General features: G+C 65.7%; 60 protein-coding genes and 1 tRNA gene (2 of these 61 running past the window's edge). 32 read left to right on the forward strand and 29 right to left on the reverse strand.

Going from position 1 to position 54,642, the window contains the following annotated elements; all coding sequences use genetic code 11:
* The 3 genes from GGQ80_RS04155 to GGQ80_RS04165 all read left to right on the forward strand — a co-directional run.
* A protein-coding gene (locus tag GGQ80_RS04155) for an ATP-dependent helicase (protein WP_343050824.1) crosses the window boundary here: on the forward strand, positions 1-371 show its end. The gene continues 1,900 nt to the left of window position 1, outside the view; the window shows 371 of its 2,271 coding nt (coding positions 1,901-2,271); the start codon falls outside the window, past its left edge; its stop codon occupies positions 369-371.
* Positions 372-435: 64 nt separating this feature from the next.
* On the forward strand, positions 436-2,538 hold the full coding sequence (locus tag GGQ80_RS04160; RefSeq protein ID WP_183982634.1) for an AAA family ATPase: 2,103 nt from the start codon (positions 436-438) through the stop codon (positions 2,536-2,538).
* A 56-nt stretch (positions 2,539-2,594) separates the two neighbouring features.
* On the forward strand, positions 2,595-3,020 hold the full coding sequence (locus tag GGQ80_RS04165; protein WP_183982635.1) for a hypothetical protein: 426 nt from the start codon (positions 2,595-2,597) through the stop codon (positions 3,018-3,020).
* 60 nt (positions 3,021-3,080) lie between these two features.
* On the opposite strand, the gene GGQ80_RS04170 is transcribed toward GGQ80_RS04165, so the two are convergent.
* Positions 3,081-3,428 carry a WYL domain-containing protein gene (locus tag GGQ80_RS04170; RefSeq protein WP_183982636.1) on the reverse strand — a complete coding sequence of 116 codons (348 nt, stop codon included), beginning with the start codon at positions 3,426-3,428 and terminating at the stop codon, positions 3,081-3,083.
* An 81-nt stretch (positions 3,429-3,509) separates the two neighbouring features.
* Here GGQ80_RS04170 and GGQ80_RS04175 point away from each other — a divergent pair, with 81 nt between their 5' ends.
* On the forward strand, positions 3,510-4,004 hold the full coding sequence (locus GGQ80_RS04175; protein WP_183982637.1) for a hypothetical protein: 495 nt from the start codon (positions 3,510-3,512) through the stop codon (positions 4,002-4,004).
* An 80-nt stretch (positions 4,005-4,084) separates the two neighbouring features.
* Positions 4,085-4,909, forward strand: a complete 825-nt coding sequence (locus GGQ80_RS04180) for an alpha/beta fold hydrolase (protein ID WP_183982638.1) — start codon at positions 4,085-4,087, stop codon at positions 4,907-4,909.
* Positions 4,910-4,990: 81 nt separating this feature from the next.
* Here GGQ80_RS04180 and GGQ80_RS04185 read toward each other — a convergent pair whose 3' ends face one another.
* Positions 4,991-5,329: an FtsB family cell division protein gene (locus tag GGQ80_RS04185; protein ID WP_246346850.1), complete on the reverse strand. Its 339-nt coding sequence runs from the start codon at positions 5,327-5,329 to the stop codon at positions 4,991-4,993.
* A 14-nt stretch (positions 5,330-5,343) separates the two neighbouring features.
* Complete coding sequence (gene eno / locus GGQ80_RS04190; RefSeq protein WP_183982639.1) at positions 5,344-6,624, reverse strand: phosphopyruvate hydratase; 1,281 nt, start codon at positions 6,622-6,624, stop codon at positions 5,344-5,346.
* Between the two features lie 135 nt (positions 6,625-6,759).
* On the opposite strand from eno, the gene GGQ80_RS04195 reads away from it, so the two are divergent.
* The 5 genes from GGQ80_RS04195 to GGQ80_RS04215 are packed head-to-tail and all read left to right on the forward strand — an operon-like array spanning position 6,760 to position 8,580.
* On the forward strand, positions 6,760-7,275 hold the full coding sequence (locus GGQ80_RS04195) for a hypothetical protein (RefSeq protein WP_246346852.1): 516 nt from the start codon (positions 6,760-6,762) through the stop codon (positions 7,273-7,275).
* Positions 7,276-7,311: 36 nt separating this feature from the next.
* On the forward strand, positions 7,312-7,614 hold the full coding sequence (locus GGQ80_RS04200) for a phage holin family protein (protein WP_343050827.1): 303 nt from the start codon (positions 7,312-7,314) through the stop codon (positions 7,612-7,614).
* The gene (locus tag GGQ80_RS04205; protein ID WP_343050828.1) at positions 7,611-7,910 is read left to right on the forward strand and encodes a DUF3618 domain-containing protein; all 300 of its coding nucleotides are present in this window, start codon (positions 7,611-7,613) and stop codon (positions 7,908-7,910) included. Before GGQ80_RS04200 ends, GGQ80_RS04205 begins: the two co-directional genes overlap by 4 nt.
* Complete coding sequence (locus GGQ80_RS04210; RefSeq protein ID WP_183982641.1) at positions 7,903-8,295, forward strand: hypothetical protein; 393 nt, start codon at positions 7,903-7,905, stop codon at positions 8,293-8,295. The genes GGQ80_RS04205 and GGQ80_RS04210 overlap by 8 nt, the downstream gene beginning before the upstream one ends.
* Positions 8,296-8,346: 51 nt before the next feature.
* Complete coding sequence (locus GGQ80_RS04215) at positions 8,347-8,580, forward strand: DUF4170 domain-containing protein (protein ID WP_183982642.1); 234 nt, start codon at positions 8,347-8,349, stop codon at positions 8,578-8,580.
* Between the two features lie 7 nt (positions 8,581-8,587).
* Here the strand turns inward: GGQ80_RS04215 and GGQ80_RS04220 are convergent, their stop codons facing one another.
* From GGQ80_RS04220 to carA, 4 genes are all read right to left on the reverse strand, one after another.
* On the reverse strand, positions 8,588-9,370 hold the full coding sequence (locus GGQ80_RS04220; protein WP_183982643.1) for an APH(3') family aminoglycoside O-phosphotransferase: 783 nt from the start codon (positions 9,368-9,370) through the stop codon (positions 8,588-8,590).
* Between the two features lie 40 nt (positions 9,371-9,410).
* Entirely contained in the window at positions 9,411-9,887 is a 477-nt protein-coding gene (greA, locus tag GGQ80_RS04225) for a transcription elongation factor GreA (RefSeq protein ID WP_183982644.1), read from the reverse strand.
* 73 nt (positions 9,888-9,960) lie between these two features.
* Positions 9,961-13,293 (reverse strand): carbamoyl-phosphate synthase large subunit, encoded by a 3,333-nt coding sequence (gene carB, locus GGQ80_RS04230; protein WP_183982645.1) that lies wholly within the window; start codon positions 13,291-13,293, stop codon positions 9,961-9,963.
* A 59-nt stretch (positions 13,294-13,352) separates the two neighbouring features.
* Positions 13,353-14,534 carry a glutamine-hydrolyzing carbamoyl-phosphate synthase small subunit gene (gene carA / locus GGQ80_RS04235; protein WP_183982646.1) on the reverse strand — a complete coding sequence of 394 codons (1,182 nt, stop codon included), beginning with the start codon at positions 14,532-14,534 and terminating at the stop codon, positions 13,353-13,355.
* A gap of 103 nt (positions 14,535-14,637) precedes the next feature.
* Here carA and GGQ80_RS04240 point away from each other — a divergent pair, with 103 nt between their 5' ends.
* From GGQ80_RS04240 to GGQ80_RS04260, 5 genes are all read left to right on the forward strand, one after another.
* Positions 14,638-15,090, forward strand: a complete 453-nt coding sequence (locus GGQ80_RS04240) for a GatB/YqeY domain-containing protein (protein ID WP_183982647.1) — start codon at positions 14,638-14,640, stop codon at positions 15,088-15,090.
* Positions 15,091-15,150: 60 nt separating this feature from the next.
* Positions 15,151-15,540 carry an endonuclease domain-containing protein gene (locus GGQ80_RS04245; protein ID WP_183982648.1) on the forward strand — a complete coding sequence of 130 codons (390 nt, stop codon included), beginning with the start codon at positions 15,151-15,153 and terminating at the stop codon, positions 15,538-15,540.
* Entirely contained in the window at positions 15,540-17,408 is a 1,869-nt protein-coding gene (gene dnaG / locus GGQ80_RS04250) for a DNA primase (protein ID WP_183982649.1), read from the forward strand. Before GGQ80_RS04245 ends, dnaG begins: the two co-directional genes overlap by 1 nt.
* Positions 17,408-19,444, forward strand: a complete 2,037-nt coding sequence (rpoD, locus tag GGQ80_RS04255) for an RNA polymerase sigma factor RpoD (RefSeq protein WP_183982650.1) — start codon at positions 17,408-17,410, stop codon at positions 19,442-19,444. Before dnaG ends, rpoD begins: the two co-directional genes overlap by 1 nt.
* Before the next feature lie 112 nt (positions 19,445-19,556).
* The gene (locus GGQ80_RS04260) at positions 19,557-21,047 is read left to right on the forward strand and encodes a class I SAM-dependent methyltransferase (RefSeq protein ID WP_183982651.1); all 1,491 of its coding nucleotides are present in this window, start codon (positions 19,557-19,559) and stop codon (positions 21,045-21,047) included.
* A gap of 68 nt (positions 21,048-21,115) precedes the next feature.
* Here the strand turns inward: GGQ80_RS04260 and rplS are convergent, their stop codons facing one another.
* Genes rplS through GGQ80_RS04280 form a run of 4 tightly spaced genes read right to left on the reverse strand, consistent with a single transcriptional unit; the run spans position 21,116 to position 22,881 of the window.
* On the reverse strand, positions 21,116-21,508 hold the full coding sequence (gene rplS / locus GGQ80_RS04265; protein WP_183982652.1) for a 50S ribosomal protein L19: 393 nt from the start codon (positions 21,506-21,508) through the stop codon (positions 21,116-21,118).
* A 5-nt stretch (positions 21,509-21,513) separates the two neighbouring features.
* A complete protein-coding gene (gene trmD / locus GGQ80_RS04270; protein WP_183982653.1) occupies positions 21,514-22,239 on the reverse strand; it encodes a tRNA (guanosine(37)-N1)-methyltransferase TrmD in 726 nt (241 codons plus the stop codon).
* On the reverse strand, positions 22,236-22,619 hold the full coding sequence (locus GGQ80_RS04275; RefSeq protein ID WP_343050830.1) for a type II toxin-antitoxin system VapC family toxin: 384 nt from the start codon (positions 22,617-22,619) through the stop codon (positions 22,236-22,238). Before GGQ80_RS04275 ends, trmD begins: the two co-directional genes overlap by 4 nt.
* On the reverse strand, positions 22,606-22,881 hold the full coding sequence (locus GGQ80_RS04280; protein ID WP_183982654.1) for an AbrB/MazE/SpoVT family DNA-binding domain-containing protein: 276 nt from the start codon (positions 22,879-22,881) through the stop codon (positions 22,606-22,608). The genes GGQ80_RS04275 and GGQ80_RS04280 overlap by 14 nt, the downstream gene beginning before the upstream one ends.
* Positions 22,882-22,913: 32 nt before the next feature.
* On the opposite strand from GGQ80_RS04280, the gene GGQ80_RS04285 reads away from it, so the two are divergent.
* Positions 22,914-23,840, forward strand: a complete 927-nt coding sequence (locus GGQ80_RS04285) for an NAD(P)/FAD-dependent oxidoreductase (RefSeq protein WP_221364186.1) — start codon at positions 22,914-22,916, stop codon at positions 23,838-23,840.
* Between the two features lie 71 nt (positions 23,841-23,911).
* Here GGQ80_RS04285 and clpX read toward each other — a convergent pair whose 3' ends face one another.
* The 6 genes from clpX to GGQ80_RS04315 all read right to left on the reverse strand — a co-directional run bounded on the left by clpX (position 23,912) and on the right by GGQ80_RS04315 (position 30,380).
* On the reverse strand, positions 23,912-25,177 hold the full coding sequence (gene clpX / locus GGQ80_RS04290) for an ATP-dependent Clp protease ATP-binding subunit ClpX (protein ID WP_183982655.1): 1,266 nt from the start codon (positions 25,175-25,177) through the stop codon (positions 23,912-23,914).
* A gap of 351 nt (positions 25,178-25,528) precedes the next feature.
* Positions 25,529-26,215 (reverse strand): ATP-dependent Clp protease proteolytic subunit, encoded by a 687-nt coding sequence (locus GGQ80_RS04295; protein WP_183982656.1) that lies wholly within the window; start codon positions 26,213-26,215, stop codon positions 25,529-25,531.
* Between the two features lie 55 nt (positions 26,216-26,270).
* A complete protein-coding gene (locus GGQ80_RS04300) occupies positions 26,271-27,512 on the reverse strand; it encodes a glycosyltransferase family 4 protein (protein WP_183982657.1) in 1,242 nt (413 codons plus the stop codon).
* Positions 27,509-28,441 carry a glycosyltransferase gene (locus tag GGQ80_RS04305; RefSeq protein WP_183982658.1) on the reverse strand — a complete coding sequence of 311 codons (933 nt, stop codon included), beginning with the start codon at positions 28,439-28,441 and terminating at the stop codon, positions 27,509-27,511. The genes GGQ80_RS04300 and GGQ80_RS04305 overlap by 4 nt, the downstream gene beginning before the upstream one ends.
* A 125-nt stretch (positions 28,442-28,566) precedes the next feature.
* Positions 28,567-30,237, reverse strand: coding sequence for a trigger factor (gene tig, locus GGQ80_RS04310; protein ID WP_183982659.1), 1,671 nt, complete (start codon positions 30,235-30,237; stop codon positions 28,567-28,569).
* 58 nt (positions 30,238-30,295) lie between these two features.
* A tRNA-Leu gene (locus tag GGQ80_RS04315) sits at positions 30,296-30,380 on the reverse strand.
* A gap of 112 nt (positions 30,381-30,492) precedes the next feature.
* Between GGQ80_RS04315 and GGQ80_RS04320 the strand changes: the two genes are divergently transcribed.
* From GGQ80_RS04320 to GGQ80_RS04340, 5 genes are all read left to right on the forward strand, one after another.
* The gene (locus GGQ80_RS04320) at positions 30,493-30,645 is read left to right on the forward strand and encodes a hypothetical protein (protein ID WP_183982660.1); all 153 of its coding nucleotides are present in this window, start codon (positions 30,493-30,495) and stop codon (positions 30,643-30,645) included.
* 13 nt (positions 30,646-30,658) lie between these two features.
* Positions 30,659-30,904: a hypothetical protein gene (locus tag GGQ80_RS04325; RefSeq protein WP_183982661.1), complete on the forward strand. Its 246-nt coding sequence runs from the start codon at positions 30,659-30,661 to the stop codon at positions 30,902-30,904.
* Between the two features lie 109 nt (positions 30,905-31,013).
* Positions 31,014-31,616: a hypothetical protein gene (locus GGQ80_RS04330; protein ID WP_183982662.1), complete on the forward strand. Its 603-nt coding sequence runs from the start codon at positions 31,014-31,016 to the stop codon at positions 31,614-31,616.
* Between the two features lie 58 nt (positions 31,617-31,674).
* Positions 31,675-32,241, forward strand: a complete 567-nt coding sequence (locus GGQ80_RS04335) for a hypothetical protein (protein ID WP_183982663.1) — start codon at positions 31,675-31,677, stop codon at positions 32,239-32,241.
* 221 nt (positions 32,242-32,462) lie between these two features.
* Complete coding sequence (locus GGQ80_RS04340; RefSeq protein WP_183982664.1) at positions 32,463-33,257, forward strand: hypothetical protein; 795 nt, start codon at positions 32,463-32,465, stop codon at positions 33,255-33,257.
* Between the two features lie 9 nt (positions 33,258-33,266).
* Here the strand turns inward: GGQ80_RS04340 and gatB are convergent, their stop codons facing one another.
* Complete coding sequence (gene gatB / locus GGQ80_RS04345; RefSeq protein ID WP_425506019.1) at positions 33,267-34,748, reverse strand: Asp-tRNA(Asn)/Glu-tRNA(Gln) amidotransferase subunit GatB; 1,482 nt, start codon at positions 34,746-34,748, stop codon at positions 33,267-33,269.
* 122 nt (positions 34,749-34,870) lie between these two features.
* Between gatB and GGQ80_RS04350 the strand changes: the two genes are divergently transcribed.
* On the forward strand, positions 34,871-36,226 hold the full coding sequence (locus tag GGQ80_RS04350; RefSeq protein WP_183982666.1) for an oligosaccharide flippase family protein: 1,356 nt from the start codon (positions 34,871-34,873) through the stop codon (positions 36,224-36,226).
* Here GGQ80_RS04350 and GGQ80_RS04355 read toward each other — a convergent pair.
* Genes GGQ80_RS04355 through GGQ80_RS04375 form a run of 5 tightly spaced genes read right to left on the reverse strand, consistent with a single transcriptional unit; the run spans position 36,198 to position 40,716 of the window.
* Positions 36,198-37,400 carry a glycosyltransferase family 4 protein gene (locus GGQ80_RS04355; protein ID WP_183982667.1) on the reverse strand — a complete coding sequence of 401 codons (1,203 nt, stop codon included), beginning with the start codon at positions 37,398-37,400 and terminating at the stop codon, positions 36,198-36,200. The two genes, GGQ80_RS04350 and GGQ80_RS04355, sit on opposite strands and share 29 nt — an antisense overlap.
* Positions 37,401-37,417: 17 nt before the next feature.
* On the reverse strand, positions 37,418-38,902 hold the full coding sequence (gatA, locus tag GGQ80_RS04360; RefSeq protein ID WP_183982668.1) for an Asp-tRNA(Asn)/Glu-tRNA(Gln) amidotransferase subunit GatA: 1,485 nt from the start codon (positions 38,900-38,902) through the stop codon (positions 37,418-37,420).
* The gene (gatC, locus tag GGQ80_RS04365; RefSeq protein WP_183982669.1) at positions 38,902-39,204 is read right to left on the reverse strand and encodes an Asp-tRNA(Asn)/Glu-tRNA(Gln) amidotransferase subunit GatC; all 303 of its coding nucleotides are present in this window, start codon (positions 39,202-39,204) and stop codon (positions 38,902-38,904) included. Before gatC ends, gatA begins: the two co-directional genes overlap by 1 nt.
* A gap of 39 nt (positions 39,205-39,243) precedes the next feature.
* Entirely contained in the window at positions 39,244-39,939 is a 696-nt protein-coding gene (locus GGQ80_RS04370; RefSeq protein ID WP_183982670.1) for an HAD family hydrolase, read from the reverse strand.
* 27 nt (positions 39,940-39,966) lie between these two features.
* Positions 39,967-40,716 (reverse strand): hypothetical protein, encoded by a 750-nt coding sequence (locus GGQ80_RS04375; RefSeq protein ID WP_183982671.1) that lies wholly within the window; start codon positions 40,714-40,716, stop codon positions 39,967-39,969.
* A 151-nt stretch (positions 40,717-40,867) separates the two neighbouring features.
* Here GGQ80_RS04375 and GGQ80_RS04380 point away from each other — a divergent pair, with 151 nt between their 5' ends.
* Complete coding sequence (locus tag GGQ80_RS04380; RefSeq protein ID WP_183982672.1) at positions 40,868-41,980, forward strand: DUF3089 domain-containing protein; 1,113 nt, start codon at positions 40,868-40,870, stop codon at positions 41,978-41,980.
* A 9-nt stretch (positions 41,981-41,989) separates the two neighbouring features.
* Positions 41,990-42,451 (forward strand): Holliday junction resolvase RuvX, encoded by a 462-nt coding sequence (gene ruvX / locus GGQ80_RS04385; protein WP_183982673.1) that lies wholly within the window; start codon positions 41,990-41,992, stop codon positions 42,449-42,451.
* A gap of 4 nt (positions 42,452-42,455) precedes the next feature.
* On the opposite strand, the gene GGQ80_RS04390 is transcribed toward ruvX, so the two are convergent.
* Together GGQ80_RS04390 and GGQ80_RS04395 are read right to left on the reverse strand one after the other, a co-directional pair.
* Positions 42,456-42,995, reverse strand: a complete 540-nt coding sequence (locus tag GGQ80_RS04390) for a GNAT family N-acetyltransferase (RefSeq protein WP_183982674.1) — start codon at positions 42,993-42,995, stop codon at positions 42,456-42,458.
* Positions 42,995-43,300, reverse strand: a complete 306-nt coding sequence (locus tag GGQ80_RS04395; protein ID WP_183982675.1) for a hypothetical protein — start codon at positions 43,298-43,300, stop codon at positions 42,995-42,997. The genes GGQ80_RS04390 and GGQ80_RS04395 overlap by 1 nt, the downstream gene beginning before the upstream one ends.
* 71 nt (positions 43,301-43,371) lie before the next feature.
* Between GGQ80_RS04395 and miaB the strand changes: the two genes are divergently transcribed.
* The 8 genes from miaB to GGQ80_RS04435 all read left to right on the forward strand — a co-directional run bounded on the left by miaB (position 43,372) and on the right by GGQ80_RS04435 (position 51,675).
* Positions 43,372-44,694, forward strand: coding sequence for a tRNA (N6-isopentenyl adenosine(37)-C2)-methylthiotransferase MiaB (gene miaB / locus GGQ80_RS04400; protein WP_183982676.1), 1,323 nt, complete (start codon positions 43,372-43,374; stop codon positions 44,692-44,694).
* 82 nt (positions 44,695-44,776) lie between these two features.
* Entirely contained in the window at positions 44,777-45,778 is a 1,002-nt protein-coding gene (locus tag GGQ80_RS04405; protein ID WP_183982677.1) for a PhoH family protein, read from the forward strand.
* A 49-nt stretch (positions 45,779-45,827) separates the two neighbouring features.
* Positions 45,828-46,073 carry a type II toxin-antitoxin system VapB family antitoxin gene (locus GGQ80_RS04410; protein WP_183982678.1) on the forward strand — a complete coding sequence of 82 codons (246 nt, stop codon included), beginning with the start codon at positions 45,828-45,830 and terminating at the stop codon, positions 46,071-46,073.
* Positions 46,070-46,465, forward strand: coding sequence for a type II toxin-antitoxin system VapC family toxin (locus GGQ80_RS04415; protein WP_183982679.1), 396 nt, complete (start codon positions 46,070-46,072; stop codon positions 46,463-46,465). The genes GGQ80_RS04410 and GGQ80_RS04415 overlap by 4 nt, the downstream gene beginning before the upstream one ends.
* Positions 46,462-46,971 (forward strand): rRNA maturation RNase YbeY, encoded by a 510-nt coding sequence (gene ybeY / locus GGQ80_RS04420; RefSeq protein ID WP_183982680.1) that lies wholly within the window; start codon positions 46,462-46,464, stop codon positions 46,969-46,971. Before GGQ80_RS04415 ends, ybeY begins: the two co-directional genes overlap by 4 nt.
* A 9-nt stretch (positions 46,972-46,980) precedes the next feature.
* On the forward strand, positions 46,981-47,883 hold the full coding sequence (locus GGQ80_RS04425; RefSeq protein ID WP_183982681.1) for a hemolysin family protein: 903 nt from the start codon (positions 46,981-46,983) through the stop codon (positions 47,881-47,883).
* A gap of 136 nt (positions 47,884-48,019) precedes the next feature.
* Positions 48,020-50,233 carry a catalase/peroxidase HPI gene (gene katG / locus GGQ80_RS04430; protein ID WP_183982682.1) on the forward strand — a complete coding sequence of 738 codons (2,214 nt, stop codon included), beginning with the start codon at positions 48,020-48,022 and terminating at the stop codon, positions 50,231-50,233.
* Positions 50,234-50,346: 113 nt separating this feature from the next.
* Positions 50,347-51,675: a PQQ-dependent sugar dehydrogenase gene (locus GGQ80_RS04435; RefSeq protein WP_183982683.1), complete on the forward strand. Its 1,329-nt coding sequence runs from the start codon at positions 50,347-50,349 to the stop codon at positions 51,673-51,675.
* A gap of 6 nt (positions 51,676-51,681) precedes the next feature.
* Here the strand turns inward: GGQ80_RS04435 and GGQ80_RS04440 are convergent, their stop codons facing one another.
* The 4 genes in view from GGQ80_RS04440 to GGQ80_RS04455 are tightly spaced (at most 13 nt apart) and all read right to left on the reverse strand, a layout consistent with a single transcriptional unit that may run on beyond the window.
* On the reverse strand, positions 51,682-52,449 hold the full coding sequence (locus tag GGQ80_RS04440) for an ABC transporter ATP-binding protein (protein ID WP_183982684.1): 768 nt from the start codon (positions 52,447-52,449) through the stop codon (positions 51,682-51,684).
* A complete protein-coding gene (locus GGQ80_RS04445; RefSeq protein ID WP_183982685.1) occupies positions 52,446-53,408 on the reverse strand; it encodes an iron chelate uptake ABC transporter family permease subunit in 963 nt (320 codons plus the stop codon). The genes GGQ80_RS04440 and GGQ80_RS04445 overlap by 4 nt, the downstream gene beginning before the upstream one ends.
* On the reverse strand, positions 53,405-54,232 hold the full coding sequence (locus tag GGQ80_RS04450) for an ABC transporter substrate-binding protein (protein WP_246346854.1): 828 nt from the start codon (positions 54,230-54,232) through the stop codon (positions 53,405-53,407). The genes GGQ80_RS04445 and GGQ80_RS04450 overlap by 4 nt, the downstream gene beginning before the upstream one ends.
* A 13-nt stretch (positions 54,233-54,245) precedes the next feature.
* Positions 54,246-54,642, reverse strand: partial view of a TonB-dependent receptor domain-containing protein gene (locus tag GGQ80_RS04455; RefSeq protein WP_183982686.1) — the 3' portion only. It continues 1,538 nt past the right edge of the window; only the last 397 of its 1,935 coding nucleotides appear in the window; its start codon lies off the right edge, out of view; it ends in the stop codon at positions 54,246-54,248.

Below are 54,642 nucleotides of genomic sequence, written 5' to 3' on the forward strand. Positions count from 1 at the left end.
GCGAGCTGCCGCCCGAGCACACCGATAGCGAGACGACCATGTCCGGCGGCGAGAGCCTGTGGCGCGCCAACTGGTCCGACCGCACCGACCCCTTCGCCGACATCGCCCGCGGCACCGGCCGCGGCCCCGGCTGGCAACGCGCCGCGAGCGCGGGCAGCACCTTCACCACCCAGCCCACCCGCCTCGTCGAAAGCCGCAGCAGCGCCGTCAGCCTCGGCAACAAGGGCCGCAGCGACCTGTCGGTCGGCCAGCGCGTGTTCCACCAGAAGTTCGGCTACGGCGAGATCGCCGAGATCGAGGGGAACAAGCTGGAAATCGACTTCGAGCAGGCCGGGCGGAAGCGGGTGATGGATAGTTTCGTGACGGCTTAACAGGGCTAGTATGATCAAGCATTTGCGGTAGACTACTTAGGCAAGTTGTTTTTAGGGTTGGGCAATGCGATTCAGCAACCTCTACGTCGAGAATTTCAAAGCAGTTGACAGCGTAGCGCTTGAGGGTTTGCAGGACGTTGTAGTGATTGCAGGACCGAATGGTTGTGGCAAGTCGACAATCCTCGACGCTGTTCGGCTATGGAAATCCGCGATAGGCGCCTATCAACGTGACGAGCTCCGTGTAAGCCTACAGGAGCTCGGATTCTCAGAGTCCACCGAGTCTCTTAAAACGATGCTTCAAACGCCGACCCGGTCGTTGGCAGTAACGGCCACCGTTGATTTTGCCTCGAACGAGCGCCGGTTTCTTCGAGACAACGTAGAACAATTATTGTCATTTTATTTTTTTCGCCAACGCGCTTCCGATCAAATGATGAGGCACTATTTCAATTACGACGGATTTCGCCTATCTGATGATTTTCGCACCCATTCGGGCGAGATTTGGCAGTCAGTCCACAATCATCGAGAGGTTTTCCTGCAGCAGGTAAGTGAAAATAGCTGTGTCGCCACAATGTCCATTTCACCCACTGGCGATCTACAAACCAACGCCCCGTTTCTACTTAACGTGTATCTCTCAATGTTTTTACCTCCCGACTTGGGAATAATCGATTATTACGGTCCGCAACGCGCTTTTGGTCGCGAGACTGTCGGAGGCATAACACTCCAAGTGCGTCAGCAACGCGCACAGCAACATAGTAGTGCGCTTTACCAGACGGCCGGGAAGGTTTCTAATATAAAGTCGGAGTTGGCATCGTCTTTTGTGAACAGGCTTCTCGCCGAGGCTGCGACAGGCCAGCAGCCAGATCACGGGGATATCGCCCTCGAACGCACCGTTCATGAGTTATTTCAGCGATTCATACCAGGTAAGACATTTGATGGGCTCAAGCCTACAGCCGATGGTGGACTAACGTTCGATGTTTCAACCCCAGCCGGCAAGCACGACATTGCAGAACTCAGCTCTGGTGAAAAGGAGTTGATTTACGGTTATTTACGCTTACGGAATTCGGAGCGACGCAACTCGATCATAATGATTGATGAACCCGAACTGCACCTGAACCCTCGACTGACCGATGGGTTGCCGCATTTTTACTCAAAGCATTTTGGCTCAGCATTTAACAATCAGCTGTGGCTTATTACGCACTCAGACACCATTCTGCGCCAATCAGTCGCTGCACCTGGTTTTAGCGTGTACCATATGCAAACGGCAGGCAGCTACCCAGAAGGGTCTCCTCAAGCAACGCAAATCGTTGGAAGCAATGACGTTGATCGAGCAATAATAGATCTCGTGGGGGATCTTGCGGCTTACAAACCTCGGGGCAAGTTGGTACTCCTAGAAGGGGGCGGGGATAGTGAATTCGACGCCTCCGTCGTAACTAAGTTATTTCCCGATTTTGCGTCGCGCGTAAATTTGATATCCTCTGACAATCGGAGCCGAGTCCGGAAGCTGCATAGCGTACTCCACAAAGTAGCTACGCAAAGTGGCCTATTTCACAATGTTGCATCTATAACTGATCGGGATATGGGCTACAGTGAAGAATTTCCTCCCCCAAATTCATTCACATGGGATTGCTATCATATAGAAAACTATCTCCTTGAGCCTACTTTCATTCGAGCTGTACTCATTGAATTGAATGAGATTAAACTGACTGTAAGTGAACTGGACATATATAATTGGCTCCGAGAGTCAGCGCGGGCAAGGCTTGACGAGCTGGTCAGACACGACGTCGAAAGCTGGTCCTCACGACTGCTAAGAAATGCAGTGCGCGTGAACACGCCGCGTGACACTCCCTTTATGGCGATCCGAGTGGTTGATGCCGCTAAGGCTAGTGTCGATCGATGCGTCAATCTACTTTCCAATCAGCTTTCGCCTGAGCAAATTAGCATGCGTTCTACGTCCACTCGCGAAACCCTCACTCGAGATCTCGGTACAGATGAATGGCGCAGTACTTTTCGAGGGCGGGATATTCTGAAGGAATTTGCAAGTCGGCACTGTCAACGGGTGACGTGGGACGTGCTGAGGGACCTGGTGCTCGGCAAGATGCAACTTGCGGAATATCAACCAGTCGGCATGGCTCGCATTCTCAACGCACCGGCGTGCGATAGCGTGTAGGTAGATTGGGAACACTCGCCCTTCCAATGTAGGAAAACCCATGCCCTAACCCCGGCATGGCCGACGAAGACCCCCTCGCCTTCACCCCCGTCCCCACGTCCCGCGCCCGCCACAACGGCTGGACGCCCGAACGCCAACGCAGGTTCATCGCCGCGCTCGCGATGATCGGCCTCGTCAGCGTCGCCGCGCGCGAGGTGGGGATGTCCGCCAAATCGGCCTATGCGCTGCGCAAGCGCGCCGGCGCTGAGGAATTCGCCATCGCCTGGGACCGCGCCGTCGGCTCCGGCCAGGCGCATGCCCGCTCGACCGCGGTCGAGCGCGCCATCCACGGCACGCTCGTCCCCGTCTTCCACCGCGGCAAGCGCGTCGGCGCGCGGCGGGTGTTCGACAACAAGTTGCTGGTCGTCGCGCTGCGCGCCTTCGCGGCGCCCGGCACCCTGGGTCCGGCGTTCAGCCGCGATCGCCTCGACGATCCGGCATGACGTCCCCGCATATGGGTGCTTACCTTCGTTACCTTGCCGCCATCCGCGCGGCGGCCAGGCTCAGCCCCGCTCGACCGCCATCAGCGCGTTGCCGCCGTACTTCTCGTCGGTCGGATCGAACAGCGCGCTCGGCACGAAGCGGCGCGGCGTGATGCGCAGGCCGACCAGCCCGGCGAGCTTGAACTGGCCCAGCTTCTCCTCGCGCGGCGGCTTGCCGTCACGCTCCACCGTCACCGCGTCGATGTAGATCTCGTCATGCTTGGTGAAGATCATGTGCGGTGCCAGCACCACCTCGCCGCGGTTGTACGTCGCGGTCACCGCCTGGCGCTTGACGATCGCCTCGAAGATGACGGTTGGGGACGGCGCCGGCGTGGTCGGCGCGCTTTGCAGGGTCGCGCTGTTGTTCATGGCCGTCCTTCTGCCCTTTTTGTTGCGCTGCAGCAAGTGCGTGTGGACGGAACACCTGTGTTAGCTCGCCGTTCCCGTCGGATGAGCACCACCGCCGAACGCGATGATCCCAAGCTGTGGGAGAAGGTTAAGAAGCAGGTCATCGCCGGATCGAAGGGCGGCGACAAGGGCGAATGGTCCGCCCGCAAGGCGCAATTGGCGGTCGCCGAGTATAAGAAAAAGGGCGGTGGCTATGTTGGTGAGAAGGACGAGCACAACTCGCTCCACGAATGGACCGAGGAGGAGTGGGGCACCAAGTCGGGCAAGAAGAGCGGCGACACCCACGAACGCTATCTGCCGAAGAAGGCGCGCGAGGCGCTGAGCGACGAGGAGTATAAGAAGACCACCGCCAGGAAGCGCGCCGACACCGCCAAGGGCAAGCAATTCTCCAGGCAGCCCAAGCAGGTTGCCGAGAAAACCGCCAAATATCGCGATCATTGCACCAAGGCCGATCTCTATGCCGAGGCGAAAAAGCGCGACATCCCCGGTCGCTCGTCGATGACAAAGGCTCAGCTGGCGAACGCGTTGGCCGACTGACCAAAACCTTCGCGCAACAACGCGGTGGGAACGGCCCCGCCGCCAACCCGTTGCCGTTCCATCATTTACCGGAGAGCGTCATGCCTTATATCAAAACCCGCGACGGCACCGACATTTACGTCAAGGATTGGGGCAGCGGGCGTCCCGTGGTCCTCATTCACGGCTGGCCCCTCAACGCCGACAGCTGGGACGAGCAGGCGATGGCGCTGGCCGACGCGGGCTTCCGCGCGATCGCCTACGACCGTCGCGGCTTCGGCCGGTCGGGCCAGCCCTTCTCTGGCTACGACTATGACACGCTCACCGACGACCTCGCCGACGTGCTGAAGGAGACCGGCGCGGAGCAGGACGCGACGCTCGTCGGCTTCTCGATGGGCGGCGGCGAAGTCGCCCGCTACATGAGCCGTCACGACGGCAAGGGCGTCGTCGCCGCCGGCCTGATCGCGTCGGTCGTGCCCTATATGCTCCAGACCGACGACAATCCCGACGGCACCCCGGGCGACAAGCTCAATGCCATCGGCGAGGGGATCAAGAAGGATCGGTACGGCTTCTTCCAGAGCTTCTTCAAGGACTTCTACGGCGTCGGCCTGATCGAGCATCCGGTCAGCCAGGGCCAGGTCGACTGGGCCTGGTGGGCGCAGAACCAGGCCGGGCTGAAGCCGATCCTGGCGTGCGCAGAAAGCTTCGGCAGCACCGACTTCCGCCCCGATCTCGCCAGCTTCCGCGTGCCCACGCTGATCGTCCACGGCACCTCGGACAAGACCGTGCCCATCGACGCCGCGGGCCGCGCCGCCGCCGCCGGCATCGCGAACAGCCAGCTGGTCGAGTACGACGGTGCGCCGCACGGCCTCACCGCGACGCACAGCGATCGCTTCACCAACGACCTGCTGACGTTCCTCGGCCGCTGAACGACGAAGGGGCGGTCCGATGAACCGCCCCTTTATCCTAGTCCGTCATGCTGAATTCGTTTCAGCATCTCGGTCGATAAGTCATTGGTTTCCCAGCGGAACGATCACCTCATCCGGGTGCGCAACATTCAGCTCCTTGCGGACCATCTCGTCGACCATGTCCGGGTTGGCATGATCCGGATCGAGCAGCGCGACCCGGTTCTTCAACACCGTCCGCTTGGCGTCGAGCGCGGCATAGTCCTTCTCGCGCTTCACCAGTTGCCGCTTGTAATCGCCATAGGCCAGGATGCCGTTGGGCCCGAGCACCGCATAGGCGCCGAAGAACGCCATCAGCACCAACCCCGCCGCGGGCAGTGCCGCCCGGCGCAGCGTCTTGCCGAGTGCCGATCCCTTGGTGATCCGCGTCTTCGTCGCTTTCATCGCCCCTGGTCCCTTCAGCGCTTCCGCAGCACGTCGCGACCGGCATAGCGCGCAATCGAGCCCAATTCCTCTTCAATTCGAATGAGCTGGTTATACTTCGCCAACCGGTCCGACCGCGCCAGGCTGCCCGTCTTGATCTGACCGCAGTTGGTCGCGACCGCCAGATCGGCGATCGTCGCGTCCTCGGTCTCGCCCGACCGATGGCTCATCACCGCGGTATAGCCCGACCGCTGCGCCAGGCTGACGGCGTCCAGCGTCTCGGTCAGCGTGCCGATCTGGTTGACCTTCACCAGCAGCGAATTGGCGTAGCCGCCATCGATGCCGCGCTTCAGTCGCTTGGGATTGGTGACGAACAGGTCGTCGCCGACCAACTGGACGCTGTCGCCGATCAGATCGGTCAGCGCCTTCCAGCCCTCCCAGTCGTCTTCACCCATACCGTCCTCGATCGAGAAGATCGGATAGCGGCGGGTGAGGTCCGCCAGATACTCGGCCATCGCCCCGCTTTCGAGCGACTTGCCCTCGCCGGCGATCTCGTAGCGACCGTTCTTGTAGAATTCTGTGGCGGCGCAATCGAGCGCCAGCATCACGTCGTCACCCGGCGTATAGCCCGCCTTCTCGATCGACTGCATGATGAAGTCGAGCGCCTCGGTCGTCGACGCGATGTTCGGTGCGAAACCGCCCTCGTCGCCGACACCGGTCGCCAGCCCCTTGTCGTGCAACGCCTTCTTCAGCGTGTGGAATATCTCCGACCCGCACCGCACCGCCTCAACGATATTGTCGGCGCCAACGGGCACGATCATGAATTCCTGGAAGTCGATCGGATTGTCGGCATGCTCGCCGCCGTTGATGATGTTCATCATCGGCACCGGCAGGACATGCGCATTGACCCCGCCGACGTAGCGGTACAGCGGCAGCCCGCGCGCATCCGCCGCCGCCTTCGCCACCGCCAGGCTGACGCCCAGGATCGCGTTGGCGCCCAGCCGGCCCTTGTTGTCGGTCCCGTCCAGCTCGATCATCGCCGCGTCGAGATCGGGCTGGTCCTCCGCATCGAGCCCGACGACCGCCTCGGCGATCTCGTCATTGACCGCCTCGACCGCTTGGTCGACGCCCTTGCCGCCCCAGCGGCTCTTGTCGCCATCGCGCTTCTCGACCGCCTCGTGCGCGCCGGTCGAGGCACCCGAGGGCACCGCAGCGCGGCCGAAGCTGCCGTCCTCCAGCAGCACGTCGACCTCCACCGTCGGGTTGCCACGGCTGTCGAGGATTTGGCGCGCGTGGATGTCGATGATTGCGGTCACGTAACGGTGCTCCTAGATCGGGTGGTGCTCGCGCCGGCTCTATCGCCCCCGTCCGCAGGCGGCAATCGCCAGCGGCGGGGAACAACGCCTTGCCCGGCGGGGTTGTTGGGCAACTTATCGAGGAGGGCTCACCCCATGGCCGACAATGATCTCAAACCGCTGGGCAGCAGCGATCTCGACACACCACCCGCCGGTGCCAGTTTCCAGCCGGCGGAGCCGCTGAAGAACGCCGGCGTCGAATTCTCGTCGGCTGCCGATGACGCCTCCAGCCGAGCGGCGGACGCGAAGCAGGCGCTCAAGGACGGCGCCCAGAAATATTCGGAGCAGGCGACCGACCGCATCCGTACCCTCGCCGATACCGGTAAGGAGCGCGCCACGGGTCAGCTCGATCAATTCTCGCAGCTGCTCAATGATGCTGCAGCCCAGGTCGACGACAAGCTGGGCGCCCAATATGGCGACTACGCGCGTTCGGCCGCCAATGCGGTTTCGAGCTTCTCCGCCGATCTGCGCAACAAAGATGTGGATCAGGTCTTCGACGACGTTCGCGAGCTGGTGCGCAAGAGCCCCGGCGTCGCCGTCGGCGTCGCCGCTGCGCTCGGCTTCGTCGTCGCGCGGCTGGTGCAGGCCGGCCTCGACAGCGACCGGGCCTGACGCGCCTTGGCTGGTCTTGCGCCGACGGAGGAAAAGGTGGCGACGCTCGTCTCGCGACTGGTCGACGAGGCCCGGTCTTTGGCCGGCGCCGAAGTCGAGCTAGTAAAGGCTCGTATCGGCGCCAAGACATCCGCCTATAAAAGCGCGATCGTGTTCTTCGCCATCGCCGGCGTGCTGGCGCTGGGGGCGTTCATCGCCCTGCTCGTCGGGTTGATCCTGTCGCTCGCCACCGTGATCGGCCCCGGATATGCGACGCTCGTGGTCGTTGGCGTGACGCTGGTGGTAGCCGGCGTGCTGGCATTGATCGGCAAATCGCGCCTCGGTGGGGCGAAGCCGTGAGCGGTGGCATCGATCCTCACCAGCGGCTTGCCGAGGCAGAGGCACGGGCAATTGCCGCGCGTGAACAGCTGACCGGCACGCTGAATCAGCTCCAGGAGCGCCTCAATCCCAAGCTGCTCGCCGAACGTGCCGCACGCGAAGCGGCCGACGCCGGTTCCAAGGCGGCGCGGGTCGGCGTCGAAACCGCACGGCGCAATCCGGGCGCGGTCGCTGGCCTGTCCGCCGTCGCCGGCCTTTTTCTCGCGCGGCACCGCATCGCCGACCTCTTCTCACGCAAAGGAACTACCGATGCCTGATACCACGATCCATTCCGACCATCCGCAGCTTCATGACGCCGCCGACCGCGCGCGCGAGGCGGCTACCCAGGCCCGCCAAAGCATCGAGTCGAACCCGCTTGCCGTCGTCGCCGGCGGCCTGGCCGTCGGTGCGATCGCCGGTGCCCTGCTTCCCCGCTCGTCCAAGGAAAAGGAACTGCTCGCACCGCTCGGCCGCCAGCTCGGCGAGCGCGCGCGTGCCGCCGTCAGCGCGGCGCGAGAAGCGGGCAAGACCGAACTCGACCAGCTCGGCATCAGCAAGGGCGCGGCCAAGGATCAGGCACGCGGTCTCGCCGATGGGCTGGTGAAGGCGCTGTCGAGCGCCGGTAGCGCCGCGGCGAAGTCGGCGGCTAAGCGTAACGCGTGAATCGACGACGCGGGGTTCACCCCCGCGTCGCCCCGCGCTAAGGGGCCGCGCATGAGCAAGCTGCATCTCGTCTTCGGCGGCCGCGTGTCGGACCCCCGAACGCTGGAATTCGCCGACCCCTCGTCGCTCGAGATCGTCGGCATCTTCCCCGACTATGCCAGTGCCGAAAAGGCGTGGCGTGCCGCCGCCCAGCGCACCGTCGACGACGCCGAGATGCGCTTCGTCGTGGTCCACCTTCATCGTCTGCTCGAACCCGACCTGCTGTCGCCGCCCAGCGCTTCGTAGGACTTGGCTAGAACATCTCGTCCAGGCAGCGGTGGAAATCCAGCCGCTGCAGGTCGAGCGTGTCAATGCCATAGGCGCTGACGAAGCGAGCGGCATGGCTGTCGCCGAATTCGCGCAGGTTCTGCCACAGGATGGCGATGTCCTGGTACGGATCGGCAACGCCCATCCGCCCGACGTCAATGCAACCCGTCACGCGACCCGCATCGTCGATCAGCACATTGCCGAGCGAGAAATCGCCATGGGTTACGACCCGCTCGTACGACCCTGGGCGTAGACACATCAACTCATCCCATAGCCGCTCGGCGGACCAGCCCTCGTGATCGTCGTCGAAATCGTCGAGGTCGACCGCACCCGCCGTCATCCGCCGGCGCGCCGCCGCCAGTCGAACGCCAGCCCCGGCATCGAACGGACATTCGTCGACCGGCAGGGCGTGAAGCTGGCGCAGAAAGCCGGCGAGGGCGTCGATCACCATCGGCAGCGTCGTCGGATTGTGCTCGATCCAGTCATCGCCCGTCCGGCCGGCAACAGCGCCGGTCAGCAGCCACGCCTCGCCAGCGGCCCGAACGAAATGGATCGGCTCGGCGCATGGCACTCTGCCCTGCAGCCACGCCAGCCGATGCGCCTCGTCGGCGACGTCGACGGCAATGTCGCCGATCCCATGCTTGAGGTAACGAACGCCGCCGTCGCTCGCGGTGAGGCGGAGCACGGTTGCCCCCGCCTCGCCAGCAAGCACGGGGTCAACGGCGCAATTGGCGATCAGCTCGGTCAGGGAAGGCGGTAGACCGATCACGACGCGGTCACCCGTGCAGCCTCGACCGGACAGCGCCTGGTCAGATGAACTCGATCTTGTTGACGACGTAATAGCGATCGCCGGCAGGCACCGACACCTCGACCTCGTCCTCGACCCTGCGCCCGATCAGGGCGCGACCCAGCGGCGAATTATAGCTGATCCGCCCGGTCTTCGCATCCGCCTCGGTCTGGCCGACGATCTGATAGCGCACCGGCTTGTCGTCGTCGTCGAGCAGCGTGACGGTGGCGCCGAATACCACCTTGTCGCCCGACAGATCCTTCGGATCGATGATCTGCGCGCGGCTCAGCTTGTCCTCGATGTCGGCGATCGACGCCTCGATCTGGCCCTGCCGCTCCTTCGCCGCATGATATTCGGCATTTTCCGATAGGTCGCCGTGGGCGCGCGCTTCCTCGATCGCATCGACGATGTGCGGCCGTTCCTCTTTCAGACGCTTCAGGTCCGCATTGAGCTTTTCATAGCCCTCCTGCAGCATCGGCATCTTCTCGACGGTCGCCATGGTAAAGTCCCCAAATTCCTGCCCCGCGCGGGTTTCGTTTAACCCGCCCGCACCTCACGCCATTATGTCGGGATCAGTCGTGCGACTGTCCATAATAAGATTGCAGGGAGCGGACTTCAAGCGACCGAGTCGCCGCGGCGACGATCGCCCGCGCCGCCTGGACGCTGGCCGGTGCCGTGGTGAAGTACGGGATCTTGCGCGACAGCGCCTGGGCGCGAATCGGCTGCGAATCCTTCAGGCTCTGCCAACCCTCGGTCGTGTTGAAGATTAGGTCGACGTCGCCGTCCGCGATCCGGTCGACGATGTGCGGCCGCCCCTGTGCGACCTTGTTGACCCGCTCGATTGAAAGGCCCGCCCGTTCCAGGTGATCGGCGGTGCCGCCGGTCGCCAGCACGCGAAAGCCATGCCCGATCAATTCGCGCACCGCTAGAACGATCTGCGGCTTGTCGCCGTCCTTGACGCTGACGAACACCGTGCCGCCATCGGGTAGCACCGTTGAGGCCCCAAGCTGCGACTTGGCGAAGGCGGTGGTGAAATCGGGATCAATGCCCATCACTTCACCCGTGCTCTTCATCTCCGGTGACAGCACCGGATCGACGCCAGGGAAGCGGGCGAAGGGGAACACCGCTTCCTTGACCGCCCAATAATCGATGTCGCGATCGATCGCCGGCAGGTCCTTCAGCTTCTCGCCCGCCATCACCCGCGCCGCAATCTTTGCGATCGGTGCGCCGATCGCCTTGGCGACGAAGGGAACGGTGCGGCTGGCGCGCGGGTTCACCTCGATCAGATAGACCTGGCCGTCCTTCACCGCGAACTGGATGTTCATCAGTCCGACGACGCCCAGCGCTCGCGCGAGCGCATCGGTCTGGCGCTCGATCTCGGCAATCACCTCGGGCGGAAGGCTGTACGGCGGAATCGTGCAGGCGCTGTCACCCGAATGGACGCCGGCTTCCTCGATATGCTGAAGAACGCCCGCCACCACGACGTCGTCGCCGTCGCAGATCGCATCGACGTCCACCTCGATCGCATCGCGCAGATACTGGTCGATCAGCACGGGGCTGTCGCCGGACACCTGCACCGCGGTCTGGATATAGTCGTCGAGCTGCTGAAGGCTGTCGACGATCTCCATCGCCCGCCCGCCCAGCACATAGCTCGGCCGCATCAACACGGGGTAGCCGATCCGCTCCGCCGCCGCGACCGCCTCGTCCCGGCTGCGCGCCAGGCCGTTGGCCGGTTGCTTCAGGCCCAGCTTGTTGACCAGCGCAGCGAAACGCTCGCGGTCCTCGGCGAGATCGATCGCATCGGGGCTGGTGCCGAGGATCGGGATACCTGCCTTCTCCAGGGCGCGCGCGAGATTGAGCGGGGTCTGGCCACCGAACTGCACGATCACGCCGACCAGCTCGCCCGCCGTCTGCTCGACGCGCAGAATCTCCAGCACGTCCTCGGCGGTCAGCGGCTCGAAATAGAGGCGATCCGACGTGTCATAGTCGGTCGACACCGTTTCCGGGTTGCAGTTGACCATGATCGTCTCGAATCCCGCGTCCGCCAGCGCGAAGCAGGCATGGCAGCAGCAATAATCGAATTCGATCCCCTGCCCGATCCGGTTCGGCCCGCCGCCCAGGATCACGATCTTGCGACGATCACTCGGCTGTGCCTCGTCTTCCGGCTCGCCGAAGCTAGGCGCCTCATACGTCGAATACATGTACGGCGTCTTCGCGTCGAACTCAGCCGCGCAGGTGTCGATCCGCTTGAACACCGGACGTACGCCCAGCTTCAACCGATGCTCGCGCACCTCGTCCTCGGTGACGCCGCCCGTCATCGCCTTGACGACTTCGTGGATCAGCCCAGAGCCGCGCGCGATGCCGCGCGACATGCCGCGCAGGTTCGCCGACTGCAGCGCCAGCCAGGCGAGCCGCTTGTCGGAGAAGCCCATCGCCTTCAGCCGCCGCATACCCGCCGCGTCCTGCGGCAGGCCCTGGTCCATCACCTCAGCCTCAGCGGCAACGATCGCCGCCATCTGCTCGAGAAACCAGGGATCGTACTTCGCGAGCGCATGCACCTCGGCAACGGTGAAGCCTTCGCGCAGCGCCTGCGCCGCGACGAGCAGACGGTCGGGCGTCGCTCGCGCCAGTGCCGCCTCGATCTCGGCGCGCGGCGCGCCGACGAGACGGTCGACGACGTTGAAGCCCGACAGCCCCGTCTCGAGGCCGCGCAGCGCCTTCTGGACACTCTCGGCAAAATTTCGTCCGATCGCCATCACTTCGCCGACGCTCTTCATCGCGGTCGACAGGATCGGCTCGGCACCCTTGAACTTCTCGAAGGCGAAGCGCGGGATCTTCGTCACCACGTAGTCGATCGTCGGCTCGAAGCTCGCGGGCGTCGCGCCGGTGATGTCGTTGGTGATCTCGTCGAGCGTGTAGCCGACCGCCAGTTTCGCTGCGACCTTCGCGATCGGGAAGCCGGTCGCCTTCGATGCCAGCGCCGACGACCGCGACACGCGCGGATTCATCTCGATGACGATCAGGCGGCCGTCCTTCGGGTTGACCGCGAACTGAACGTTCGAACCGCCTGTCTCGACGCCGATTTCCCGCAACACCGCGATCGATGCGTTGCGCATGATCTGGTATTCCTTGTCGGTCAGCGTCAACGCCGGCGCGACGGTGATCGAATCGCCCGTGTGGACGCCCATCGGATCGATATTCTCGATCGAGCAGATGATGATGCAATTGTCCGCGCGGTCGCGAACCACCTCCATCTCATATTCCTTCCAGCCGAGCAGTGATTCCTCGATCAGCACCTCGGTGGTCGGCGACGCGTCGAGGCCCTTGCGGACGATCTCGATGAACTCTTCGCGATTATAGGCGACGCCGCCGCCGGTCCCACCCAGCGTGAAGCTGGGTCGGATGATCGCCGGCAAGCCGACCTTCTCCAGCCCTGCCAGCGCCTCCGCCTCGGTATGCGCGATCGCCGAGCGGGCGCTTTCGAGCCCGATCTTGTCCATCGCGTCGCGAAACTTCAGCCGGTCCTCGGCCTTGTCGATCGCGTCCGCATCGGCGCCGATCATCTGAACGCCGTACTTCTCCAGCGTGCCGTCGCGAAAGAGGGCGAGCGCGGTATTGAGCGCGGTCTGCCCGCCCATTGTCGGCAGGACGGCATCGGGCCGTTCCTTCTCGATGATCTTGGCGACCACCTCCGGCGTGATCGGCTCGACATAGGTCGCGTCCGCGCCTTCCGGGTCGGTCATGATCGTCGCCGGGTTCGAATTGACCAGGACGATGCGATAGCCCTCCTCGCGCAACGCCTTGATCGCCTGCGTGCCCGAATAGTCGAATTCGCACGCCTGGCCGATGACGATCGGCCCCGCGCCGATGACGAGGATAGTGGAGATGTCGGTGCGTTTTGGCATGTGTTTCCGCCGAAAAGCTGATGGCCGCGTAGGGCAAGGAATCGAAGGGGAAGGTTGCCTTACGGCCGTGGTTCATGTCGCAACGAAGTTACGAACTTCTCGAACAGATACAGGCTATCCTGCGGCCCCGGGCTCGCCTCCGGGTGGTACTGCACGCTGAACGCCTGTCGGTCGGTCAGTTCCAGCCCGGCGTTCGAGCCGTCGAACAGCGACACATGCGTCTCGCGCGCATTGATGGGCAGGCTGTCGCGTTCGACCGCGAAGCCGTGGTTCATGCTGGTGATCTCAACCGCGCCATCGGCGACGCGCTTGACCGGATGGTTGGCACCGCGATGGCCCTGGAACATCTTGGTCGTCCGCGCACCCACCGCCAGCGCGAGCAGCTGGTGGCCGAGGCAGATGCCGAACAGCGGCTTACCCGTCTCCAGCATCTGCCGGATCACCGGCACGGCGTACTCGCCGGTTGCGGCTGGATCGCCGGGGCCGTTCGACAGGAAGAAGCCGTCGGGGTTCAGCGCCATGATCTCGTCGAAGGTCGCCGTCGCCGGCACCACGCTGACCTTCGCGCCAGCCTCGGCAAGGTTGCGGAAAATGTTGAACTTGCTGCCATAGTCGACCGCCACGACATGCGGGCGCTCGCCGCCCTCTGCCGCGCCATAGCCGAAGCCCAGCCGCCAGATGCCGCCCTCCCAGCCGCCGTGCGTCTCGCGCGTCACGTCCTTGGCGAGGTCCATGCCCTCCAGCCCCGGCCAGCCGCGCGCCATCTTCAGCAGCAGGTCGATGTCGAATTCGCCGCTCGGCGAATGAGCCACGACGCCGTTGGGCGCACCGCCCGCCCGGATCCGCCTGGTCAGCGCGCGGGTGTCGATGCCGGCGAGGCCGATGCGCGTATGGCGCTTCATCCAGCCCGACAGATTCTCCGTCGCGCGGAAGTTCGACGGCGCGGTCGGATCCTCGCGCACGATCATCCCCAGCGCATGCGGCTGGTCCGCCTCGACGTCGTCGGGGTTGACGCCGACGTTGCCGATGTGCGGGAAGGTGAAGGTGATGATCTGCCCCGCGAAGGACGGATCGGTCATGATCTCCTGGTAACCGGTCATCGCGGTGTGGAAGCACACCTCGCCGACCGCCTGCCCCTCGGCGCCGAAACCTCGGCCCCACGCGATGTCGCCGCTGGCGAGGACCAGGACGCCGGTAGCCCCATCGGGCTTGGGCGCGTGCGAAGGCGTGGCGTCGGCCATTGCGGGCGGGGACTCCTGAATTGGGTTGGCGATGTCGCTAAGCCGTGGCCGCTAGACCCCCGCCCCCCTCGCGTCAACCGGGAGAGGTCGCTATCGGAGCCACATGATTCGAGACGACATCAAGTCCGCCCAGATCGCCGCCATGAAGGCCGGCGACAAGGAAGCCCGCGCCGCGATCGGCCTGATCCAGGCCGCGATCAAGAACCGCGACATCGAGGCGCGCACCCAGGCGCCCGTCGCCGACGACGACGCGCTGGTGGTCGAAGTGCTTCAGAAAATGGTGAAACAGCGCCGCGAATCGATCGCGATGTACGAACAGGGCAACCGCCCCGAACTCGCCGCCGCCGAAGCTGCCGAGGTCGCGGTGATCGAACGCTTCCTGCCCCAAGCGATGAGCGAGGACGAGACCAAAGCCGCGATCGAGGCGATCAAGGCGGAACTCGGTGCGACCGGCATGAAGGACATGGGCCGCGTCATGGCCGAGCTGAAGGCGCGGCATGCGGCGAATCTCGATATGAGCAAGGCGAGTGGGTTGGTGAAGGCGGCGTTGTCGTAAATGGCCGCCGCTGCTCCCCTCCCGCTTGCGGGAGGGGCTGGGGGAGGGCATGTCGGGAACATGCGGGACAATGGCTATGACCGCCCCACTGCGCGTTCTCGAGAACTCCGCGCGAACATGACCGACGCCGAGCGTCGCTTGTGGTCACATCTGAGCGCGCGAAAGATTGCTGGCGTCCGGTTCAACAGGCAGTTTCCGATCGGACAATTCATTTGCGACTTCGCTTCTCGTGGGGCGAAGCTGGTCATCGAGGTCGATGGCGGTCACCACGCCCTTGCGGAGCACGAGGATGCCGAGCGCACGCGGTTCCTCGAATCGCACGGGTATCGCGTCATTCGCTTCTGGAATAACGATGTGATGACCAATGTGGATGGCGTGGTCGCGGAGATCGATCGAGTGCTTGCGGACATGCCCTCCCCCAACCCCTCCCGCAGGCGGGAGGGGAGTTAGTGTCCCTCTCCCCCCAATTCTTAGACGAACTGCGCGCCCGCACGTCGCTATCCGCGCTCATCGGCAAGACGACCAAGCTGCAAAAGGCCGGTCGCGAGTACAAGGGCTGCTGCCCGTTCCACAACGAAAAGACGCCCAGCTTCTACGTCAACGACGACAAAGGCTTCTATCATTGCTTCGGCTGCTCCGCGCATGGCGATGCGATCCGGTGGATGACCGACCAGCGCGGGCTGCCCTTCATGGATGCGGTGAAGGAACTCGCCCAGGCCGCCGGCCTCGACGTCCCTGCCCCCGATCGCCGCACCGCCGAGAGGGCGGAGCAGGCCAAGGGCCTGCACGACGTCATGCAGGCCGCCGCCGACTGGTTTACGGCACAGCTGGGTGGGCTGGATGGGGCAGCGGCTCGCGACCTTCTCGCCCGGCGTGGCATTTCCGACGCCACTGCCCGCGCCTTTGGCTTCGGCTTCGCGCCCGACAGCCGCGGCCGGCTGCGTACCGCGCTCAAGGAGTTCGGCGACGCGATGCTGGTCGAGGCCGGGCTGCTGATCCAGGTCGAGGGCAAGGAGCCCTATGATCGCTTTCGCGGCCGCCTGATGATCCCGATCCGCGATCCGCGCGGCCGGGTGATCGCGTTCGGTGGTCGGATCATCGGCGAGGGCGAGCCCAAATATCTGAACTCGCCCGATACCCCGCTCTTCGACAAGGGCCGCACGCTCTACAACCTCGATCGCGCCGCCCCCGCATCGCGCAAGGCGAACCGCGTGATCGTGGTCGAGGGCTATATGGACGCGATCGCGCTGGCGCAGGCGGGGATCGGCGAGGCGGTCGCGCCACTCGGCACCGCGCTGACCGAAGCGCAGCTCGAGCGGCTGTGGCGGATGGTCGACGTGCCCCTGCTCTGCTTCGACGGCGACGCCGCGGGCCAGAAGGCCGCCCTACGCGCGGCTCACCGCGCGCTACCGATGCTGGAGCCGGGCCGCAGCCTCGCCTTCGCCACCCTGCCTGCCGGGCAGGATCCGGACGACCTGATCCGCAGCGGCGGCCCCGGCGCCATGGAAACGGTGCTGCATGCGACGCAGCCGCTGGTCGACCGGTTGTGGTGCGCCGAGCGCGACGCGGAGCCGCTCGATACGCCCGAGCAGCGTGCCGGTCTGAAGCGCCGCTTGTCCGATCTTGCCAGCCAGATCGCAGAAGCGTCGGTAAAATACGAGTATCAGGCCGATTTCCGCCGACGCTACGACGAGCAATTCGCCGCGCCGCCGCGCCGCGCGTTCACGCCGTTCGAACGCCGCAAGCCCGGCGAGAAGTGGAAGCCGCCGCCTGCCCCCGTCACCGCCGACGCCAAGGCGGTTCGCGCGGCGGGGATCGATCGCGTGCTCGCGAAGGCGGTCTTGGCCGGTCTGATCCGCCATCCCGCTGAAATCGCCCGGCACATGGAGGTACTTGGCAGCCTTCAGCTGGCCGATGGGGCACTTGGCCGGCTATTCGAGGCTGTCGTCGACCTTGCACTTGAGGATCGCGCGCTTGATAGCGACCGCCTCGTCACCATATTGGCGTCATCCGGTTTCGATTCAGTCGCGAGCGATTTGCTGAGAGCCGATACGATGCCCTATTCGTTCACGCAAAGTGCCGGCGACCCGGAGCGTGCGCGGATCGACCTCGACGAAGCGATCGCCATCATGGTCGCTCGTCCGGAGGTAGATGCCGCGCTCGTCGAAGCGACCCGCGCGATGCAGGCCAAGTTCACTGACGAAGCCTTTGAACGACAAGTGGCATTGGTGAGAGAGAAACAGGCGTTGGACGAACGGCTTGCAAATCTGTGTCAGGCCAACGAAGACGCCCGAGCATTCGGACCCGAGGGCAATTGATGGCGAAGGCGAACATGACGACGGATACGGCTGAGGCACCTGAAGCGGGCGATGCACCGCTCATCGACCTCAACGATGCGTCGATCAAGAAGCTGATCGCGCGCGCGAAGAAGCGCGGGTACATCACGTACGACCAGCTGAACGAGGCACTGCCGCAGGACCAGATGTCTTCCGACCAGCTCGAAGACGTCATGTCGGCGCTCAACGAAATGGGCGTCAACATCGTCGAGAACGAAGAGCAGGGTGAGGACGGCGAGTCCGAGGAGCAGGACGACGATACCGCGGAGGCGCCCGACGGCGAAGCCGATGGCGCCGCGCCCGCGCTGGAGACGAAGAAGAAGGAGACGGTCGATCGCACCGACGATCCCGTCCGCATGTACCTGCGCGAGATGGGCGCGGTCGAGCTGCTATCGCGCGAGGGCGAGATCGCCATCGCCAAGCGGATCGAGGCCGGTCGCGACACGATGATTCTCGGCCTGTGCGAATCGCCGATCACCTTCAACGCGATCATTGACTGGTCGACCCAGCTCAACGAAGGCACGATGCAGCTGCGCGAGATCCTCGATCTCGACGCGATGCTGTCGAAGGGTCCGTCGGCCGAGCAGGTCGAAGGCGCCGAGGACGATGATTCGGGCGAGATCAGCGAAAGCGCCGCCGGTCCGTCGTTCAAGGAAGAAGACGACCTCAAGGAAGAGGCGTCGACCGACGACGAAGACGACATGACCGAGCGCCGCGCGCCGCGTCCGTCCGACGACGAGGAGGAGGACAACACCCTCAGCCTGGCGCAGATGGAAGAGACGCTCAAGCCGCAGGCGCTCGAGAAGTTCGCCAACATCACCGCGATCTACAAAAAGTTCGCGAAGGTTCAGCAGCAGCGGCTCGAGGCGATGGCCGGCGGCGGCGAGCTGTCGAGCGCCGACGAGCGCAAGTATCAGAAGCTGCGCGAGGACCTGACCGCCGAGGTTGAAAGCGTCCAGTTCCACAACCAAAAGATCGAGTTTCTGGTCGACCAGCTCTATGCATTCAACCGGCGCCTGACCGCGCTGGGTGGCCAGATGCTGCGCCTCGCCGAGCGTCACAAGGTGCCGCGCGCCGACTTCCTGAACCGTTACGTCGGGCATGAGCTCGACGAGAACTGGCTGCCGTCGGTCGGCAGCGTCGACAAGAAGTGGGGCAATTTCGTCGCGAACGAGGCCGACGCGGTCGATCGCATCCGCGTCGAGATCAGCGAGATCGCCCAGCAGACGGGCATGGCGCTCACCGAATTCCGCCGCATCGTCAACATGGTGCAGAAGGCGGAGCGCGAGGCGCGCATCGCCAAGAAGGAGATGGTCGAGGCCAATCTGCGCCTCGTCATCTCGATCGCGAAGAAGTACACCAACCGCGGGCTTCAGTTCCTGGATCTGATCCAGGAAGGCAACATCGGCCTGATGAAGGCGGTCGACAAGTTCGAGTATCGCCGCGGCTACAAGTTCTCCACCTACGCCACCTGGTGGATCCGTCAGGCGATCACGCGATCGATCGCCGATCAGGCGCGCACGATCCGTATCCCGGTCCACATGATCGAGACGATCAACAAGCTGGTCCGCACCAGCCGCCAGTTCCTTCACGAACAGGGCCGCGAGCCTACGCCCGAGGAGATGGCGGAGCGCCTGAGCATGCCGCTCGAAAAGGTGCGCAAGGTGATGAAGATCGCCAAGGAGCCGATCAGCCTCGAGACGCCGATCGGCGACGAGGAGGATTCGCACCTCGGCGATTTCATCGAGGACAAGAATGCGGTCATCCCGGTCGACGCCGCGATCCAGGCGAACCTGAAGGAAACGGTTACCCGCGTCCTCGCCTCGCTGACGCCGCGCGAGGAGCGCGTGCTGCGCATGCGATTCGGCATCGGCATGAACACCGATCACACGCTGGAAGAGGTCGGCCAGCAGTTCTCGGTGACGCGCGAGCGTATTCGCCAGATCGAGGCCAAGGCGCTGCGCAAGCTCAAGCACCCGAGCCGCAGCCGCAAGATGCGCAGCTTCCTCGACCAGTGACGGCGCCGGCTTCCCTCTCCCGGCGGGAGGGGGAAGCGGTCAACGCCCGGCGATGCGCATCGTCGTTATGATGACGACACGTTAACCATCTTCACCTACGCTGAGACCATTCATGGTCCAGCCCCCCGTCGACACCGTCATCGCCACTGCCCAGCAGCATCTTGCCGCCGGGCGGGTCGGGGAGGCCGCCCAACTCCTTTCGACGGCAGTATCCGACGCGCGCCCCGAAGCCGCCGCCGCGCTGGCACCGTGGCTGGCGAAGGCACTCGGTACGATCACCCCGCCGGGCTATCATCCGCGCTTCGAGGCCGACCTGCTCGCCTGCTTCGCGCTGCCGGCCGACCATCAGCTCCTCGCGCGTACGACCTCGCGGCTGCTGCTCCACAAATATCATGGCGACATTGCCGGCAATCCGACCGCCGCCGCCGACGACCGATTGCTCGCCGCCTTCCTGACTCGCTGTCTCAACGTCGATCCGATGATGGAGCGATGCCTGATTGCGCTGCGCGACGTCGCCACCGCGCCGTGGCTGGTGTCGGCCCTGGCGCTTCAGGCGGAGGCCAACGAGTATATCTGGCCGGCGGCCGCGGCGCTGCCCAAACGCCCCGTGCCGCGGGCGATGTACGAGCGTCCCGTCGACCAGCGGGGCTTACCACCGTTGCTGATCGATCGCTTCTTCGCCGAACGCGCGCGCGAGGCAGAATTGGCTGAAGCGATCCCCTCGTTCGCCGACTGGGGCGGCGATGTCTCGGCAGCGGTGCGTGAACATTACGAGGCAAACCCCTATCCCCGCTGGCAGGCGCTACCAACCGCCGGCGGATCGCTGACGGACTTCGTTCGCCGATTGCCGGGGCTGGCCGATTTCCCCCCGCCCCGACATCTGCTCGTGGCGGGCTGCGGCACGGGCTATGAGGCGATCCATCTCGCCGTCACCAATCCCGATGCCGCAGTCACCGCCGTCGACCTCAGCCGCGCCGCGCTGGGCTATGCAGCGCGCAAGGCCGGCGACGCGGGTGTCGCCATCGACTGGCGCCAGGGCGACATCCTCACGCTGCCGCAGACCGGCATTGCCGCCGATGTCGCGACCAGTACGGGCGTCATCCACCATATGGCCGATCCGGCTGCCGGGCTCGGCGCCATCGCCGCCGCGGTCCGGCCGGGCGGCCTCGTCCGCGTGGCGGTCTATAGCCGCGCCGCCCGCGCGATCGTCGCGCTCGCCCATGATCTCATCGCCGAACGCGGCTGGCGGCCCGACCTCGACGGTATTCGCGCGCTGCGCAGCCATATCCTCGCCCTGCCCGCCACCGATCCCCTCGCGCTGCTCCGCCACAGTGACGATTTCTATTCGGCGAGCGGCTGCCGCGATCTGCTGTTCCATCAGCAGGAAACGCTGTTCGACCTGCCCGGTTTATTGGCAATGGTGCGCGACCGGGGCTTGGAGCCCTTGGCGCTCGACATCGACATGTCGGCGGCCCGCCTCTATGCCACCACCTTCCAGGCTCTGCCCGATCGAGCGGCGTTCGATCGATGGCACATGCTGGAGCAGCGGCATGCGGGCCTGTTCGCCGGCATGTATCATCTCTGGTGCCGCAAGCCCGGCTGAACTGGCACGACGAAAAAGGGCGCGGAAGCCATCGCCTCCGCGCCCTTTTCAAGCGGCTGTAGAGCCGATTACTCGGCGGCCGCGGTGCCCTTGGCCGGACGCGTGTCGCGGCGCTCGGCGATACGCGCCGACTTACCGGTGCGGCCACGCAGATAGTAGAGCTTCGCGCGACGGACGGCGCCCTTGCGGACGACCTCGATCGAATCGATGTTCGGCGAATAGAGCGGGAAGACGCGCTCGACGCCCTCACCGAACGACATCTTGCGCACGGTGAAGCTCGAACCCATGCCCTTGTTGGCGCGGGCGATGCAGACACCCTCGTAGTTCTGGACGCGCGTACGCTCGCCCTCGACCACCTTCACGCCGACCTTCAGCGTGTCGCCGGGACGGAACTCGGGGATCTGACGGCTGGCGGTCAGCTTCTGGATCTGCTCGGCCTCGAGCTGCTGGATCAGGTTCATCGCATTCAGTCCTTCTCGCGCCGCGCGCCAGAGGGAGGCTTGACCCGAGCGCCCTCGTGGCGCTCCCAAAGGTCCGGCCTCCGTAGCCGTGTATCGGTCTCGGCCATGGCCTGGCGCCATGCCGCGATCCTCGCATGATCCCCCGATCGCAGCACTTCGGGGATCGTGCGCCCTTCCCATGTCACTGGTCGGGTATAATGCGGATATTCTAGGAGGCCGCTTTCGAAGCTCTCCTCGTCACCGCTAGAAGCCGCGCCCATTACGCCAGGGAGCAGCCGAATGCAAGCATCGAGCAGCACCAGCGCCCCCATCTCGCCGCCCGACAACACATAGTCGCCGATCGACACTTCCTCGATCGCGCGCGCCTCGAACAGGCGCTGGTCGAAGCCTTCGAACCGGCCGCACAGCACCGTCACGCCGGGCCCCGCAGCCAGTGCCCGGACCCGATCCTGCGTCAGCGGCGCCCCGCGCGGTGTCATTGCAATGACAGGCCGCTCGTCGGCCACCGCATCGACCGCCGCCGCGATGATATCGGCGCGCAGCACCATCCCCACCCCACCGCCTGCCGGCGTATCGTCGACCGTGCGATGGCGATCGGTCGCAAAGTCGCGGATCTGCACCGTCTCGCACGCCCAGCGCCCGTCGCGCAGCGCCCGCCCCGCCAGCGATACGCCGAGCGGGCCTGGAAACATCTCGGGATAGAGCGTCAGGATCGTCGCGCGGAAGGTCATCGGGTCCAGTTCTCGACCCTCAGGCCGGGGATATCGGCGAAATCGCACTCGTTGTTGGTCACCAGGGTCAGGCCAAGACTGACGGCATGCGCGGCGATAAGCCGATCGAAGCTTCCACGCCGAAACGGCAGGCTGGTGTATGAGATCGCCGCGGCATCATCGAATGGCAGTGGGCGGATGATGCCGAACAGGCGACTGGCCTGCTCGACAACCTCTTGTCGACGTGCTCCGATCATCACCTCGGCATAGGCGATCGCCGAAGTGACGATGCTGCCCTCGTCGCATGCCTCAACCCGAGCTGCCAAGGTAAGCGACGTCCCATTGATGAGATAGATGCAGCTATTGGAGTCAAACAGGAAAAGCGGCTCAGCGCGGGTCACGCAATAACTTCCCATCCCAATCCAGTTCGCGGTCGTCAAACGCCCGATCGTCGGCACCTAGCGCAGCCAGCTGCGGGATAGAGCCGAAAATGCCTGTAAGATCGATCTTGCGGGGCCTAGCATCGACCTTCTCCAGTTCGATCTTGCCGTTCTGCTCCCGCATCGACAGCTCTTGCCCTACTTCGAGACCCAACGCCTTCGGTATCCGCACGGCAACCGAGTTGCCCGATTTGAACACCTTCGCGCGATATTCGTTACCCATGGCCGGCCTCCGTATACACGGGATGTATATACATGGATGAAGACGCGCAAGGCATCGACGATTGCATCATTGTCGGTGCGGGTCCCGCGGGCTGGACGGCGGCCATCTATCTGGCGCGCTTTCACCTTCGCATCCGCCTGTTCGACTGCGGATCGAGCCGCGCTGCACTCATCCCCTGCACCCATAATCATGCCGGCTATCCCGACGGGATCAGCGGGATCGACCTGCTCGCCCGAATGCGTGCGCAGGGCGAACGCTATGGCGCGGTACGGGACGCGGTCCGGGTTGACGCGATCGAGCGCGATGGCGAGGACTTCGTCGTCGCCGCCGCCGGCCGCCGCCATCGGGCCCGCACCGTCCTGCTCGCCACCGGGGTCGTCAACCATCGCCCCGACATGCCGGCCGACCTGCACGACCGCGCGCTGGCGAGCGGCCTGTTACGCTACTGCCCGATCTGCGATGGCTATGAGGTCACCGACAAGCGCATCGGCGTCATCGGCACCGGCGAGCATGGCATGAGGGAGGCGCTGTTCCTGCGCGGCTATACCCGTGACGTCACGCTGATCGCGCCCGATGCCGACCATCGGCTCGACGCGGATTGCGCCAAGGCAATGGACGACGCGGGCATCGAGCGCGTCGACGGCCCGTGCGGCGGCTACGCTATCGAGAGCGGGCGCATCGCGATCGACACCACCCGGGGCCGGCTGGCATTCGACAGCATCTACCCGGCCCTGGGATCGCATATCCGCTCCGAACTGGCCGTCGCTGCCGGTGCCCGGGCAAGCGACGAGGGCTGCCTCGAGGTCGACGATCATCAACGCACCAGCGTCCCCGGCCTCTTCGCCGCGGGAGACGTCGTGAAGGGCCTCGACCAGATCAGCCATGCAATGGGAGAGGCCGGCGTCGCCGCCACCACGATCCGCAACCTGCTGGCGGAGCGGTCGCCGCTCCGTCGCTGATGGTCACGAACGACGAACCGCCGGCCCTGCCGTAACAGGACCGGCGGCCAAACCCCTTACGATGCCGGACGTCAGGCGGCGTCGCCGGCCTTCTTCTTCTCGGCATAGACGCGGATCGGCTCCTTGCGGCCCTCGACCACGTCCTTGTCGATCATCACCTCGTCGACCCCATCCATGCCCGGCAGGTCGAACATCGTGTCGAGCAGGATCGCCTCGAGGATCGAGCGCAGGCCACGAGCGCCCGTCTTGCGCTCGATCGCCTTCTTAGCGACCGTCGTCAATGCATCGTCGGTAAAGTCGAGCTCGACGTCCTCCATCTCGAACAGCTTCTGGTACTGCTTGACCAGCGCATTCTTCGGCTCGGACAGGATCTTGACCAGCGCGGTCACGTCCAGATCCTCGAGCGTCGCGATCACCGGCAGGCGACCGACGAACTCCGGGATCAGGCCGAACTTCAGCAGATCCTCGGGCTCGGTCTGGCGCAGATACTCGCCCGTCCGCTTCTCCTCCGGCGCCGCGACATAGGCACCGAAGCCGATCGACTTGCCCTGCAGGCGATCGCCGATGATCTTCTCCAGCCCGCTGAACGCACCACCGCAGATGAACAGGATGTTGGTCGTGTCGACCTGCAGGAATTCCTGCTGCGGATGCTTACGCCCGCCCTGCGGCGGCACCGAGGCGGTGGTGCCCTCCATCAGCTTGAGCAGCGCCTGCTGCACGCCTTCGCCCGACACGTCGCGTGTGATCGACGGATTCTCCGCCTTGCGGCTGATCTTGTCGATCTCGTCGATGTATACGATCCCGCGCTGCGCCCGCTCGACATTATAGTCGGACGCCTGGAGCAGCTTCAGGATGATGTTCTCGACGTCCTCACCGACATAGCCGGCCTCGGTCAGCGTCGTCGCATCGGCCATCGTGAACGGCACGTCGAGGATTCGCGCCAGCGTCTGCGCCAGCAGGGTCTTACCGCAACCGGTCGGCCCGACCAGCAGGATGTTCGACTTCGCCAGCTCGACGTCGGCGCCCTTGGCACCATGGTTGAGCCGCTTGTAATGGTTATGCACCGCGACGGAGAGCACGCGCTTCGCCTGCTTCTGGCCGATGACATAGTCGTCGAGGACGTCGCAGATTTCCTGCGGGGTCGGCACGCCGCCGTCCTTCTTGCTGACCAGCGCCGACTTCGTCTCCTCACGGATGATGTCGTTGCACAGCTCCACGCACTCGTCGCAGATGAACACGGTCGGCCCGGCAATCAGCTTGCGCACCTCGTGCTGCGACTTCCCGCAGAACGAGCAATACAGGGTGCTCTTGCTATCGCCGCCACTCAATTTGGTCATTTAATCACCTTGATCACGCCGACACACCTCGCGGTCTCGCATCCGCTTGCAGCTGGGTGGCCCGGAACGGGCAATATGGCCCCGGTCCATAGCTTAGACAAGCACATCTAGGCCTAAACACGCCGAGCCGCCGGCCGACCCGTCGAACGATAAAGCGATTCGTTGGGAAAGGCGTTAAGGCCGCTGCGAGACTCATGGGGCCACCTGTCCCGGCATGGGGCTGCCGTTGCCCTTGTCAACGACGGCGCCAGCGCCTTGCTCCAAATACCGAAAGCCTCGCCGCTCTCGGACATGAATGGGGGCGCCCGACGGTTGGTTCCGCCAAGCGCCCCATCATCATCCAGCGAAGCCTCAGGCCGCCTGCGCTTCCTCGCTCGGAGCGGGGCGCTTGTCGAACACCTCGTCGATCAAGCCGAACTCCTTGGCCTCCTCGGCGCTCATGAACTTGTCGCGGTCCATCGCGCGCTCGATCTCCTCGAGCGGCTTGCCGGTGTACTTGGCATAGAGCGTGTTGAGGAAGTGGCGCATGCGCAGGATCTCGCGCGCCTGAATCTCGATGTCCGCGGCCATGCCCTGGGCGCCGCCCGATGGCTGGTGGATCATGATCCGGCTGTTGGTCAGCGCCACGCGCATCCCCGGCTCACCGCTGGCGAGCAGGAACGAGCCCATCGACGCCGCTTGGCCCACGCACACCGTGCCGACGCGCGGGCGGATGTACTGCATGGTATCGTGGATCGCCATGCCCGCCGTGACGACGCCGCCCGGCGAGTTGATGTACATGAAGATGTCCTTCTTCGGGTTCTCGGACTCGAGGAAGAGCAACTGGGCGGTGATGAGGCTGGCCATGCCGTCCTCGACGCCGCCGGTCACGAAGACGATCCGCTCGCGTAGCAGGCGGGAGAAGATGTCGAACGAGCGCTCGCCGCGGTTCGACTGCTCGATGACGATGGGGACGAGCCCGGCCCGGGTCGGCTGCATGCCGATGCCGGCGGATGCCAGGTGGCCTGCAAAGTCGCCGGTCTCGAACGGATTGTGCATTGTGGTCTCTCTTATGCCCAGAAGGGTTTCAACATCGCGTGTCGCTCGGCGCACTTCAAGGGCGAAGCGGTGGAAGGCCCCGCGCGGTGAGCACCCTGTCGTAGATGCCGATCCACGCCTTCGCCAATCGGGGCCAGATGAATCCCGCCGCATCAGCGCGTTGCCGGGCCGCCTGGCCCAGGCGGTTCGCCAACGCAGGCTCGGCGGCAAGGCGTGTCATCGCTGCCGCCAGCGCCGCGATGACGCCCTCCTCGTCGGTCGGCTCGATCAACATGGCGCTGTCGCCGTCGAGCAGTTCCGCCGCGCCGCCCCAATTCAACGCGACGATCGGCAATCCCAACAGCATGGCTTCCTGGATCACGATCCCGTTGGCCTCTGCGAGCGAGGGATAGACGAAGCCGCGATAACTGCGCAGTCGGTCGAACAGCTCGGGACCATTGGGAACCCAGCCGACGAACGTCACGCGTTCGGCGACGCCAAGGTCGCTGGCCAGCCGTTTCAACGCCGCCTCTTCCTCGCCGCCGCCGACGACGTCGAGCGCCAGTTCATCGGACGGTGCCGCGGCGAGCGCGCGGATGGCGAGGTCGCATGCCTTGTAGCGGACGAGGCGGCCGAAGAAGACGAAGCGCCCGCTCCGTCCCTCGTGGACGACCGGAGCATAGCCCTCGAGCCGCGCCGCGACGCCGCTATCCAGCGTATCGATCAGGCGATCGCCGCGCAGGCCGGCATAGCCCAGCGCCGTCCGCGTCCGTGCTCCGCCCGATACCAGCAGCGCGTCGGCGCGATGCTTGCCGCGAGCGAACCGCGACATCAGCCACTGCGTCGCCCGGAAACCGCGTCGCTTGACCAAGGAGAAGCGTCCCTCCCGATGCCGGAATCCCGGCGGATGGAAGATGTTGCCGTTGATCGGCCCGATGACCGATGGCGCGCCCGGAATAGGCAGGTGGGGGAATACCGGACTGATCGGGCTAGTGGTGTGGACGATCGCTACGCCCGGCTCGCGCGCCACGCGACGAGCCACAAGATTGAGCGCAATCGCTTCGACGATGTAGTTGATCCAGGACCCCGGCATCGCGCGGAAAAGCCAAGCCTGAAATGCGCTGTCGCGAACGAAGCGGAAATCGAGTTCGGGGTAGTCGCGGGTCAGCTCGTCGCGGCATCGTTCGTGAACGACCTGGACGACGTCATATCCATCGGCGTGAAGTTGCCGAAGCAGCGACAGAGCCTTGATCGCCTCGCCACCCATCCGCGACGACAGATTCGGCGCTACCAGCAGGATGACCTGGCGCTCGTTCATGCGCCCGGGGCCGCGAACGACAGATACGCCAGCCGCCGAACCTCGCGTCGGCCGCGGACGACGGTATCGAGGATGAGGCCGGCGAAGAAGCTGAGCGCTGCGACGATGCCTAGCCCCGTCACCAAAATCGCAGTCGGAAAGCGAGGCACCAGCCCGGTCGCGGCATAGGTCACCGCGAGCGGCACGGCGAGCACGACCGCCATCGCCACCAGCGCTGCGGCGATGACGCCGAAAAACAACAGCGGGCGTTCGATCCGGTACAGCGTCACGATGGTCGACAAGATGCGCCAGCCATCGCCATAAGTCGACAGCTTCGATGCCGAGCCTTCGGGCCGCGCGAAATACGGTGTCTCGACCTCGGCGCACGGCATCCGCAGTTCCAGCGCGTGGACGCTGATCTCGGTCTCGATCTCGAAACCGCTCGATAAAGAGGGAAAGCTCTTCACGAAGCGTCGCGAGAAAACCCGGTAACCCGACAGGATGTCGGTAAAGCTTCGTCCAAACAGCCGCGCCAGCATCCCCGTCAGCAACGCGTTGCCGAACCGATGGCCGCGGCGATAGGATGCCTCGACCTGGCTGATCCGGCTGCCCACGACCATATCGAGTTGCTCGTCCAAAAGTCGACCGACCAGCGATGGCGCCGAAGCCGCGTCATAGGTCGCGTCGCCGTCGGCCATCACATAGACATCCGCGTCGATATCCGCGAACATACGCCGGACGACGGCGCCCTTGCCTTGCACTCGCTCGTGCCGAACGACGGCGCCGGCCGCTGCGGCGACCTCGACGGTGCGGTCGCTGCTATTGTTGTCGTAGACGTAGATGCGCGCCCCGGGCAGCGCGGCGCGGAACCCCGCCACCGTTTGCGCGATCGCCGCTTCCTCGTTGTAGCAGGGCAGCAGGACGGCGATGTTCGGTCCCGCTTGGATCACGCCTTCCCCCTGCCCCCGCGCTCATGGCGCTGTACGCGTCCACTTCTCTATCACCGGTAAAGACCGGACCCCACCCGCAGACGGCGGCGGAAAGGGTGAGAGTCGCCCCTCACCCCCAACCGATCTTACGCGTCGGCGGCCTTCTTCTTCGCGGCCGGCTTCTTCGCGGCCTTCTTCGGCGCGTCGGCGGCTTCGGTGCCCTCGGCGTTCTCCGCCGCGACAGGCGAGCTTTCGGTCACCGCGGTCTCGGCCTCGACCGGGGCGGCGGCCTTCTTGGCGCGCGGCTTCTTCGCCGCGGGCTCGACCTCGGCCGCGGCGTTGTCGTCCTGCGCGACCGGCTTGGCTGCCGCCTTCTTGGCGGGCCTGGCCTTCGCCTCGCCCTCGGCGGCCGGCTCCGCGGCCTTCTTGGTCGACTTGCGTGGCTTCGGCTTGTCGTGATCATGGCTGTGCGTGCCGGTCGCGAAGCCGTCTTCGCTCTCGATCGCGGCTTCCAGCTCCTCGCGGGTCGACTCGCGATCAGTAATCTCGGCCTTGCCGAACAGGAAGTCGACGACCTTGTCCTCATAGAGCGGCGCGCGCAGCTGGGCGGCCGCCATCGGCTCCTGCTGGACATACTGGATGAAGCGCTGGCGATCCTCGGGGCCGTACTGCTGCGCGGCCTGCGCGATCAGACGGTTCATCTCCTGGTTCGACACCTCGACGCCGTTCGCCTGGCCGATCTCTGACAGCAGCAGGCCCAGACGTACGCGGCGCTCGGCGATCTTGCGATAATCCTCGCGCTCGGCCTCCATCTCGGCCAGCGCCGCCTGCGGGTCGGCTTCGTGGGTCGCCTCGTGCTGCAGCTGATGCCAGATCTGGTCGAACTCGGCGTCAACCATCGACGGCGGGACTTCGAAATCATGGCCCGCGGCAAGCTGATCGAGCAGCTTGCGCTTCATATGCGTGCGGGTGAGCCCGTTGTGCTCCTGCTCGATCTGGCCGCGGATCAGGCCACGCAGCTGCTCCAGGCTCTCAAGACCCAGATTTTTCGCCAGATCCTCGTTGATCTCGCTTTCGCCCGAGGTTTTCACCGACTTGACCGTCAGGTCGAACGTCGCCGGCTTACCCTTGAGCGTGTCGACGTTATAGTCGTCGGGGAAGGTGACGTTGATCGTCTTCTCGTCGCCCGCCTTCACGCCGACCAGCTGATCCTCGAAGCCCGGGATCAGTCGACCCGAGCCGATCTCGACCGACATGTCGCTACCGGTGCCGCCGTCGAAGGCGACGCCGTCGACCTTGCCGACGAAATCCATGGTCACCAAGTCGCCACTGGCCGCAGCGTGGCCCTCATCGGCATCGTTCCAGGCCTTCGACTGGTCCGCGAACATCTTCAGCTGCTCGTCGACCGCCTCGTCGGCGACGGGCACGGTCAGCCGCTCCAGCGTGATGCTGTCGATCGCCGGCGTCGGCACGGTCGGCAGCACTTCGAGCGTCACCTTGATCTCGGCATCCTTGCCGGGGGCATAGTCGCCGACCAGCTCGACCTGCGGCTGCATTGCCGGGCGCAGCTGCTCCTCGCTCATCAGCGACTGGATGCCCTGCTGGATCGCGCTGTTGAGCGCGTCCTGGGCCAATGCCTCGCCATGCATCTTGCGGATCAGGTTGGCGGGAACCTTGCCGGGGCGGAAGCCCGGCATCCGCACCTGCGGCGCCATCCGCTTCACCTCGCTATCGACCTTGGCGTCGATGTCCTTGGCGGTGATGGTCAGCGTGTAGGCGCGCTTCAGCCCCTCGTTCAACGTCTCGACAGTCTGCATCATGGGCCTTTTACGAAAGGAGGAATTTCGATCGGCAATCCTCGTCCCGGGGCGGGACTGGTGCGGGCGAAGGGACTCGAACCCCCACATCTTGCGATGGCAGGACCTAAACCTGCTGCGTCTACCAGTTCCGCCACGCCCGCAAACTTGGACCCGCCGTTGGGCGCGCGTCTATACCAGCCGGGCGCCACTCGGCAAGCGCGTAGGCAACCTGCTGCGCAGACAGCGCGTTACAAGGGCGAAGGAGAGACGATCATGGCTACCCAACCCCCGCCCGAACAGCCCCAACCCACCCAGCCGGCCCAGCCCGACGCCCCGCCGCCCGAGGTGTCGCCGATCGGCCCCGATATCGACGTTCCGGCCCCTGGCCAGTCGCCGAGCGACCCCGCCCCCGCCAACCCGATCTGACGGAGTGCCAAGCATGACCGACCCCGATCGCGTCCCCGCCCCCGAGGACGACACCGACCGCGCCGACGACACGCTCAACGAACCCGCCAACCGCGACGACGAGCGCAGCGACCTCCAACAGGCCGTCGAGGCCCGAGCAGACGCCCTCGCCCGCGGCGAGGGCGGCACCGAACCCCAACCAATGACCAGGCCCGGCGACTATGCCGGGGTCGGCGGCACCGGCGGTGAAGTGAAGAATCAGGATATATCCGCGCAGTAACGGGTCAGGCGTCCACGCCTTGAGATATTCAAGCAAGCCAATGCCTTGCGCGTTGCCACTTGATCGTAATGAATGATCTGCATTTCTTCCTCCCATCCGGGGGGAAGAAATGCTTTCGAATGTCGGGCTTCGACTATTGTCGGTCCTGGCGATGCTGCTGCCGACAAACGGCGCCGTTGCTCAGTCGGCCGCTGCTCCACCGGCGACTTCGGCTCGTCAGCTCGATCTGCTCTGTAAAAAGGACGTGACCGGCGGCGTCGTGGCGCTGTCAGGGACGACGGTGATCGTCAGTCTCGACGATGACCTGAGTATGCAGGGCACGAAGATCGGAACGCCGTTTACCGCCTCCGTCGTCGAGGACGTGAAGTGCGATGATGTCGTCGCCATTCCCCAAGGGGCCAAGGCGCATGGCGAAGTGACGTTTAGTAGCGACGGGGGAGCCTTCGGTCGGCCCGGTATCCTGGGCATTTCGCTCCGCACGCTCGATGTTTCGGGTTACCCCGTCGAACTGCGCGGCACCTATCGAGAAACTGGCAAGGAACCCGAAGCGGCCGTTGCCGTGACGACCGCCATGGTGGGGATCTTCTCCGGGTTCATCAAAGGCCGATCCAGCGTCATCCCACATGGACGCATCCTGCGCGCCAGGCTGGGAGAGGACCTGACGGTCCGGCCCGCTGCCAGCCCTTCCACCGCCGCGACGATGGATCGCTGACGTCGTCCGCTAAACCGCGTCCGCCGACGAACAAATTTCATACCGGGAGCATAAATCTATGAAATCTGCGACGCTGCTTGCCATGGTGGCAGGAGTTTTCCTCACGACCAATGCACAAGCGCAAACCACCGCTGTAAGTGGGAGTCCGAGCTGCGAACTTCATGTCTTCCCGTCGCTGGAAGGCCAAGCGGTGACGACCGGTTGGTTGTCCGGCTTTGGCATGATCGGCGCGGCCATAGATGCCGGCAAGAACAAGACGCGAAACGTCAGCGACGCCGACTATCTCAAGGAGGCGCTCGGCCCGAAGATGCAGGTCGATGCGCTGAAGTCGATCGACCTCGTTTCGGTGCTGAAGCTTCCGCCGTCGCAGGTGATCTTCGAACCCGCTATCGCCGACCGCAAGGTGACGACCAAGGCAGGCGGCCGGCTGAGCACCTCGGCCGCTTCCTGCTACGTCGAATTCATTGTGACCCAGAACCTGTACACGAAGAAGGCGATCTACGGTCGTTCGCTCAACAATCGCTTCATCTTTAAGGACTTCAGGAACGGCAAGACCCAGGCTAAGCTGGTCAAGGGCCGCGGCGGCAACGGCCTGACGCACTTCCCCCCCGAAGACGACCGATGAGTCCGAAATGGCCGAGCGCGATCTACGGGATGCCTTCACCAAGAATGTCACGGAATTCGCGCGCACCTTGGCCGCGACCAAGGCCTGACGAGTGAGGTCCGGCCTTCTTCCGATCGCCGGACCTTTCGTTTCCGGCGGGGCGACGCGCGGGATCGTCCGCGTCACACTCGCGTGCGCTTTTCCTGTCTGGCATCGTCCAGGCGGGAAAGCCGGCGATCGTCGTGCCCGCCGATGAACGCGGCTATGCCGAACGGCGAGCGACCATAATCACCGTTGCGCAACCGAGTATTGGCGTGACGACCCACGTTGGTCGGGTGGCGGTCATTTCCAACGCCTACTATGTGGCGACAGCCGAAGCCGCCAGCCGCTCCGCCGAACTCAAGATCCGCGAGCAGATTCGGGCCGAGAGCAGTGTTGCTCCGTTACGCGACGCTTTGGCCGATTTCGATGTACGTTCGCTGGCGTTGGCCGCGACGCAGCGCGCTCTCGTCAAGCTGCCCTGGCTCAAGGCCGAGGATCCGAGCCTCGCCGACGGACCGCCCGGCGTCACGGCGATGCTCGCCATGTCGGTCGACAAGCCACGGCTCGTTCAGATCGACTATCGATATGCCCTTTCGCCGGACTTCGCGCAGATCCGGGTGTTGGCGCAGATATCGCTGCGTCGCCGTGCGCAAAAGCCTGGGGCCAACCCCGACACCAGCTTCCGTCAGGTTGCCGTCTGCGTCGCGCCATTGCGTCGGCCCGACTATGAGCATTTCAAGAATGTCAGGATATGGAGCGCCGACCGGGCAAAGCTGGCGCGCCATGCACTGACCGATTGCTTCGGTCGCATGGCCAATCTCATACCCTATGCGCTGAACCTCACGGACCAGGGCCTCGCATCGCTGAATGCTAAGACCCACCTGCGCGCCTACGGCGCTGGCCTCTACGCGCCGGTCATCGAACGGGACGATGCCGACCGACAGCAACTTATGCTTTGGTCGGACGGCCCCGTCGATATCCGCCCCGTGCCGTAACGAAACTGCCTACCCCGCCAACGCCTTCTTCAACAACTCGTTCACCACGCCGGGATTGGCCTTGCCGCCCATCGCCTTCATCGTCTGGCCGACGAAGAAGCCGAACAGCGCTTCCTTGCCACCGCGATACTGCTCCAGCTGGCCGGGATTCTTAGCCAGCACGTCTGCAATGACCGCTTCGATTGCACCGGTGTCGCTGGTCTGCTTCAGCCCACGCTCCTCGACAATGACGCCCGGATCTTGCCCGGTTTCCAGCATCACCTCGAACACCTGCTTGGCGAGGCTGCCCGACAGCGTGCCGTCGACGACCAGCTTCAACAGGGCCGCGGCCTGCGTCGGCGTCACCGGGCTCTCGCCGATGCTCTTGCCCAGGCGGTTGAGCGCGCCGAACAGCTCCGACGCGACCCAGTTCGACGCCGCCGCCGGCGCGGCGCCGGCCTCCAACAGTGCGTCGAACCAGCGCGCCGTCTCGACCTCGGCGGTCAGGACGCCGGCGTTGTAGGGCGTGATACCCGCCGCCTCGTACCGCTGGCGCTTGGCGTCGGGCAGTTCGGGTAACGACGCGCGGCACTCCTCCAAAAACGCCTCGTCGAGCTCCAGCGGCAGCAGGTCGGGGTCGGGGAAGTAGCGGTAATCATGCGCATCCTCCTTCGAGCGCATCGACCGCGTCTTGCCGGTGTCGGGATTGAACAGCCGCGTCTCCTGGACGACCGTACCGCCCGATTCGATCAGTTCGACCTGGCGCTTCGCCTCATGCTCGATCGCCTGCATGACGAAGCGGATCGAGTTGACGTTCTTGGTTTCGGTCCGTGTCCCGAATTCGTCACCCGGCTTGCGCACCGAGACGTTGACGTCGGCGCGCATCGAGCCCTGGTCCATGTTGCCGTCGCACGAGCCGACATAGCGCAGGATCGAGCGCAGCTTGGTGAGATACGCACCCGCCTCGGCCGGCGAGCGCATGTCGGGGTGGCTGACGATCTCCATCAGCGCCACGCCGGAGCGGTTGAGATCGACGTAGCTGCGCGTCGGATGCTGGTCGTGCATCAGCTTGCCCGCATCCTGCTCGACGTGGATGCGCTCGATGCCGATATGCTTGGTCGCTTCCGGGTTCTTCTCGTCGGGCACGACGTCGATCCCGCCCTCGCCGACCAGTGGGTGGTAGAGCTGGCTGATCTGATAACCCTGCGGCAGATCGGCGTAGAAATAGTTCTTGCGGTCGAACCGCGACCAGGCGTTGATCTTCGCATCGATCGCCATGCCCGTGCGCACCGCCTGGCGGATGCATTCGCGGTTGGGCACCGGCAGCATCCCCGGCATCGCCGCATCGACCAGGCTGACCTGCGTGTTCGGCTCGGCGCCGAACGCGGTCGCCGCGCCCGAGAACAGCTTGGCCTCGCTCGCCACCTGGGCGTGAACTTCAAGGCCGATGACGACCTCCCATTCGCCGGTGTCGCCCTGAATACGGTAGTTGGTGTCGGTCATCGTCTGCATTCTGCCCATGATGAGACAGCGGTCGTGCGCCCGCCCTCTTGTCAGCATCGTCTCTAGCGTTCAGTCAGCCACGCGCAACCGTCAGGGGAGCGGCCGGACGGCCGCCAGCGAAAGCCGCCGCCATGCCCAGCCTCTCGGCCACGTTCGGCCACGCCCGCCGCCTTGTCACCAGTCGTAGCGGTGTTCTTGGGCTGACGACCGTCGGCTCGATGGTGCTGCGCCTCGTCAGTTCACTCGTGCTGACCCGACTGCTGATGCCCGAGGCGTTCGGCATGGTGGGGATCATCACGTCGCTGTTCTTCGTCATCAGCATGCTGACCGACCTCGGCTTTCAAGCCTATATCGTGCGCGACGAACGCGGCGACGATCCGCACTTCCTCGACGTCATCTGGACGGTCCATGCACTGCGCGGACTGGCGCTGTCGGCGATCGGGATCCTGGCTGCGCCGCTCGTCGGCTGGCTGATCGCCAAGCCTGCGATCGTTTGGCCGTTCGCCGTCGCTTCGCTGACCTTGGCGCTGAACGGCCTGACCTCGCTGACGCTGATCACCGCGTTGCGCCACGATGGCGCGCGCAAGCTGTCACTGCTGGATTTGGGAACCGGCGTGTTCCAGCTTGCCGTCAATATCACTTTTGCCGTCTGGTTGCGCAGTGTTTGGTCGCTGATCATCGCGATGTTGCTGCAAGCACTGCTGCGACTGGTCCTGAGCTATCTGATCTTTCCCAACGGCTTTCGCCGGCCAGCCCGCGACGCCGCGATCGTCAAGGAGTTTCTGCTGTTTTCCCGCGTGATCGCGGCGTCGAGTATCATTACACTCGCGGTTAGTCAGCTTGACAAGCTGGTTCTTGCCCGGCTCTTCACTCTGCAAGAATTCGGTCTTTACGGCCTGGCCCTCACCCTCGCCGCCGCGCCGCTGTCGTTCGGAGAGAACTACATCAGCCGGGTCATCTACCCGATCTACAGCTCCACCTTCCGCAACGCGCCGGCCGAGCTCCCCTATGTCTATTACGCATGTCGTTGGCAAACGACATTGCTCTATGCCGCGGGATCAGGCCTCTTGATCGGCATCGGATCGCTGTTGATCATCGTCCTCTATGATCCGCGCTACGCCGGCGCAGGCGTCTTCCTATCGATCCTAGCCGTCGGCAGCGCTCTTCGCTTTCCGAGCTTTGCGATTGCCGAACTGATCACCGCGTGCGGCGAGGTGAAGGGGACGTTGCGCGGTAATGTCGCACGTCTGATTTGGTTGGCGATCACCGCACCGATCGCCTTTTGGTGGTTCGGTGCTTTGGGGCTGGTCGCCGCGGTGGCTCTCATTGAATTGCCGGCGTTCGCGAGCAATTTCTGGTTTGCTCGGAAGTATGGCGTCCTGAATGCCCGAAAAGAAGCTGCCTACTTCCTAATCGTTGCGACGGCGGCGGCCACCGGCTTCCTTATCTCGACCGTCCTCACGCCCCTAGTCCTGAATATTCATTGAGGGCGCGGCGGTAAAAGGCGACCGTCTGTTCAGCGATCGTACGTGGGTCGAGATGTCGCTCCGCCCACTCGCGAACCGCACTTCCCATCCGTGCCGCCCGCTCCCGATCCCCCATCATCCACAATACGGCTTCCGCCAGCGCCTCCGGGTCCTCCGTCGGCACCAACCGTCCATTGACGCCGTCGGTGATGATTTCGCCGGAGCCGAAGACGTCGGTGGCGACGATCGGCATACCGATCGACGCCGCCTCGGCGATCGCATAAGGAAAGCACTCGAAGCGCGAGCCGACGATCACGCACGACGCCGACAGTCGCAGCTGAGCGACGTCGGCCGGCGATCGCAAGCCGACATGGACAATCTTGTCCTGATCCGCCGGTGGCACTTTCGCGGCTACATATTCGGCGAACCGGACCAGACTACCGTCGATGCGACGTAACCCATTGTCTGGACCGACCATCTTGAGGCGCAGTTCAGGGCGCTCCCTAACCGCCCGTACGAAGGCATCGACGACGACGTCCGCTCCCTTGCGGAGATCGAAGCGGCCGATGCACAGCAGCTCGTTGGGATTGGACGCCGCACTCGACCAGCGAACGGAGGCGGCCGGCATTGGGTTGAAGATCGTCTCGGTCGGAACGCGCAAATCCCAACGCCTCGCGGTGGCGTCTAGGATGCGCTGCGACGGGCTAGTTGCCGCGGTTATAACCCGCGCCGCATCGATCTCGAGCGCACAGCGCCGATTGCTTTTCCGCTGCTGCTCTGCATTTTCGATTGGTTCGCGAGATAGAAAATGCGGGCCATGAAGCCGAATGACGACGGGTACCCCCGTCTCCCGCACCGCGGCGCTCCAGCCGAAGCTCTCCTCCATCTCTACGATGTCGGCCAGTCCAGTCCGACGCAAAACGGCAGCGGCGTTGCGCATCAGCCCTGCCCCGACCCCTCCGTCACCGGGATCGGCAGCCAGCCGCACCGCCAGACCCTCCAGCAATCGCTTGGCGATCGGCGGCGGCGGTAAATCGCGAATGGATCCGTCACTGGTTTGATATTCGTGGCCGGTAAAGACCGTTACCTCATGCCCCAGTTGCAACAACGCCTCGCGCATCACCCCGACATAGGTGGCGATGCCGTTCGCGGCACCCCGCGATGGAAGATCCGGACTGAGCAGCGCGATGCGCAACGGAGCCTGCCGATCGCCTACCACCAGCGCCCAGCCCGCGCCGTAAAGCCCGCCCGCTCCTCGATCGCCAACCCTGCATTCAGCACGCCCTGCTCGTCGAGCGGCTTGCCGATGATCTGGAGGCCAAGCGGCAGCCCCGCCTCGTCGAGCCCGCCCGGCACGCTCATCGCCGGCAGACCGGCCAGCGACGACGGCACGGTGAACACGTCGTTGAGATACATCGCGATCGGATCCGCCGACTTTTCGCCCAGCGCGAACGCCGCCGAGGGCGCGGTCGGGGTCAGCAGCACGTCGCAGGTTTCGAACGCGGCCTGAAAATCGCGCGCGATCAGCGTGCGCACCTTCTGCGCCTGGGTGTAATAGGCGTCGTAGAAGCCCGCCGACAGCACATAGGTGCCGATCATGATCCGGCGCTTCACTTCCGAGCCGAAGCCATCGGCGCGCGTCGCGGCGTACATGTCCTGCAACCCGGCGCCCTGCGGCAGATCGCGCAGGCCGTAGCGAACGCCATCGTAGCGCGCCAAGTTGGACGAGGCTTCCGCTGGCGCGATGATGTAATAGGCCGGCAGCGCGTATTTGGTGTGCGGCAGCGAGACGTCGACGATCTCGGCGCCGGCATCCTTTAGCCAGGCGATGCCCCGCTGCCACAGCGCCTCGATCTCGGCGGGCATGCCGTCGACGCGATATTCCTTCGGAATACCGACGCGCTTGCCCGCCATGCTGGGCGACAGCCCCGCTTCCCAGCGCGGCACGTCGAGCTTCAGCGAGGTCGAATCCTTTGCGTCGAAGCCCGCCATCGCTTCGAGCATGATCGCGCAGTCGCGCACGTCGCGCGCCATCGGCCCGGCCTGGTCGAGGCTGGAGGCGAAGGCGATCGTGCCCCAGCGCGAGCAGCGGCCATAGGTCGGCTTGATCCCGCTGATCCCGGTGAAGGCCGCCGGCTGGCGGATCGAGCCGCCGGTATCGGTGCCGGTCGCGCCCGGGCACAGCCGGGCGGCCACCGCCGCGCTCGACCCGCCCGACGACCCGCCGGGCGCGAGCGGCGCGTTGCCGCCGTCCTTGCGCCGCCATGGCGAAATCACGTTGCCGAACGCACTGGTCTCGTTCGACGAGCCCATCGCGAACTGGTCCATGTTCAGCTTGCCGAGCATCCCCGCGCCGGCATCCCACAGGTTCTGCGACACGGTCGACTCATAGGTCGGCGTGAAGCCTTCGAGGATGTGGCTGGCCGCGGTCGTGGCGACGCCCGCAGTGCAGAACAGGTCCTTCATGCCGATCGACACACCAGCGAGCGGCTTAAGCTCCTCGCCCGCCGCACGGGCGGCGTCTGCGGCGCGGGCCGCCGCCAGCGCATGCTCGGGAGTTTCGACCAGGAAAGCGTTGAGCGCCTTGGCAGCGGCGATGTTGGCGTTGAACGCCTCGGCCACTTCCACCGCGCTGAACGTTCCGGCACGAACGCCGTCGCGGATCGCCGCGATGCCGAGTTCAGTCAGGTCAGTCATCACTCGATCACCTTGGGCACGGTAAAGAAGCCATGCTCGGCCTCGGGCGCGTTCGACATCAGCGCGTCGCGGATGCCGCCGCCGGTCAGCGGGTCGGCATTCACGACGTCGTCGCGGAGCCGCAGCTGGTTGGGGATCACCGCCGTCATCGGCTCGACGCCGGCGGTGTCGACTTCGCCCAGCTGCTCGATCCAGCCGAGGATGTTGCTGAGCTCGGGCGCCAGCTTATCGGCATCGGCATCGCTGATCGCGAGCCGTGCGAGGCTCGCGACCTTCTTCACGGTGGTGGTGTCTACGGACATGGCGAAGCGGCTAGCGGCTGGCTCGGTTCGGCGCAACCATCAGCCGATATCGTCGATCCACGCGGGCAGTTCCGCGAGCCGTTCCAGCCGCCGATAGCGGGGATGGCCGACCGGCTCGTCGGCATGTTCGTGCGCCCAGCCGCCCGCTTGCGGCACGAACGCCGCCCAGGCCCCGGCGCGGAGCGCCGGCCGAACATCGGATCGCATCGAATCGCCCGCCATCGCGGCGCGATCGGCGGCAACGCCATAGCGATCGAACAATCGGCGAAAGGTGTCGTCGGTCTTGTCGCTGACGATTTCGATCCCGGAGAAGCGATCGCCGAGGCCCGACGCCGCCAACTTCGCTTCCTGGTGGAGAAGATCGCCCTTCGTCACCAGCACCAGCCTGCCCCGCCGTGCCAGCGCGTCGAGCGTCGCCTCGACATCGTCGAGCAGTTCGACCGGATGGGCCAGCAACGTCCGCCCCGCCTCCAGTATCTGCGCGATGATCGCCGTATCCATCGTCTCGCCGGCCAGCTGGGTCGCCGTCTCGATCATCGACAGCGTGAAGCCCTTGGCGCCATAGCCATACAGCGGCAGGTTGCGCGCCTCGCAGGCATTGAGCGTCTCGCGCGCGACCTCGTCGGCGGCGAAGGGTCGCAGCATCGCCAGCAGCGCTTCTTCCGCAGCGTTGAAATGACGCATATTGTGCCAGAGCGTGTCGTCGGCATCGAGGCAGATGAGATCGATGAACATTGAAGGCTTCCCGTAGCGGGCCGCCCCCTACTCCGCCTTGGTCGCCGAGTCACCGCCGTCCACCGCCTGCAAAGCCTCGGCTTTGTCGTCCTTGCCGTCGGCGGCGGCGAAGCCAAGCAGCGTCAGTCGCCGCGCCAATTCGTCGTCGATCCGTTTTTCAAGCAGCGCGCGTTCCGCTTCGGGCATGGCCTTCAGCTCGTCCTCGCTGACCTTCATGTCCTTCATCACCTCGGCGCGCAGCTTCCTGGCGAACCGCTCGGTCGGGGTTAGGCTGGCTTCCTGGCGGAACGCCTCGATCGCCGCCTTCAGCTTGGCGTTGACCTCTTCCGCGGTCAGATCGCGCGGCGCGGTCGGGAAATCGCGATCGTAGACGACCGCCTCGCCTTCCTCACGCTGGACGTGGATCAAGGTCGCCAGCGCCGCCTTTTGCCGGAACGCCAGTTCCATGCCGCCCGGCGCCTTCTCGTTCCGTGATGCCTCGTGGCGAAGATAGGCGATCATATTGATCGGCGTGTCAGGTGCGCCGCTGGCGTCGGTCAGCTCCACTGCCGCCGCCAGTGCCGGCGCATGCACGCGACCCGCCGCGACCAGCTCGGTCGCTGCCCGCCGCATCGCGCGCGGCGAGATATGGCAGAAGTCGAGCGGCCCCGACGCGGGCGACGACTCCTGCGCCTCGGCCATCATCGCCGCGAATTCGGCGCCGTTCGCCGATGAAGCGGCAACCGCGCCGACGGTCACGTCGCGGTTCGTCGTCAGCCCCACGGCACCGATCGTCATAGCGTCACTCCCCATCCGGCGGCGACGCTAACCAACCAAGGTTAAGGTTGTCCGACCAGCCACAGGCGACGATTGCAACCGATGCAGCCCTGCGGCACGGAAGATGGCTTGCGGTAGCCGGCATCGTGCCGCACCGCCGATGGATGAACCTGTGCCCCGCAAATTCCTCTACGTCATGGTCGGGCTCATCGTGCTGACGATTGCCGCCGCCTTCGCCTATCGTCTGTTCGGCGTCGACCTGATGCGGATGGCGATGGTGCCGAGCGAGGCGTTCCGCGCCCAGCCCGGCGTTCAGTCGCGCGCCTATGACGATGCGAAGATGTGGCTCGCCCGACCCGATCTCGGCGGCAATCCCGCGTTGTGGACACCGCGTGGCTACACCCCCGGCAAACGCGGCAGCGGCGCGGCGGTCTTCTTCGTCCATCCGACCAGCTACATCAGCCGGAACCACTGGAACGCGCCGCTCGACGATGCCGAGACCAACGCGCGCGCGCAGCTGTTCCTCCGCGGCCAGGCGAGTGCGTTCAACGGGTCGGGCGACATCTGGGCGCCGCGCTATCGCCAGGCAACCTTCGGGGCGTTCCTGACCAGCATCGCCGATGCGGAAAGGGCGCTCGGCCTCGCATATGGCGACGTCGAGGCGGCGTTCGACGCCTTTCTGCGCCAGGTCGGCCCCGACCGCCCGATCATCCTCGCCGGCCACAGTCAGGGCAGCATCCACCTGACCCGGCTGCTGCGCGACCGCGTCGCAGGCGACCCGGCACTGCGCCGCCGCATCGTCGCTGCCTATGTCGTCGGCTGGCCGGTGTCGCGCACCGCCGATCTGCCGCGCATGGGCCTGCCCGAATGCAAGGGCGCGGCGGACACCGGCTGTATCCTGTCGTGGCAGAGCTTCGGCGAGCCTGCCGATCCGTCGCTGATCGTCGACGCGTACGACAAGACCGCCGGCTTCAACGGCGCCTCGCGCCGCGGCACGCCGATGATCTGTACCAACCCGCTGACCGGCACCGCCGACGCCGCCGCGCCGGCGAGCGCCAATCGCGGCACGCTGTTGCCGTCGAGCGACATGACGACCGCCACGATCGAGCCGGGCCGCGTGCCTGCCCGCTGCGGCGACCGCGGCTTCCTGTTGATCGGCGAGCCGCCGTCGGTCGGCCCCTATGTGCTGCCGGGCAACAACTATCACGTCTACGACTACAGCCTCTTCTGGACCAATGTCCGCGAGGACGCGGCGCGCCGTCTGGCGGCGTTCGAGCGGCGCTGACGTCAGGCGATGATCCACGCCACCGCCGCCGCCTTTCGCGCCGCCCTGCCGCTCGGCGGCCGGCTGCTCGGACTCGACGTCGGTACGAAGACGATCGGCACCGCGCTCTGCGACGCCGGCTGGAGCTTCGCCAGCCCGGCCCAGCTGATCCGACGCACCAAGTTCACGCAAGACAAGGCCATCATCGCGGCGCTGGCCGTGTCGCAGTCGGTGACCGGCCTCGTCATCGGCCTGCCGCTCAACCTCGACGGCACCGATAGCCCCCGCACCCAGTCGACGCGTGCGTTCGCGCGCAACATGGCCGATGTCGGGCTGCCGATCCTGCTCCAGGACGAACGCTGGTCCACCGTCTCGGCCGAGCGGGCGATGATCGATCAGGACATGAGCCGCGCCAAGCGCGCCGACCGGATCGACAACCATGCCGCCGCGGTGATCCTGCAAGCCGCGATCGACGCGCTGACGATGGGCTGAGCGGTCAGTTCGTCAGCGATCGCCGCATTCGTACCATCGGCACGGCGGCCTCGCCCTGCCCCACCGCGACGCGTTCGATCGCGCGATAGCCACAGGCGACGTACAGCGGCTCGCCGCTCAATGTCGCCATCAGCTCGGCGGTCGCGAAGCCAGCCGCCCGTGCCGCGCCCTCGCACGCCGTCAGGACATGCCGGCCGATGCTGCGTCGCGCGAAGGCGGGATGCGTGTACATCGCCCTGATCCGCGCGGCGTCAGTCGCCGGGTCGAGCAATGCCGGATCGCGCTGGGCGGTGCTGTGATCGCCGCCGAACAGCGTCTGCCGCCGGCTCCAGCCGCCGCAGCCAGCCATCGCCCCGTCGATCTCCGCAACCAGATAGGTGCCGTCGTCGACAAGCTGCGTGTCCAGGCCCATCACCGCCCGGCTCGCGGGGATCTGGGCGGGCGTCAGAAATCCGGCTTGCAGCGTATCGATCGCCGCCGCCATCAGCGCCGCGATCGCAGACACGTCGCCGGACGTCGCCCAGCGCATCGTCAGCGTCGTCATCAGGCCAGCCGGTGCGGTGTCGGGTCGCCGCGCTCCGCCACCAGTGCCGTATGAGCCTGCGCCAAACAGACGGCGAAGCGGGGTTCAACCTCGTCCGTCGAGGCACCCGCGCGCTCCGCCATCGCTGCCGGGATCTGCTCCTCCGGCAGCGCCGAGACGAGCGCCAGCAATTCGGCCTCGTCCACCCCCAGCTCGCCAGCAAGTAACCTGACCGCTCGCGCGCGGCGGCGCGATTCGAAGCCCATCAGCCGCGCCGACTCGAACTCCGCCTTCTTGCGCATCGCGGCACCGAGATCGAAGACCATAGCTTTGCCACTACCACAGGCCAAAGCTCGCCTGCTAGCTCTCGCCGGCCAAGCCGACTATAGCGCGCGCCATGCCTGCCAAGCCCCAAACTTTCCACGTCAAGTCGTTCGGCTGCCAGATGAACGTCTATGACGGCGAACGAATGGCCGAGTTGATGGCCGCCGAGGGCATGATCGCGACCGACGATGCCGCCGCGGCCGACCTCGTCGTCCTCAACACCTGCCACATCCGCGAAAAGGCCACCGAGAAGGTCTATTCGGATATCGGCCGCCTACGCAAAACCGCGCGGGGCCTTGGCCGTGCCGAACCGATGATCGCGGTCGCCGGTTGCGTCGCTCAGGCAGAGGGCGAGGAGATCGTCGCCCGCGCCAAGGTCGACGTCGTCGTCGGCCCGCAAGCCTATCACAACCTGCCGAAACTGGTGTCCGATGCCGCCGCGGGCACGCCGGCGCTCGACACCGACATGCCGCCGCTGTCAAAGTTCGGCCGCCTTCCCGCGCGTCGCCGGGTCGGCCCGACCGCCTTCCTCACCGTGCAGGAAGGCTGCGACAAATTCTGCACCTATTGCGTCGTCCCCTACACCCGCGGCGCGGAGATCAGCCGCCCGTTCGACGCGATCGTCGACGAGGCGACGGCGCTGGTCGATGCCGGCGCGCGCGAGATCACGCTGCTCGGCCAGAACGTCAACGCGTGGGACGAGGACGGGCGGGGCCTCCACGACCTCATCGTCGCACTCGATCGCATCCCCGGCCTTGCGCGCATCCGCTACACGACCAGCCATCCCAACGACATGCGCCAGGGCCTGATCGACGCGCACCGCGATGTCGAAAGCCTGATGCCCTTCCTCCACCTCCCGGTGCAGGCAGGCAGCGACCGCGTGCTGCGTGCGATGAACCGCAGCCACACGCGCGACAGCTATCTGCGCCTGCTCGACACGATCCGCGCGGCGCGGCCCGACATCGCGCTCTCGGGCGATTTCATCGTCGGCTTTCCTGGCGAAACCGATGCCGAGTTCGAAGAGACGCTCAGCCTGGTCGATGCGGTCGGCTATGCCCAGGCGTTCAGCTTCAAGTACAGCCCCCGCCCCGGCACCCCCGCCGCCGATCTCGATGGCGCGGTCCCGGCAGCGGTGATGGACGAGCGGCTGCAGCGCCTCCAGGCAGCGCTCAATCGCGACCAGCAGGCGTTCAACAAGGCCAGCGTCGGCAAGAGTTGCGACGTGCTGATCGAGCGCCGTGGCAAGCTGCCCGGCCAGATGCTCGGCAAGTCGCCGTGGCTGCAATCGGTCCATCTGGTCGGCGACCATGCGATCGGCGATCTGGTCCGCGTCGAGCTGATCCATGCCGGCCCCAACTCGCTCAGCGGACGGGAAAAGACGCCGGTTGCGGCGTAACATCGCGGACATCGTAAACGGGCAGTGACGTGCGCCACGGGCCACCCCATATTGCCCATGTGACGACTCACGAAAGGACCGCATGAGCCGCAAGCCCGTTCCCGCCCAGTCCGGCCAGCGCAGCCGTGTCGAACTGCTCTTCGACAAGCCGCAGCTGCTCAGCCTGCTCTTCGGCCAGTACGACCAGAACCTCGTGGCGCTGGAAAACCGCCTGGGCGTCTACATCACCGCACGCGGCAACCGCGTGGGGCTGGAGGGCACGGCGGAGCATGTCGCGATCGCCCGCGACGTACTCAACGACCTCTATTACCGCATCCAGCGTGGCGAGGACGTCGATACCGGGCTCGTCGACGCCGCTATCGCGATGGCGAACGAACCGGCGCTCGACGGCATCTTCTCGGCCGAGCCGGGCGAGCGTGCGCCCTCGGTGATGATCCGCACCCGCAAGAAGACGATCGTGCCGCGCACCGCGGCGCAGGCGCATTACATGCGCGAGCTGACGACGAACGACATGATCTTCGCGCTGGGGCCGGCGGGCACGGGCAAGACCTATATCGCGGTCGCGCAGGCGGTGGCGCAACTCATCACCGGCTCGGTCCAGCGCCTGATCCTGTCGCGTCCGGCGGTTGAGGCGGGCGAGAAGCTCGGCTTCCTGCCCGGCGACATGAAGGAGAAGGTCGATCCCTACCTTCGGCCGCTGTACGACGCACTTCACGACTGCCTGCCCGCCGAGCAGGTCGAGCGCCGCATCGCCAGTGGCGAGATCGAGATAGCACCGATCGCCTTCATGCGCGGCCGCACGCTGGCCGACGCCTTCGTGATCCTCGACGAGGCGCAGAACACCACGCCGGCACAGATGAAGATGTTCCTGACCCGTTTCGGACAGAACAGCCGGATGGTGATCTGTGGCGACCCCAACCAGACCGACCTTCCGGGCGGGGTCGCCGCGAGCGGCCTCGCCGACGCGACGATGCGGCTCGAGGGCGTCGAGGGCATCTCGATGACCCGCTTTACCGCCGCCGACGTCGTGCGGCATCCAATCGTCGGGCGGATCGTCGAGGCCTACGAGGGCCCTAATCCTTGAAGCCGGGGATATCCTCGACTAGCTTGAGGATATTCGATGGGAGACGGCTATGGGTGCCCTCTACGTAAAGGATGACGAAGCCCGCGCGATGGCGGAGGAACTGGCCGCGCGCCGCGGCCTGACCAAGGTCGCTGCGGTCAAGCTGGCGCTGGCCAACGAGCTGGGACGCGACGAGCCCAAGCGTTCGGTCCACGAGATAGTAGAGGAGCTTCGCCGGACCTCCTCCTACACTTATGATCCGAACATCGTGATCGATAAGGCCTTCTGGGATTCCCTCTACGAGGACGACGAATGACGACCGTCGTCGATGCCTCTGCGCTCGTCGCCATCATGCGCCAAGAATCCGGAGCAGCTCAGTTGGAAGCGCGTCTGCAGTCCGAGCCGGCACGCTTCACGACCGGCATTGCCCTGTGGGAAGCCTCACGTGCTATCGCACGGATCATCAACCAGGCTCAGCTAAAGGCTTTCGACGAAGTACAGCGTTTCTGTGAAGCGCTAGACATCCTTGTGCTTCCCATCGGCGCCGCCGAAGCCGCCGAAGCGGTGCGTGCTCAGCAGCTGTACGGCAAGGGCATACACCCCGCCCGGCTCAACATGGGCGATTGCTTCGCCTATGCCTGCGCCCGTACGAACGGCGCGCGACTGCTCTACAAGGGCGATGATTTCGCGCAGACGGACATGGCATGATCGAGATCGAACTGACCCGCGAAGAGCCTTGGCCCGACGCCGACTGGACCTCGTTGGCGACCCGCGCCGTCCGCGCCGCGGTCGAGCAGACGCCGCACGGCGAGTTGCTCACCACTCCCGCGCTGGTCGAAGTCAGCGTCCGCCTCACCAGCGACGAGGAGGTTCGCGTCCTCAATCGCGACTATCGGCAGAAGGACAAGCCAACCAACGTCCTTTCCTTCCCGATGGTCCAGCCCGACCTGATCGACACCGTCAGCCAGAACAGCGACGACGGCGAGCTGCTGCTCGGCGACATCGTCCTGGCGCACGGCGTCTGCGTTGCCGAGGCCGAGGAGCGCGGCATCTCCGTCGAGCATCATGCCACGCATCTGCTGGTGCATGGCACGCTTCATCTGCTAGGCTACGACCATCTCGAGGACGACGAGGCCGAGGCGATGGAGGAGATCGAACGACGCGTTCTCGCCACGCTGGGCATCGACGATCCCTATCTCGTGCGTGAGGATTGATCCCGCAGAATGTCCGACGACCGAAGTACCGCCGGCAACGGCGACTCCGAAAACAGCATCTGGCGCGGGCTCCGCTCGCTGATCTTCGGCGACAGCCACGAAGAGCGGCTGCGCGACCAGTTGGAAGAGGCGATCGACCGGCACGAGGACGATCCCGCACCCGACGCGAAGGGCGATCTGTCGCCGCTCGAGCGGCAGATGGTGCGCAACCTCCTCCATTTCGGCGAGCGTGATGCCGGCGAGGTGGGCGTGCCGCGCGCCGACATCATCGCGGTCGAAGAAGCGACGACTTTCGACCACCTCGTCCAGATCTTCGCCGAGGCGGGGCACAGCCGCCTGCCCGTCTATCGCGGCCAGCTCGACACGATCATCGGCATGGTCTTGATCAAGGACGTGTTCGCGATCCTCGCCGGCAAGTCGCCCAAGCCGGACGGCATCCAGGGCCTGATCCGCGAGCCGCTTTACGTGCCGATGAGCCGCGGCGCGCTCGACGTGCTGGCCGACATGCGCGCCAGCCACATCCACCTCGCCATCGTGCTCGACGAATATTCGGGCACCGAGGGGCTGGTCACGATCGAGGACCTGATCGAGGAGATCGTCGGCGAGATCGAGGACGAGCATGACGAAGCGCCCGAGGCGCTGCTGGTGCCGATCGACGGCGGCGCCTGGGATGCCGATGCCCGCGCCGAGCTGGAGGATGCCGCACAACTCGTCGACCAGCGTCTTGGCGAGGCCGACATCGATGTCGACACGCTGGGTGGCCTGACGGCGGTGCTCGCCGGCCGCGTTCCCGAGGTCGGCGAATGCATCGCCCACCCGTCCGGCTGGAAGTTCGAAGTGACCGACGCCGACGAGCGACGCATCAACCGCCTGCGCCTCCATCCGCCCGTGCCGGAGCCGGAGGACGCGTAGCGGGCTGATCGGCTCAATCGATCAACAGCTACATCAATTCGCGTTTTCCCGATCAGGCCGCACGGTCTAGGGAGAGCGCAACTCGCGGTGCGCGCCAGACGCGCGCCGTGCCCCACGCCCGTCAGGAGACTGGAACATGGACGCGATCACCGAAGGCAGCCCGATCAACGATCCCAAGAAGCAGCCTGCTGCGATGCGCCGCCTGCTGGGCCAGACCGCCCGCGACTGGTGGCCCGAGTCGGTTTCGCTAGGCATCCTTCATCAGAAGGGGAAGTCGTCGAACCCGATGGGCGACGAGTTCAATTACGGCAAGGCGTTCAAGACGCTCGACTATGACGCGGTGAAGCGCGATCTGACCGCACTGATGACCGACAGCCAGCCCTGGTGGCCGGCCGACTATGGTCACTATGGTCCCTTCTTCATCCGCATGGCCTGGCACTCGGCCGGCACCTATCGCACCGGCGACGGGCGCGGCGGTTCGTCGGCGGGTCAGCAGCGCTTTGCGCCGCTCAACAGCTGGCCAGACAACGGCAACCTCGACAAGGCCCGTCGCCTATTGTGGCCGATCAAGCAGAAGTATGGCGCCAAGCTGAGCTGGGCCGATCTCTTCATCCTCGCGGGCAACGTCGCGATCGAATCGATGGGCGGCCCCACCTTCGGCTTCGGCGGCGGCCGAGAGGACGTGTTCGAGCCTGAGCAGGACGTCTATTGGGGCACCGAGCAGGAGTGGCTGGGCCAGACCCGCATCGACGAGGAAGCCGGCCTGGCGCTGGAAAGCCCGCTCGCAGCGATCCAGCACGGCCTCATCTACGTCAATCCGGAAGGTCCGGGCGGCTGCCCGATGCCGCAGGGTTCGGCGCGCGACATGCGTGAGACCTTCGCGCGGATGGGCATGAACGACGAGGAAACGGCGGCGCTCACCGCCGGCGGCCACACCTTCGGCAAGGCGCATGGCGCCGGCGATCCCTCGCACGTCGGTCGCGAGCCGGAAGGCTCGGACATCGCCGCGCAGGGCCTTGGCTGGGCATCGACGCACGAAAGCGGCATGGGCGACCACACCATCACCTCGGGCCTCGAGGGTGCGTGGACGCCGACGCCGACGACGTGGGACATGTCCTATTTCGACATGCTGCTCGACCACGAATATGAACTGGTGAAGAGCCCGGCGGGCGCTCACCAGTGGCAGCCGGTCGGCAATCCCGAGGAAACGTTGGCGCCGGCGGCCCACACGCCGGGCAAGAAGGTGCCGACGATGATGTCGACCGCCGACATGGCGCTGAAGGTCGACCCTGCCTATCGCGCGATCATGGAGAAGTTCCGGGCCGATCCCGACTACTTCGCCGACACCTGGGCGCGGGCCTGGTTCAAGCTGACCCACCGCGACATGGGACCTCGCACCCGGCTCCTCGGGCCGGAAGTGCCCCAGGAGGATCTGATCTGGCAGGATCCGATCCCGGTAGCCGACTATCCGCAGATCGAGGCCGGCGACATTGCCGAGCTGAAGACGGCGATCGTCAATTCGGGCCTGACGGTCAGCGAGCTGGTGTCGACCGCCTGGGCTTCGGCCTCGACGTGGCGTGGTTCGGACTGCCGCGGCGGCGCCAACGGCGCGCGCATCCGCCTCGCCCCGCAGAAGGACTGGGAAGTCAACCAGCCCGAGCAGCTGGCGCGTGTTCTCGGCATCTATGAGGGCATCAAGGCCGATTTCGACGCAAAGGGCGCGAAGAAGGTCTCGATCGCCGACCTGATCGTCCTCGGCGGTTCGGTGGGCGTCGAGCAGGCTGCCGAGGCGGCAGGCTATCCCGTCGAGGTGCCGTTCAGCCCGGGTCGCACCGACGCGACCGCCGAGCAGACCGACGCCGCAAGCTTCGACGTGCTCGAGCCGCGCGCCGATGGTTTCCGCAACTATCTGCAGGTCAAGTTCAACGTGCCGACCGAGGAGCTGCTGGTCGATCGCGCCCAGCTGCTCGACCTGTCGTCGCCGGAAATGACCGTGCTGGTCGGCGGCCTTCGCGTGCTGGGTGCCAACGTCAACGGCTCGAAGCACGGCGTCTTCACCGACCGCCCCGGTCAGCTGACCACCGACTTCTTCGTCAACCTGCTCGACATGGGCACGGCGTGGAAGCAGGTCAGCGACGAGAGCGACGAGGAGTTCGTCGGCACCGATCGCGCCACGCACCAGCAGCGCTGGACGGCGTCGCGCACCGATCTGGTGTTCGGCAGCAACTCGCAGCTTCGCGCCCTGGCCGAAGTCTATGCGATGGACGATGCGCATGAAAAGTTCGTCAAGGACTTCGTCGTCGCCTGGACGAAGGTGATGAACGCGGATCGCTACGATCTTGCCGCCTGATCGGCAGCGTCACGCGTTCCACTGAAGGCCGTCGGCGCTGCTCCCGGGCGCCGGCGGCCTTCGCCGTTTTTACGACCTATCGCTGCAGCGCTGCGCATCCTATCTAGGGGGCCATGCTGAAGCACGTCCTGCGCCTCGTCGCGCTCATCGTCGTCATCGGGATCGCGATCTTTGCCTATCTGGCGTGGCCCGATAAGGCCGAGATACCGATCGCGAGCGTCCAGGGCCCGCGCCCGACAATCACGGCGCCGCGCATCCAGACGATCCCGACGGTCAAGATCGCCAAGGTCGTCGGCTGGCAGGGCGATGCCAAGCCGGTCGCCGCCGCCGGGCTTCAGGTCGCCAGCTTCGCCACCGGCCTCGATCACCCGCGCTGGCTGTATCAGCTGCCCAACGGAGACGTCCTGGTCGCCGAGACGAATTCACCGCCGCGCAAAGGTGGCGGCCTGACCGGCTGGGTGATGCGCACCCTGCTCGGGCGCGCGGGCGCCTCGGTGCCGTCGGCCAACCGGATCACGCTGCTGCGCGACGGCAATGGCGACGGCGTGGCGGAGCAGCGCAGCGTCTTCATGACCGGGCTCAATTCCCCCACCGGCATGGCGCTGCTGGGCGACCGGCTGTACGTCGCCAACACCGATGCGGTGGTCAGCGTGCCCTATACCCTAGGCCAGACGCAGATAACCGCGAAGCCCGAGCTGGTCGTGAAGCTCAATGGCGGCGGCAATCACTGGGCGCGCACGCTGATCGTGGCGCCCGATGGCAAGACGCTGCTCGTCGGCGTCGGTTCGGCATCGAACATCGCCGAGAACGGCATGGCGGCGGAAAAGTACCGCGCCAACATCCTTCAGGTGTGGCCCAAGGAAAAGACCTTCCGCATCCTCGCCGGCGGGCTGCGCAATCCGCAGGGGATGGCGATCAATCCGCGATCGAACCAGCTGTGGACCGTCGTCAACGAGCGCGACATGCTCGGCTCCGATCTCGCCCCCGACTATCTGACCCAGGTCGAGTTCGGCGATCATTTCGGCTGGCCCTGGTATTATTGGGGCGGCTATCCCGACACGCGCGTCGATCCGTCGAACCCGCAGCTCCAGCAATATTCGAAACGTCCCGACTATGCCATGGGGCCGCACGTCGCTGCACTCGGCCTGACCTTTGCCGACAAGTTGAAGCTCGGCCAGCGCTTCGCCGATGGCGCCTTCGTCGGCGAGCACGGTTCGTGGAACCGTACGCCGGTGTCGGGCTACAAGGTGGTGTTCGTTCCCTTCGCCCCGGGCGGGTTTCCCGTGGCTGGCGCGAAGCCGATCGACGTGCTGACCGGCTTCCTCGACAAGGACGGCAAGGCACAGGGGCGGCCGGTGGGCGTCATCGCCGATCGCACCGGCGCGCTGCTGGTCGCAGACGACGTCGGCAATCGCATCTGGCGGGTCAGCGCGGGCGCGTGATCGGCGTCAGCCGAGCGGCAGGATGAAGCGCTGCCCGGCGGGCGTCGTGCCGATCTCGACCGCGACGCCATAGGTTTCCCCGATCAGCGGCGCGGTCAGCACGTCGTCCGCCGGCCCCGCTGCGATGACCCTGCCATCGCGCATCAACACCGCATCGTCGGCGACCCGCCCGGCAAGATGGAGGTCGTGGAGCACGAGCACCACGCCGCTTCCCGCCGCCGCCACGTCGCGCAGCCGTGCGAGCACGTCGAGCTGATGCGCCGGATCGAGGCTGGCGAGCGGCTCGTCCGCCAGCAGCCATTGCGGCTCGCCCGCCAGCACACGCGCCAGCAGCACCCGGCCGCGCTCGCCGCCCGACAATTGCTCGACCCGGCGTTCGGCCAGCGCTGCGGTGTCGGTCGCGGCGAGCGCGCGATCCACCGCTTCCCGATCCGCGGTGGTTTCCCCCCAACCGGCGTAATGCGGCAGCCGTCCGAGCGCGACCAGCGTGCGGACGTCAACATCCCAATGAACGTCGCCCCCCTGCGGCAGCAACCCGATCCGCCGCCCTCGCTCACGCCGGTCGAGCGTCCCCACCGCCATTCCGTCGAGCGTCGCCGTGCCGCGATCAGGGTTCCGTAGCCCGGCCAGGCACGCCAGCAGCGTGCTCTTGCCCGCGCCGTTCGGCCCCAGCAGCGCGGTGACGCGACCCGGCCGGAACGTGGCCGAAACGTCGTCGAGCGCCCGTCGCCCGCCGAGCGTCACCAACAGGGATTCCGCCGCAAGCCGCGTCATGCCAGCCGCCGCCGCATCGAGAGGAGCAGGTACAGGAAGAACGGTCCGCCCAGCATCGACATGGCGATTCCCAGCCGCAACTCGCTGACCGTAGGCGCCACCCGCACTAGGCTGTCGGCCAGCGTCACCAGCAACGCGCCGCCCAGCGCGGAAGGTAGCAGGATCGCCGACGGGCGGCTACCGACGAGCGGTCGCACCAGATGTGGCACCATCAGCCCGACGAAGCCGATGACGCCCGCCGTCGCCACCGATGCGCCGACCGTCAGCGCGGTGCCCGCGATCACCAGCCATTGCAGCCGCACCGGATCGACGCCCAAGGATCGCGCCGCCGCCTCGCCCAGCGTCAGCGCATCGAGCGACCGCGCGGTCATGGCGAGCAGCGCCATGCCAACGCCGACCAGCGGCAGCGCCAGCGCCACGTCGTTCCAGCTGCGATCGGTCAGCGCGCCCATCAGCCAGTTGACGATCTCTGACGCGACAAAGGGATTGGGCGCCAGGCTGATCGCGAGCGCCGTCATTGAGCCTGCGATGCTGGTCACGATCATGCCCGCCAGCGTGAACAGGATCAGGCTGCCCGACCGCCCCGCGATCAACGCCAGCAGCGCCATCGTCGCCCCTGCCCCCGACAATGCAAAGCCGGGCAGCAGCCATGCCTGCGCTGCGTAACCGAAATAGAGCGACAGTACCGCGCCCAGCGCGCCCCCCGCCGACACGCCGAACAGCCCCGGATCGGCGAGCGGATTGCGCAGATACCCCTGCATCACTGCCCCCGACAGCCCCAGCGCCGCACCCACCACGAGCGCCAGGATCGTCCGCGGCAACCGCAGCTCGAGGATGATGATCGCGCGCGGATCGTCGCTCGCCCACAGCGCCGGCGGCACCCACACCTTGCCCGCGAGCAACGACAGCGCGGCGATGGCCACCACGCCGATCGCGAGCAACAGGCTTGTCCGCCTCACGTCGCCACCTGCCGCCGGATCGCGCGCAGCCGTGCCATCGCGTCGATGATGCTGGGGCCGCCGCAGTTCATCAGCCTTCCGGAAAAGGGCACCAGCCGGATCCGGGTGCCGAGCCGCCGGATCGCCGGGTGGACGTTGCCGCGCCCCTCCGCCGCTTCGGCCGCGCCGGTCGACAGCAGCACCTGCGGCGGCGTCGCGATCATCGTCTCCATCGGCAGCACCCCCCATTTGCCCAGGCCATAGGTCGCGCTCATGTTCGTGAAGCCGGCGCTGGTCAGCAACGCGTCGGCCAGCGTCCCCGTCCCCAGAACCAGGCCGCCGTCGCGCCAGATCAACGCCGTCTTCTTGGGAACGGGATCGGGCCGCGCCGCCGCCTCGATCTGTCGCACCAGTGATTCGCCGTGCGCAGGTTGGCGAGCGATGGCGGCGATCTCTCTTACCTGCGCGACGCTGTCCGCCACCGTCTCGGGGACGTTATACTCGACCAGCCTGATCCCCAGCCGCCGCAATGCCTGCGCGGTCGACGGATCCGTCCCCGCACCCCCGATGACGACGTCGGGCTGGAGCGCCACCAGCTCCTCCGCCGTCCCCGACGTCGCCCGAAACCGCCGCGCCCAATCCAGCGGAACCGACGTTCCTGCCGGATCGAGCGAGTAATGGCTGATCGCCGCGATCGTCCGCGGGTCGGCGACGCGCGCCAAGATCGCATCGACGCATGGGTTGATCGAGGCGATGCGCAGCGCCCTGCCCGCGACCGGAGGCGATGCGGCGGGGGCAGTACACCCCGCCGTCACCAGTGCCAGCATCGGGATCAGCGCGCGCATCGCCATGAGGCCTTTAGTAGCTCAAACGGACACCGCCGAACGCCGCGCGTCCCGGCTGGCCATATTGGAAGACCGTCCGGTAATCGACATCGAAGACATTCTCGACGCGGCCATACACCTCCAGGTGGCGGCCGATCGGGAAGGACGCGCGCAGGTCGGTCAGGACATAGCCGTCGAGCCGCCGCGTGTTCGCGGCATTGTCGAAGCTGTCGCCGATCGCGGTCACCGTCGCCCCGGTGGCAAGCCCGAAGCCCCAGCGATAGTCGGCGTTGACCGTCACGCTGTGATCGGGCCGCCGCGCCAGCCACTTGCCGAACGTCGCGCTACCCGCCGAGCGATCCTTGGCGTCGAGATAGGTGTAGCTCGCCGCCACCGTCAACGCCTCCACCGGGCGCAGCGTCAGCGCGAAT

This window comes from Sphingomonas jinjuensis, assembly GCF_014197105.1.
Classification (GTDB): domain Bacteria; phylum Pseudomonadota; class Alphaproteobacteria; order Sphingomonadales; family Sphingomonadaceae; genus Sphingomonas; species Sphingomonas jinjuensis.

What these genes read in the sequence shown, in the direction of transcription:
- GGQ80_RS04160 (WP_183982634.1), top strand. Translation starts at nt 436, where the DNA reads ATGCGATTCAGCAACCTCTACGTCGAGAATTTCAAAGCAGTTGACAGC.
- GGQ80_RS04165 (WP_183982635.1), top strand. Translation starts at nt 2,595, where the DNA reads ATGGCCGACGAAGACCCCCTCGCCTTCACCCCCGTCCCCACGTCCCGC.
- GGQ80_RS04170 (WP_183982636.1), bottom strand. Translation starts at nt 3,428, where the DNA reads ATGAACAACAGCGCGACCCTGCAAAGCGCGCCGACCACGCCGGCGCCG.
- GGQ80_RS04175 (WP_183982637.1), top strand. Translation starts at nt 3,510, where the DNA reads ATGAGCACCACCGCCGAACGCGATGATCCCAAGCTGTGGGAGAAGGTT.
- GGQ80_RS04180 (WP_183982638.1), top strand. Translation starts at nt 4,085, where the DNA reads ATGCCTTATATCAAAACCCGCGACGGCACCGACATTTACGTCAAGGAT.
- GGQ80_RS04185 (WP_246346850.1), bottom strand. Translation starts at nt 5,329, where the DNA reads ATGAAAGCGACGAAGACGCGGATCACCAAGGGATCGGCACTCGGCAAG.
- GGQ80_RS04195 (WP_246346852.1), top strand. Translation starts at nt 6,760, where the DNA reads ATGGCCGACAATGATCTCAAACCGCTGGGCAGCAGCGATCTCGACACA.
- GGQ80_RS04210 (WP_183982641.1), top strand. Translation starts at nt 7,903, where the DNA reads ATGCCTGATACCACGATCCATTCCGACCATCCGCAGCTTCATGACGCC.
- GGQ80_RS04215 (WP_183982642.1), top strand. Translation starts at nt 8,347, where the DNA reads ATGAGCAAGCTGCATCTCGTCTTCGGCGGCCGCGTGTCGGACCCCCGA.
- greA (WP_183982644.1), bottom strand. Translation starts at nt 9,887, where the DNA reads ATGGCGACCGTCGAGAAGATGCCGATGCTGCAGGAGGGCTATGAAAAG.
- carB (WP_183982645.1), bottom strand. Translation starts at nt 13,293, where the DNA reads ATGCCAAAACGCACCGACATCTCCACTATCCTCGTCATCGGCGCGGGG.
- carA (WP_183982646.1), bottom strand. Translation starts at nt 14,534, where the DNA reads ATGGCCGACGCCACGCCTTCGCACGCGCCCAAGCCCGATGGGGCTACC.
- GGQ80_RS04240 (WP_183982647.1), top strand. Translation starts at nt 14,638, where the DNA reads ATGATTCGAGACGACATCAAGTCCGCCCAGATCGCCGCCATGAAGGCC.
- GGQ80_RS04245 (WP_183982648.1), top strand. Translation starts at nt 15,151, where the DNA reads ATGCGGGACAATGGCTATGACCGCCCCACTGCGCGTTCTCGAGAACTC.
- rpoD (WP_183982650.1), top strand. Translation starts at nt 17,408, where the DNA reads ATGGCGAAGGCGAACATGACGACGGATACGGCTGAGGCACCTGAAGCG.
- GGQ80_RS04260 (WP_183982651.1), top strand. Translation starts at nt 19,557, where the DNA reads ATGGTCCAGCCCCCCGTCGACACCGTCATCGCCACTGCCCAGCAGCAT.
- rplS (WP_183982652.1), bottom strand. Translation starts at nt 21,508, where the DNA reads ATGAACCTGATCCAGCAGCTCGAGGCCGAGCAGATCCAGAAGCTGACC.
- trmD (WP_183982653.1), bottom strand. Translation starts at nt 22,239, where the DNA reads ATGACCTTCCGCGCGACGATCCTGACGCTCTATCCCGAGATGTTTCCA.
- GGQ80_RS04280 (WP_183982654.1), bottom strand. Translation starts at nt 22,881, where the DNA reads ATGGGTAACGAATATCGCGCGAAGGTGTTCAAATCGGGCAACTCGGTT.
- GGQ80_RS04285 (WP_221364186.1), top strand. Translation starts at nt 22,914, where the DNA reads ATGGATGAAGACGCGCAAGGCATCGACGATTGCATCATTGTCGGTGCG.
- clpX (WP_183982655.1), bottom strand. Translation starts at nt 25,177, where the DNA reads ATGACCAAATTGAGTGGCGGCGATAGCAAGAGCACCCTGTATTGCTCG.
- GGQ80_RS04295 (WP_183982656.1), bottom strand. Translation starts at nt 26,215, where the DNA reads ATGCACAATCCGTTCGAGACCGGCGACTTTGCAGGCCACCTGGCATCC.
- GGQ80_RS04300 (WP_183982657.1), bottom strand. Translation starts at nt 27,512, where the DNA reads ATGAACGAGCGCCAGGTCATCCTGCTGGTAGCGCCGAATCTGTCGTCG.
- tig (WP_183982659.1), bottom strand. Translation starts at nt 30,237, where the DNA reads ATGCAGACTGTCGAGACGTTGAACGAGGGGCTGAAGCGCGCCTACACG.
- GGQ80_RS04320 (WP_183982660.1), top strand. Translation starts at nt 30,493, where the DNA reads ATGGCTACCCAACCCCCGCCCGAACAGCCCCAACCCACCCAGCCGGCC.
- GGQ80_RS04325 (WP_183982661.1), top strand. Translation starts at nt 30,659, where the DNA reads ATGACCGACCCCGATCGCGTCCCCGCCCCCGAGGACGACACCGACCGC.
- GGQ80_RS04330 (WP_183982662.1), top strand. Translation starts at nt 31,014, where the DNA reads ATGCTTTCGAATGTCGGGCTTCGACTATTGTCGGTCCTGGCGATGCTG.
- GGQ80_RS04335 (WP_183982663.1), top strand. Translation starts at nt 31,675, where the DNA reads ATGAAATCTGCGACGCTGCTTGCCATGGTGGCAGGAGTTTTCCTCACG.
- gatB (WP_425506019.1), bottom strand. Translation starts at nt 34,748, where the DNA reads ATGCAGACGATGACCGACACCAACTACCGTATTCAGGGCGACACCGGC.
- GGQ80_RS04350 (WP_183982666.1), top strand. Translation starts at nt 34,871, where the DNA reads ATGCCCAGCCTCTCGGCCACGTTCGGCCACGCCCGCCGCCTTGTCACC.
- gatA (WP_183982668.1), bottom strand. Translation starts at nt 38,902, where the DNA reads ATGACTGACCTGACTGAACTCGGCATCGCGGCGATCCGCGACGGCGTT.
- gatC (WP_183982669.1), bottom strand. Translation starts at nt 39,204, where the DNA reads ATGTCCGTAGACACCACCACCGTGAAGAAGGTCGCGAGCCTCGCACGG.
- GGQ80_RS04370 (WP_183982670.1), bottom strand. Translation starts at nt 39,939, where the DNA reads ATGTTCATCGATCTCATCTGCCTCGATGCCGACGACACGCTCTGGCAC.
- GGQ80_RS04375 (WP_183982671.1), bottom strand. Translation starts at nt 40,716, where the DNA reads ATGACGATCGGTGCCGTGGGGCTGACGACGAACCGCGACGTGACCGTC.
- ruvX (WP_183982673.1), top strand. Translation starts at nt 41,990, where the DNA reads ATGATCCACGCCACCGCCGCCGCCTTTCGCGCCGCCCTGCCGCTCGGC.
- GGQ80_RS04390 (WP_183982674.1), bottom strand. Translation starts at nt 42,995, where the DNA reads ATGACGACGCTGACGATGCGCTGGGCGACGTCCGGCGACGTGTCTGCG.
- GGQ80_RS04395 (WP_183982675.1), bottom strand. Translation starts at nt 43,300, where the DNA reads ATGGTCTTCGATCTCGGTGCCGCGATGCGCAAGAAGGCGGAGTTCGAG.
- miaB (WP_183982676.1), top strand. Translation starts at nt 43,372, where the DNA reads ATGCCTGCCAAGCCCCAAACTTTCCACGTCAAGTCGTTCGGCTGCCAG.
- GGQ80_RS04405 (WP_183982677.1), top strand. Translation starts at nt 44,777, where the DNA reads ATGAGCCGCAAGCCCGTTCCCGCCCAGTCCGGCCAGCGCAGCCGTGTC.
- GGQ80_RS04410 (WP_183982678.1), top strand. Translation starts at nt 45,828, where the DNA reads ATGGGTGCCCTCTACGTAAAGGATGACGAAGCCCGCGCGATGGCGGAG.
- GGQ80_RS04415 (WP_183982679.1), top strand. Translation starts at nt 46,070, where the DNA reads ATGACGACCGTCGTCGATGCCTCTGCGCTCGTCGCCATCATGCGCCAA.
- ybeY (WP_183982680.1), top strand. Translation starts at nt 46,462, where the DNA reads ATGATCGAGATCGAACTGACCCGCGAAGAGCCTTGGCCCGACGCCGAC.
- GGQ80_RS04425 (WP_183982681.1), top strand. Translation starts at nt 46,981, where the DNA reads ATGTCCGACGACCGAAGTACCGCCGGCAACGGCGACTCCGAAAACAGC.
- katG (WP_183982682.1), top strand. Translation starts at nt 48,020, where the DNA reads ATGGACGCGATCACCGAAGGCAGCCCGATCAACGATCCCAAGAAGCAG.
- GGQ80_RS04435 (WP_183982683.1), top strand. Translation starts at nt 50,347, where the DNA reads ATGCTGAAGCACGTCCTGCGCCTCGTCGCGCTCATCGTCGTCATCGGG.
- GGQ80_RS04440 (WP_183982684.1), bottom strand. Translation starts at nt 52,449, where the DNA reads ATGACGCGGCTTGCGGCGGAATCCCTGTTGGTGACGCTCGGCGGGCGA.
- GGQ80_RS04450 (WP_246346854.1), bottom strand. Translation starts at nt 54,232, where the DNA reads ATGCGCGCGCTGATCCCGATGCTGGCACTGGTGACGGCGGGGTGTACT.